The sequence below is a fragment of the Labilibaculum filiforme genome, from assembly GCF_002843315.1.
Classification (GTDB): Bacteria; Bacteroidota; Bacteroidia; order Bacteroidales; family Marinifilaceae; genus Labilibaculum; species Labilibaculum filiforme.
Genome location: NZ_MVDD01000001.1, coordinates 288,358 through 346,028, shown reverse-complemented (window position 1 = coordinate 346,028; position 57,671 = coordinate 288,358). Strand labels below are relative to the sequence as shown.

At 35.0% G+C, this 57,671-nt stretch carries 64 protein-coding genes (2 of these 64 only partly in view); 33 read left to right on the top strand and 31 right to left on the bottom strand.

Translation table 11 applies throughout. The features are described 5' to 3' along the window. The 11 genes from rplO to eno all read left to right on the top strand — a co-directional run. Positions 1–51 carry the end of a 50S ribosomal protein L15 gene (gene rplO, locus BZG02_RS01465; protein WP_101259632.1) on the top strand. 396 nt of this gene lie to the left of the window's left edge, so only the last 51 of its 447 coding nucleotides appear in the window; its start codon lies off the left edge, out of view; its stop codon occupies positions 49–51. Positions 52–59: 8 nt separating this feature from the next. Further along, entirely contained in the window at positions 60–1,403 is a 1,344-nt protein-coding gene (gene secY / locus BZG02_RS01460; RefSeq protein WP_101259631.1) for a preprotein translocase subunit SecY, read from the top strand. Between the two features lie 21 nt (positions 1,404–1,424). Continuing rightward, entirely contained in the window at positions 1,425–2,192 is a 768-nt protein-coding gene (gene map, locus BZG02_RS01455; protein ID WP_101259630.1) for a type I methionyl aminopeptidase, read from the top strand. 17 nt (positions 2,193–2,209) lie between these two features. Beyond that, on the top strand, positions 2,210–2,431 hold the full coding sequence (infA, locus tag BZG02_RS01450) for a translation initiation factor IF-1 (RefSeq protein ID WP_054714084.1): 222 nt from the start codon (positions 2,210–2,212) through the stop codon (positions 2,429–2,431). An 11-nt stretch (positions 2,432–2,442) separates the two neighbouring features. Further along, positions 2,443–2,559 carry a type B 50S ribosomal protein L36 gene (ykgO, locus tag BZG02_RS01445; protein ID WP_101259629.1) on the top strand — a complete coding sequence of 39 codons (117 nt, stop codon included), beginning with the start codon at positions 2,443–2,445 and terminating at the stop codon, positions 2,557–2,559. A 37-nt stretch (positions 2,560–2,596) separates the two neighbouring features. Then, positions 2,597–2,974: a 30S ribosomal protein S13 gene (rpsM, locus tag BZG02_RS01440; protein ID WP_101259628.1), complete on the top strand. Its 378-nt coding sequence runs from the start codon at positions 2,597–2,599 to the stop codon at positions 2,972–2,974. 10 nt (positions 2,975–2,984) lie between these two features. Further along, a complete protein-coding gene (rpsK, locus tag BZG02_RS01435) occupies positions 2,985–3,374 on the top strand; it encodes a 30S ribosomal protein S11 (RefSeq protein WP_101259627.1) in 390 nt (129 codons plus the stop codon). Positions 3,375–3,499: 125 nt separating this feature from the next. Continuing rightward, positions 3,500–4,108, top strand: coding sequence for a 30S ribosomal protein S4 (gene rpsD, locus BZG02_RS01430; RefSeq protein WP_101259626.1), 609 nt, complete (start codon positions 3,500–3,502; stop codon positions 4,106–4,108). Between the two features lie 21 nt (positions 4,109–4,129). Continuing rightward, the gene (locus tag BZG02_RS01425; RefSeq protein ID WP_101259625.1) at positions 4,130–5,122 is read left to right on the top strand and encodes a DNA-directed RNA polymerase subunit alpha; all 993 of its coding nucleotides are present in this window, start codon (positions 4,130–4,132) and stop codon (positions 5,120–5,122) included. Between the two features lie 6 nt (positions 5,123–5,128). After that, entirely contained in the window at positions 5,129–5,656 is a 528-nt protein-coding gene (gene rplQ / locus BZG02_RS01420; RefSeq protein WP_101259624.1) for a 50S ribosomal protein L17, read from the top strand. 129 nt (positions 5,657–5,785) lie between these two features. Continuing rightward, positions 5,786–7,069, top strand: coding sequence for a phosphopyruvate hydratase (gene eno, locus BZG02_RS01415; protein WP_101259623.1), 1,284 nt, complete (start codon positions 5,786–5,788; stop codon positions 7,067–7,069). A gap of 63 nt (positions 7,070–7,132) precedes the next feature. Here the strand turns inward: eno and BZG02_RS01410 are convergent, their stop codons facing one another. After that, complete coding sequence (locus tag BZG02_RS01410; RefSeq protein ID WP_101259622.1) at positions 7,133–7,642, bottom strand: response regulator; 510 nt, start codon at positions 7,640–7,642, stop codon at positions 7,133–7,135. A 202-nt stretch (positions 7,643–7,844) separates the two neighbouring features. Here BZG02_RS01410 and ettA point away from each other — a divergent pair, with 202 nt between their 5' ends. Both ettA and BZG02_RS01400 read left to right on the top strand, forming a co-directional pair. Beyond that, positions 7,845–9,533, top strand: coding sequence for an energy-dependent translational throttle protein EttA (gene ettA / locus BZG02_RS01405; protein WP_101259621.1), 1,689 nt, complete (start codon positions 7,845–7,847; stop codon positions 9,531–9,533). Between the two features lie 91 nt (positions 9,534–9,624). Further along, positions 9,625–9,981: a DUF4870 domain-containing protein gene (locus BZG02_RS01400; RefSeq protein WP_101259873.1), complete on the top strand. Its 357-nt coding sequence runs from the start codon at positions 9,625–9,627 to the stop codon at positions 9,979–9,981. A gap of 161 nt (positions 9,982–10,142) precedes the next feature. On the opposite strand, the gene BZG02_RS21170 is transcribed toward BZG02_RS01400, so the two are convergent. After that, entirely contained in the window at positions 10,143–10,274 is a 132-nt protein-coding gene (locus BZG02_RS21170) for a hypothetical protein (RefSeq protein WP_281253619.1), read from the bottom strand. A gap of 167 nt (positions 10,275–10,441) precedes the next feature. Between BZG02_RS21170 and hisS the strand changes: the two genes are divergently transcribed. Beyond that, positions 10,442–11,803 carry a histidine--tRNA ligase gene (hisS, locus tag BZG02_RS01390; RefSeq protein ID WP_101259619.1) on the top strand — a complete coding sequence of 454 codons (1,362 nt, stop codon included), beginning with the start codon at positions 10,442–10,444 and terminating at the stop codon, positions 11,801–11,803. Positions 11,804–11,868: 65 nt separating this feature from the next. Here hisS and BZG02_RS01385 read toward each other — a convergent pair whose 3' ends face one another. From BZG02_RS01385 to BZG02_RS01360, 6 genes are all read right to left on the bottom strand, one after another. Beyond that, the gene (locus tag BZG02_RS01385; protein WP_101259618.1) at positions 11,869–12,345 is read right to left on the bottom strand and encodes a hypothetical protein; all 477 of its coding nucleotides are present in this window, start codon (positions 12,343–12,345) and stop codon (positions 11,869–11,871) included. Positions 12,346–12,355: 10 nt separating this feature from the next. Beyond that, positions 12,356–12,754, bottom strand: a complete 399-nt coding sequence (locus tag BZG02_RS01380) for a hypothetical protein (RefSeq protein WP_101259617.1) — start codon at positions 12,752–12,754, stop codon at positions 12,356–12,358. Positions 12,755–12,798: 44 nt separating this feature from the next. Next, positions 12,799–13,356, bottom strand: coding sequence for an RNA polymerase sigma factor (locus BZG02_RS01375; protein WP_101259616.1), 558 nt, complete (start codon positions 13,354–13,356; stop codon positions 12,799–12,801). 151 nt (positions 13,357–13,507) lie between these two features. After that, on the bottom strand, positions 13,508–15,568 hold the full coding sequence (locus BZG02_RS01370; RefSeq protein ID WP_245868044.1) for a transketolase family protein: 2,061 nt from the start codon (positions 15,566–15,568) through the stop codon (positions 13,508–13,510). 154 nt (positions 15,569–15,722) lie between these two features. Then, the gene (locus BZG02_RS01365; protein ID WP_143470403.1) at positions 15,723–17,099 is read right to left on the bottom strand and encodes a vWA domain-containing protein; all 1,377 of its coding nucleotides are present in this window, start codon (positions 17,097–17,099) and stop codon (positions 15,723–15,725) included. Positions 17,100–17,325: 226 nt separating this feature from the next. After that, positions 17,326–18,363: a transglutaminase domain-containing protein gene (locus BZG02_RS01360; RefSeq protein WP_180335589.1), complete on the bottom strand. Its 1,038-nt coding sequence runs from the start codon at positions 18,361–18,363 to the stop codon at positions 17,326–17,328. 192 nt (positions 18,364–18,555) lie between these two features. Between BZG02_RS01360 and ychF the strand changes: the two genes are divergently transcribed. The 4 genes from ychF (at position 18,556) to BZG02_RS01340 (ending at position 22,294) form a co-directional block, all read left to right on the top strand. Further along, entirely contained in the window at positions 18,556–19,656 is a 1,101-nt protein-coding gene (gene ychF / locus BZG02_RS01355) for a redox-regulated ATPase YchF (RefSeq protein WP_101259613.1), read from the top strand. A gap of 149 nt (positions 19,657–19,805) precedes the next feature. Next, entirely contained in the window at positions 19,806–20,183 is a 378-nt protein-coding gene (gene crcB, locus BZG02_RS01350; RefSeq protein WP_101259612.1) for a fluoride efflux transporter CrcB, read from the top strand. 12 nt (positions 20,184–20,195) lie between these two features. Next, on the top strand, positions 20,196–20,546 hold the full coding sequence (locus tag BZG02_RS01345) for a DUF190 domain-containing protein (RefSeq protein ID WP_101259611.1): 351 nt from the start codon (positions 20,196–20,198) through the stop codon (positions 20,544–20,546). Between the two features lie 122 nt (positions 20,547–20,668). After that, positions 20,669–22,294, top strand: a complete 1,626-nt coding sequence (locus tag BZG02_RS01340; protein WP_101259610.1) for an alkaline phosphatase family protein — start codon at positions 20,669–20,671, stop codon at positions 22,292–22,294. Positions 22,295–22,348: 54 nt separating this feature from the next. Here the strand turns inward: BZG02_RS01340 and BZG02_RS01335 are convergent, their stop codons facing one another. The 5 genes from BZG02_RS01335 to mutY all read right to left on the bottom strand — a co-directional run bounded on the left by BZG02_RS01335 (position 22,349) and on the right by mutY (position 26,550). After that, entirely contained in the window at positions 22,349–22,987 is a 639-nt protein-coding gene (locus BZG02_RS01335) for a 4'-phosphopantetheinyl transferase family protein (protein WP_101259609.1), read from the bottom strand. Positions 22,988–23,001: 14 nt separating this feature from the next. Further along, on the bottom strand, positions 23,002–23,583 hold the full coding sequence (gene gldD / locus BZG02_RS01330; protein WP_101259608.1) for a gliding motility lipoprotein GldD: 582 nt from the start codon (positions 23,581–23,583) through the stop codon (positions 23,002–23,004). Between the two features lie 54 nt (positions 23,584–23,637). Next, positions 23,638–24,969: a gliding motility-associated protein GldE gene (gene gldE, locus BZG02_RS01325; protein WP_245868043.1), complete on the bottom strand. Its 1,332-nt coding sequence runs from the start codon at positions 24,967–24,969 to the stop codon at positions 23,638–23,640. A 31-nt stretch (positions 24,970–25,000) separates the two neighbouring features. Continuing rightward, complete coding sequence (locus BZG02_RS01320; protein WP_101259607.1) at positions 25,001–25,426, bottom strand: single-stranded DNA-binding protein; 426 nt, start codon at positions 25,424–25,426, stop codon at positions 25,001–25,003. Positions 25,427–25,491: 65 nt separating this feature from the next. Beyond that, entirely contained in the window at positions 25,492–26,550 is a 1,059-nt protein-coding gene (gene mutY, locus BZG02_RS01315; protein ID WP_101259606.1) for an A/G-specific adenine glycosylase, read from the bottom strand. Positions 26,551–26,700: 150 nt separating this feature from the next. Between mutY and BZG02_RS01310 the strand changes: the two genes are divergently transcribed. The 4 genes from BZG02_RS01310 (at position 26,701) to BZG02_RS01295 (ending at position 32,647) form a co-directional block, all read left to right on the top strand. Further along, positions 26,701–26,985: an HU family DNA-binding protein gene (locus tag BZG02_RS01310; RefSeq protein ID WP_101259605.1), complete on the top strand. Its 285-nt coding sequence runs from the start codon at positions 26,701–26,703 to the stop codon at positions 26,983–26,985. A gap of 248 nt (positions 26,986–27,233) precedes the next feature. Beyond that, a complete protein-coding gene (locus BZG02_RS01305; protein WP_101259604.1) occupies positions 27,234–28,790 on the top strand; it encodes an Rne/Rng family ribonuclease in 1,557 nt (518 codons plus the stop codon). Positions 28,791–28,907: 117 nt separating this feature from the next. Next, complete coding sequence (locus BZG02_RS01300; protein ID WP_101259603.1) at positions 28,908–30,893, top strand: protein-disulfide reductase DsbD family protein; 1,986 nt, start codon at positions 28,908–28,910, stop codon at positions 30,891–30,893. 362 nt (positions 30,894–31,255) lie between these two features. Beyond that, positions 31,256–32,647 carry an NAD(P)/FAD-dependent oxidoreductase gene (locus BZG02_RS01295; protein WP_101259602.1) on the top strand — a complete coding sequence of 464 codons (1,392 nt, stop codon included), beginning with the start codon at positions 31,256–31,258 and terminating at the stop codon, positions 32,645–32,647. Positions 32,648–32,705: 58 nt separating this feature from the next. Here the strand turns inward: BZG02_RS01295 and BZG02_RS01290 are convergent, their stop codons facing one another. From BZG02_RS01290 to BZG02_RS01270, 5 genes are all read right to left on the bottom strand, one after another. Further along, complete coding sequence (locus tag BZG02_RS01290; RefSeq protein WP_101259601.1) at positions 32,706–33,800, bottom strand: PAS domain-containing sensor histidine kinase; 1,095 nt, start codon at positions 33,798–33,800, stop codon at positions 32,706–32,708. A gap of 259 nt (positions 33,801–34,059) precedes the next feature. Next, complete coding sequence (locus tag BZG02_RS01285; protein WP_101259600.1) at positions 34,060–34,347, bottom strand: two-CW domain-containing protein; 288 nt, start codon at positions 34,345–34,347, stop codon at positions 34,060–34,062. Between the two features lie 188 nt (positions 34,348–34,535). Further along, a complete protein-coding gene (locus BZG02_RS01280; RefSeq protein ID WP_101259599.1) occupies positions 34,536–35,096 on the bottom strand; it encodes a DUF4269 domain-containing protein in 561 nt (186 codons plus the stop codon). After that, entirely contained in the window at positions 35,093–35,497 is a 405-nt protein-coding gene (locus tag BZG02_RS01275; protein WP_101259598.1) for a nucleoside 2-deoxyribosyltransferase, read from the bottom strand. Before BZG02_RS01275 ends, BZG02_RS01280 begins: the two co-directional genes overlap by 4 nt. A gap of 19 nt (positions 35,498–35,516) precedes the next feature. Then, positions 35,517–36,086 (bottom strand): hypothetical protein, encoded by a 570-nt coding sequence (locus tag BZG02_RS01270; protein WP_101259597.1) that lies wholly within the window; start codon positions 36,084–36,086, stop codon positions 35,517–35,519. A gap of 317 nt (positions 36,087–36,403) precedes the next feature. Here BZG02_RS01270 and BZG02_RS01265 point away from each other — a divergent pair, with 317 nt between their 5' ends. Further along, positions 36,404–37,108 carry a VIT1/CCC1 transporter family protein gene (locus BZG02_RS01265; RefSeq protein WP_101259596.1) on the top strand — a complete coding sequence of 235 codons (705 nt, stop codon included), beginning with the start codon at positions 36,404–36,406 and terminating at the stop codon, positions 37,106–37,108. Between the two features lie 125 nt (positions 37,109–37,233). Here the strand turns inward: BZG02_RS01265 and BZG02_RS01260 are convergent, their stop codons facing one another. The 11 genes from BZG02_RS01260 to BZG02_RS01210 form a co-directional block, all read right to left on the bottom strand. Beyond that, positions 37,234–38,280: a COG1361 family protein gene (locus BZG02_RS01260; RefSeq protein ID WP_101259595.1), complete on the bottom strand. Its 1,047-nt coding sequence runs from the start codon at positions 38,278–38,280 to the stop codon at positions 37,234–37,236. Between the two features lie 65 nt (positions 38,281–38,345). Next, positions 38,346–39,869 carry an apolipoprotein N-acyltransferase gene (gene lnt, locus BZG02_RS01255; RefSeq protein WP_101259594.1) on the bottom strand — a complete coding sequence of 508 codons (1,524 nt, stop codon included), beginning with the start codon at positions 39,867–39,869 and terminating at the stop codon, positions 38,346–38,348. Between the two features lies 1 nt (position 39,870). Further along, positions 39,871–40,737, bottom strand: a complete 867-nt coding sequence (locus BZG02_RS01250) for a DMT family transporter (RefSeq protein ID WP_101259593.1) — start codon at positions 40,735–40,737, stop codon at positions 39,871–39,873. A 22-nt stretch (positions 40,738–40,759) separates the two neighbouring features. Then, on the bottom strand, positions 40,760–41,299 hold the full coding sequence (locus BZG02_RS01245; protein ID WP_101259592.1) for a DUF4924 family protein: 540 nt from the start codon (positions 41,297–41,299) through the stop codon (positions 40,760–40,762). Positions 41,300–41,328: 29 nt separating this feature from the next. Then, a complete protein-coding gene (locus BZG02_RS01240; protein ID WP_180335588.1) occupies positions 41,329–41,706 on the bottom strand; it encodes an RNA-binding S4 domain-containing protein in 378 nt (125 codons plus the stop codon). Between the two features lie 12 nt (positions 41,707–41,718). Next, a complete protein-coding gene (gene pth / locus BZG02_RS01235; RefSeq protein ID WP_245868042.1) occupies positions 41,719–42,360 on the bottom strand; it encodes an aminoacyl-tRNA hydrolase in 642 nt (213 codons plus the stop codon). 165 nt (positions 42,361–42,525) lie between these two features. After that, on the bottom strand, positions 42,526–43,098 hold the full coding sequence (locus BZG02_RS01230) for a 50S ribosomal protein L25/general stress protein Ctc (protein WP_101259590.1): 573 nt from the start codon (positions 43,096–43,098) through the stop codon (positions 42,526–42,528). A gap of 118 nt (positions 43,099–43,216) precedes the next feature. Further along, positions 43,217–44,149 carry a ribose-phosphate pyrophosphokinase gene (locus BZG02_RS01225; protein WP_101259589.1) on the bottom strand — a complete coding sequence of 311 codons (933 nt, stop codon included), beginning with the start codon at positions 44,147–44,149 and terminating at the stop codon, positions 43,217–43,219. A 190-nt stretch (positions 44,150–44,339) separates the two neighbouring features. After that, complete coding sequence (gene yihA / locus BZG02_RS01220) at positions 44,340–44,942, bottom strand: ribosome biogenesis GTP-binding protein YihA/YsxC (RefSeq protein ID WP_101259588.1); 603 nt, start codon at positions 44,940–44,942, stop codon at positions 44,340–44,342. A gap of 153 nt (positions 44,943–45,095) precedes the next feature. After that, positions 45,096–46,073, bottom strand: a complete 978-nt coding sequence (locus tag BZG02_RS01215; protein ID WP_101259587.1) for a type I phosphomannose isomerase catalytic subunit — start codon at positions 46,071–46,073, stop codon at positions 45,096–45,098. A gap of 53 nt (positions 46,074–46,126) precedes the next feature. After that, complete coding sequence (locus BZG02_RS01210; RefSeq protein WP_101259586.1) at positions 46,127–46,429, bottom strand: Dabb family protein; 303 nt, start codon at positions 46,427–46,429, stop codon at positions 46,127–46,129. Positions 46,430–46,519: 90 nt separating this feature from the next. Between BZG02_RS01210 and udk the strand changes: the two genes are divergently transcribed. The 3 genes from udk (at position 46,520) to BZG02_RS01195 (ending at position 49,197) form a co-directional block, all read left to right on the top strand. Beyond that, positions 46,520–47,137, top strand: a complete 618-nt coding sequence (gene udk / locus BZG02_RS01205; protein ID WP_101259585.1) for a uridine kinase — start codon at positions 46,520–46,522, stop codon at positions 47,135–47,137. A gap of 101 nt (positions 47,138–47,238) precedes the next feature. Then, positions 47,239–47,961: a 3'-5' exonuclease gene (locus BZG02_RS01200; RefSeq protein ID WP_101259584.1), complete on the top strand. Its 723-nt coding sequence runs from the start codon at positions 47,239–47,241 to the stop codon at positions 47,959–47,961. A 120-nt stretch (positions 47,962–48,081) separates the two neighbouring features. Next, positions 48,082–49,197, top strand: coding sequence for a hypothetical protein (locus BZG02_RS01195; RefSeq protein ID WP_101259583.1), 1,116 nt, complete (start codon positions 48,082–48,084; stop codon positions 49,195–49,197). A 54-nt stretch (positions 49,198–49,251) separates the two neighbouring features. Here BZG02_RS01195 and BZG02_RS01190 read toward each other — a convergent pair whose 3' ends face one another. Then, positions 49,252–50,061 carry an alpha/beta fold hydrolase gene (locus BZG02_RS01190; RefSeq protein WP_101259582.1) on the bottom strand — a complete coding sequence of 270 codons (810 nt, stop codon included), beginning with the start codon at positions 50,059–50,061 and terminating at the stop codon, positions 49,252–49,254. 133 nt (positions 50,062–50,194) lie between these two features. Next, a complete protein-coding gene (locus BZG02_RS01185) occupies positions 50,195–50,908 on the bottom strand; it encodes a pyridoxine 5'-phosphate synthase (RefSeq protein WP_101259581.1) in 714 nt (237 codons plus the stop codon). 111 nt (positions 50,909–51,019) lie between these two features. Between BZG02_RS01185 and BZG02_RS01180 the strand changes: the two genes are divergently transcribed. From BZG02_RS01180 to BZG02_RS01150, 7 genes are all read left to right on the top strand, one after another. After that, the gene (locus tag BZG02_RS01180) at positions 51,020–51,685 is read left to right on the top strand and encodes a CBS domain-containing protein (protein WP_101259580.1); all 666 of its coding nucleotides are present in this window, start codon (positions 51,020–51,022) and stop codon (positions 51,683–51,685) included. Positions 51,686–51,881: 196 nt separating this feature from the next. Further along, the gene (locus BZG02_RS01175; protein WP_101259579.1) at positions 51,882–52,766 is read left to right on the top strand and encodes an NAD kinase; all 885 of its coding nucleotides are present in this window, start codon (positions 51,882–51,884) and stop codon (positions 52,764–52,766) included. 211 nt (positions 52,767–52,977) lie between these two features. Continuing rightward, complete coding sequence (gene porG / locus BZG02_RS01170) at positions 52,978–53,643, top strand: type IX secretion system protein PorG (protein ID WP_101259578.1); 666 nt, start codon at positions 52,978–52,980, stop codon at positions 53,641–53,643. A 3-nt stretch (positions 53,644–53,646) separates the two neighbouring features. Continuing rightward, positions 53,647–54,393, top strand: a complete 747-nt coding sequence (locus BZG02_RS01165; protein WP_101259577.1) for an undecaprenyl pyrophosphate synthase — start codon at positions 53,647–53,649, stop codon at positions 54,391–54,393. Between the two features lie 24 nt (positions 54,394–54,417). Next, entirely contained in the window at positions 54,418–56,937 is a 2,520-nt protein-coding gene (gene bamA, locus BZG02_RS01160; RefSeq protein ID WP_101259576.1) for an outer membrane protein assembly factor BamA, read from the top strand. 76 nt (positions 56,938–57,013) lie between these two features. Then, entirely contained in the window at positions 57,014–57,535 is a 522-nt protein-coding gene (locus tag BZG02_RS01155; RefSeq protein WP_101259575.1) for an OmpH/Skp family outer membrane protein, read from the top strand. A gap of 30 nt (positions 57,536–57,565) precedes the next feature. After that, on the top strand, positions 57,566–57,671 hold the beginning of the coding sequence (locus BZG02_RS01150) for an OmpH/Skp family outer membrane protein (RefSeq protein WP_101259574.1). Its footprint extends 410 nt past the window's final position; the window shows 106 of its 516 coding nt (coding positions 1–106); the start codon lies at positions 57,566–57,568; the stop codon falls past the right edge of the window.

The window sequence follows — 57,671 nt, the reverse complement described above, 5'->3', positions numbered from 1 at the left end:
TCGGCAATTGCCGCGATTGAAGCAGTCGAAGGAACAGTTGTTAAATTGTAAGTTTAGATATGAAAGGTTTAATAGAAACATTGAAGAACATCTGGAAGATTGAGGATTTAAGATCTCGAATCTTAACTACTCTCGGTCTTGTGTTAGTGTATCGTTTAGGTACCATGGTTGTATTGCCAGGGGTAGACCCTGCACAGTTAGGCGCGTTAAAAACTCAAACTTCGGAAGGAGTTTTGGGATTATTAGATATGTTTTCCGGGGGAGCATTTTCGAATGCATCAATCTTCGCTTTAGGAATCATGCCCTATATCTCTGCCTCTATTGTAATTCAGTTAATGGGAATTGCGGTTCCATATTTTCAAAAGTTACAAAAAGAAGGAGAGAGCGGTCGTCGAAAAATCAATCAGATTACAAGGTATCTAACGGTTATAATTCTTGTACTTCAAGCACCAGGATATCTATTAAACTTACATTCACAACTACCTGAAACAGCCTTTATTCTTAAAGGTACATTGTTTACAGTATCTTCTGTGATGATTCTTGCAGCAGGTTCGATGTTTATTATGTGGTTAGGTGAGAAAATTACTGATAAAGGTATTGGTAATGGAATTTCAATAATCATCATGATCGGTATTATCGCAAGATTACCATTCTCGTTCTTTGCTGAATTACTTTCTAAAATTGAAGGTCAAGGAGGTGGTTTAATTTTACTAGTTATTGAAATAGTAATTTTATTCCTGGTTTTTGCCGCTACAATTTTGTTAGTACAAGGAACACGGAAGATTCCTGTTCAGTATGCAAAACGAATCGTAGGAAACAAACAATATGGTGGGGTTCGCCAGTACATTCCTTTAAAAGTGAATGCTGCTGGTGTAATGCCAATCATCTTTGCACAAGCAATTATGTTCTTGCCAATGGCGTTTGTTAACTATGCTAGTTCTGATGCTTTAACTGGAGTAGCTGCAGCATTATCCGATTTTACTGGATTTTACTACAATGCATTATTCTTTGTGATGATTGTATTATTTACTTATTTCTATACAGCAATTACTGTTAATCCAACGCAAATGGCGGAGGATATGAAAAAGAATGGCGGATTTATACCTGGAATAAAACCAGGTAAAAAAACCATCGACTTTTTAGATACAGTAATGTCGCGTATTACTTTGCCAGGATCTTTATTTTTAGGATTGGTGGCAATATTACCTGCTTTTGCTATGATAGGTGGAGTGAATAATCAGTTTGCACAATTTTTTGGCGGAACTTCTTTATTGATTTTAGTAGGTGTTGTATTGGATACTTTACAGCAAATTGAGAGCCATCTTTTGATGCGTCACTACGATGGATTAATGAAGTCGGGTAGAATAAAAGGTAAATCTGCAGGAGGAGCTGCTGCATATTAAAATATTTTTGCTTTCTTTGCAATGATTTTTTACAAAACAGAGGAGGAAATAGAGTTGCTCAAAATGAGCAACTTACTGGTGGCAAAAACTTTAGGTGTAATATCAAGAGAAATAGCCCCTGGAATTTCAACTTTAAGGTTGGATAAGATCGCAGAGGAGTATATAAGAGACAATGGTGCTAAGCCAGGGTTTCTTGGTTATGATGGATTCCCGAATACCTTATGTGTTTCTATAAACAGTCAGGTTGTTCATGGAATTCCATCTAGCTATAAGCTGAAAGAAGGAGATATTGTATCCTGTGATTGTGGTGTTTTGTTGAATGGTTTTTATGGCGATTCGGCTTATACCTTTACTGTTGGTTCGGTAGCTCCTGATATTCGGCAACTGTTGAAGGTTACCAAAGAGGCACTTTACAAAGGCGTAGAGCAAGCTATAGAAGGTAATCATTTAGGCGATATAGGTTTTGCTATTCAAAAGCATGCAGAGCAGAATTTAGTTTCTGTAGTTCGAGAAATGGTAGGCCACGGAATTGGGAAAAATCTTCATGAAGATCCGCAAGTTCCGAATTATGGAAAAAAAGGACGTGGATTGAAATTGAGAGAAGGACTGGTCGTTGCAATTGAACCGATGTTTAATCTTGGAAAAAGAGATATTTATCAGGATAGTGATGGTTGGGCAATTGTTACTGCTGATGGAAAACCTTCAGCGCATTTCGAACATACCGTGGTAGTTCGAAAGGGAAAGGCACAGATCTTATCCAGTTTTGAATTTATTGAAGATATAAACTAATAAAATTTTAAAAGCTTATGGCTAAACAGCCTTCAATAGAACAAGATGGTACAATTACCGAAGCATTATCGAATGCAATGTTTCGTGTAGAACTTGAAAATGGACATGTGATAACAGCTCACATTTCCGGTAAGATGAGAATGCACTACATTAAGATTCTGCCTGGTGATAAGGTTAAAGTAGAAATGTCACCTTATGATCTTACAAAAGGGCGCATTACTTTTAGATATAAAAATTAAATTTAATAATAATGAAGGTAAGAGCATCTGTAAAGAAACGTTCTGACGATTGTAAGATCGTAAGAAGAAAAGGACGTTTGTATGTGATTAATAAAAAGAATCCTAAGTTCAAGCAACGTCAAGGATAATTTAGTAAAACTTTGTAATAGATAAATATTTTAATTTATGGCTAGAATTGTTGGAGTTGATTTGCCTCAAAATAAAAGAGGGATAATTAGCTTGACCTATATCTACGGTATCGGTAGAAGTGCTGCTCGTCAGATTTTGGATGAAGCGGAAGTTTCTTACGATAAGCAAGTAAAGGATTGGACTGATGATGAGTCTGGTCGTATTCGTCAAGCGATTAATGCTAATTTAAAAGTTGAGGGTGAATTACGTTCTTTAAATCAACTGAATATTAAACGTTTGATGGATATTGGTTGTTATCGTGGTATTCGTCATCGTATTGGATTGCCAGTACGTGGTCAAAGAACAAAAAACAACTCACGTACTAGAAAAGGTAAGAGAAAAACAGTTGCTAACAAAAAGAAAGCAACTAAATAATTGTTAAGTTATGGCAAAAAAGTCAGTATCAGTTAAAAAGAGGGTAGTAAAAATTGAACCTGTAGGACAGGCGCATATCCATTCATCTTTTAACAATATTATCATTTCCTTAACCAATGGCACAGGACAAGTTATTTCTTGGTCTTCAGCTGGTAAAATGGGTTTCAGAGGTTCTAAAAAGAACACTCCATATGCTGCTCAACAAGCTGCAACAGACTGTGGAAAAGTTGCTCATGATCTTGGTTTAAGAAAAGTGAAAGTATATGTAAAAGGTCCTGGAAATGGTCGTGAATCGGCTATTCGTGCGATCAATTCATGTGGAATCGACATTGCGGAAATCGTAGATGTTACTCCATTACCACACAACGGATGTCGTCCTCCTAAGAGACGTAGAGTTTAATAAAAAATGCTATATAAGATTTTGAATTAGTTTTATTGATATCCTCTCTAAAAAACGCGGCACTTTTATAATTCAAAACTTAAGGCAAAGTTTCTATTGTTAGAAAAATTTAAATTTAAGAAGTAATGGCTAGATATATTGGACCAAAGAGTAGAATTGCTCGTAAATTTGGTGAAGCAATTTTTGGACCTGATAAGGCATTTGAGAACAAAAACTACCCTCCAGGGCAGCACGGTAATAGCCGTAGAAGAAAGAAAATGTCTGAATATGGTGTTCAGCTAAAAGAAAAACAAAAAGCAAAATACACTTACGGTGTATTGGAGAAACAATTCTCAAACTTATTTGAAAAGGCCGCGCGAAGTAAAGGTATTACTGGTGAAGTTTTATTACAACTTTTAGAGTGTCGTTTAGACAATGTAATTTTCAGATTAGGTGTAGCTCCAACAAGATCAGCTGCTCGTCAGTTGGTTAGCCATAAGCACGTAACTGTTAATGGACAAGTTTGTAACATTCCTTCCTATTCAGTAAAAGCTGGGGATATCATCGGAATTCGTGAAAAATCGAAGTCTTTAGAAGTTATTACCGATTCTTTATCTACTGCTAGATATAACCAATCATCTTGGTTAGAATGGGATCAAACCTCTCTTAGTGGTAAGTTCCTTAATACACCAGAAAGAACGGAAATTCCTGAAAACATCAAGGAACAGTTAATCGTTGAATTGTATTCTAAGTAATAAATAGTTAATCAGTAATTTATGGCAATTTTAGCTTTCCAGAAACCGGACAAAGTTATCATGCTCGACGCAGACAATAAATTCGGTAAATTCGAATTTCGTCCATTAGAGCCTGGATATGGTATAACAATTGGTAATGCCTTAAGAAGAATATTACTTTCTTCGTTAGAGGGATTTGCGATTACTACTATCAAAATACAGGGTGTTGATCATGAATTTTCTACAATACCAGGCGTAATCGAAGATGTTACTGAGATGATCCTGAACCTGAAGCAAGTTCGGTTTAAACAAAAAGTTGAAGAAGTTGACAGTGAGTTGGTTACAGTAACTATCTCAGATCAGGATACTTTAACAGCTGGCGATATTAACAAGTTTCTAACAGGTTTCGAAGTGTTGAATCCAGAGCTTGTAATTTGCAAAATGGACAGCTCTGCCAAATTGCAAATGGATTTAGCTATTAACAAAGGTCGCGGATACGTACCTTCTGTTGAAAACAAACCTGTTGATGTAGAATTTGGAGTAATTCCGATTGATTCAATTTTTACACCAATCAAGAATGTTAAATATGCTGTTGAAAACTATCGAGTAGAGCAAAAAACTGACTATGAAAAATTGGTTTTTGATATTACTACGGATGGTTCGGTTCACCCAAAAGATGCTTTAAAAGAGGCTGCTAAAATTCTTATTTACCACTTCATGTTGTTCTCAGACGAAAAGATTACTCTTGACTCTGATGAGAAATTTGCAAATGAAGAGTTTGATGAAGAAGTTTTGCATATGCGTCAACTATTGAAAACAAAACTGGTAGACATGGATCTTTCAGTTCGTGCTTTGAATTGTTTGAAAGCTGCCGATGTGGATACTTTAGGTGATTTAGTACAGTTCAACAGGAATGACCTTCTGAAATTTAGAAACTTTGGTAAGAAATCCTTAACCGAGCTGGATGATCTATTGGTATCCTTGAATCTTACTTTCGGTATGGATATTTCTAAGTATAAATTAGATAAGGAATAAGGGAAAATGAGACATAGAAAGAAATTTAATCATTTAGGAAGAAAAACAGCACATAGAAAAGCAATGCTTTCAAATATGGCTTCTTCTTTGATTTTGCATAAAAGAATCTCAACTACTACAGCTAAGGCGAAAGCTTTAAAAATGTATGTTGAGCCTCTAATTTCAAAAAGTAAAGTTGATTCTACTCACTCAAGACGTATTGTTTTTGGTTATTTAAAACAAAAAGAAGCGGTTACTGAGTTGTTTAGAGAAGTTTCACCAAAAATCACTAATCGTAACGGTGGTTATACCAGAATTTTAAAGACTGGTAACCGTTTAGGTGATAATGCAGAAATGTGTATCGTGGAATTGGTTGATTTTAACGAAACTTACTTGACTGAAAAGAAAGCTGTAGCTAAAAAATCAACACGTAGAAAACGTAGTGGTTCTAAAGCTTCAGAAGAAGTAGCAACCGAAGCATCAGAAGTTAAGGCTGAAACAGCACCTGAGGCTCCAAAAGCTGCATCAAAAGCTACTAAAAAGGAAGAAGAATAAGCTTCCTTTCTACAATATTAAAGGGGGTAAAGTTAAATCTTTATCCCTTTTTTAGTACCCTATAAGAATTGCATACGATTGCATTTAATCGTATAAATAAATCAGTAAAACTTTTAATATCCGAAAGTTATGTCAGAAATTGTAAACATTCATGGTCGTGAAATTCTTGATTCACGAGGAAATCCTACTATCGAAGTTGAAGTAACTCTTGCTAGTGGTTTTATGGGTCGTGCCGGTGTTCCTTCAGGAGCTTCAACTGGTGAGAACGAAGCTTTAGAACTACGCGATGGCGATAAGTCTCGTTACTTAGGTAAAGGTGTCTTAAAGGCAGTAGATAACGTAAATAACGTTATTGCAAAAGCATTAGTTGGTATGGATGCTACTGACCAGGTTGCTATTGATAAAGCGATGATCGCTTTGGATGGTACCAAAACTAAATCTAACTTAGGTGCAAACGCTATGTTAGGTGTTTCTTTAGCAGTTGCTAAAGTTGCAGCATTGTATTCAGGTATGCCTTTGTATCGTTACATTGGTGGAACGAATGCAAATGTACTTCCAGTTCCAATGATGAACATTATTAACGGTGGTTCACACTCTGATGCAACCATTGCATTTCAGGAATTCATGATTCGTCCTATTGGTGCTCCATCTTTCCGTGAGGCGTTAAGAATGGGTGCTGAAGTATTTCATGCTCTTGCAAAAGTATTGAAAGGTAAAGGTCTTTCTACTGCTGTAGGTGATGAAGGAGGTTTCGCTCCAATGTTGGGTGGTACTGAAGAGGCTATTGATTGTATTCTTACTGCAATTAAAAACGCTGGTTACAAAGCTGGTCGTAAAGAAGATGGTGGTGATGTATCTATCGCTATGGACTGTGCTGCTTCTGAATTTTTCAAAGATGGAGTATATGACTATAGTATTTTCGAACCAAATGGTGCTAAAAGAAATTCTAAAGAACAAGCTGCTTACCTTGCTGAGTTGATCTCTAAATACCCAATTGATTCTATCGAGGATGGTATGGATGAAGGTGACTGGGATGGATGGGTTGCTTTAAATGCTCTTATTGGTGATAAATGTCAGATTGTTGGGGATGATTTATTCGTAACTAATACTGATTATCTTGCTAAAGGAATTAAGCTTAAAGCAGCGAATTCAATCTTGATTAAGGTAAATCAAATTGGTACTTTAACAGAGACTTTAAATGCTATTGAAATGGCGCATCGTGCTGGTTATACTTCAGTAACTTCTCACCGTTCTGGTGAAACTGAAGATGCTACTATTGCTGATATTGCTGTTGCTACTAATGCTGGACAGATTAAAACCGGTTCTTTGAGCCGTTCTGATCGTATGGCTAAGTACAATCAATTGCTTCGTATTGAGGAAGAATTAGGTGAAAATGCCGTTTTCGGTTGTTAAGCTTAATTAGATATATTAAAAAAAGGGATCTTTACAGATCCCTTTTTTTTGCTTTTTGTTGTTCTAAATGTACTCTTGCATTAAACCAAATAAGGTTTTACTCTGAAAAGGTTTTGAAAGATAAGCATCCATTCCTACCTCAATTGATATTTCCTTATCGTCGGAATAGAAATTTGCCGTAAAAGCAATAATTGGAATAGAAAAATCGCGGTTTTCTTCAATTTTACGCATTCGTAAGGAAGCTTCTATCCCTCCCATAATCGGCATTTGCAAATCCATTAAAACAATATCGTATTGTTCTTTTTCGAAAAGTTCTACTGCTTGTTTACCATTTTCTGCAATATCTACTTTACCCACTTTTTGCTTTAGATAGACTTCAATGGTTTTTCGATTGCTTGGTTGGTCTTCTACCAATAAAATTTTGGCTTCGGTTATGGGAATGTTTCTTTTGTTTGGATGCGTTTTTACAACAATGGAAGAGTCTAATGTTTCCTCCCAATAAATCTTCTTTTTGGTTTCAACACCTATCTGTTCAAGTAATTCAGAAAGCTTTTTATTTGCTGTTTTCTCCATAATAGCACCATTATTTAACTGCTAAAAATAGCGATATTTAAGCATAATAAAAAGACAAAATTTCATTTTAGTTTTGAAAATGAAAATAGAGTCGAGATCGGTCTATAAATTAATATTTCCAGTATAAAGGATTTGGTAAATTATCAATCCAAATTTTCTATTTTTGTATTGAAAATTGTATAAAATTTATAAAAACGAAATAATGTCGGACGATAAAAAGATTATTTTTTCGATGGATCGGGTTAGTAAAACCTTTTCTTCACAAAAAAAAGTACTGAATAACATCAATCTTTCTTTTTTCTATGGAGCTAAGATTGGAATTATTGGATTAAATGGTTCTGGTAAATCTACTCTACTTAAAATTATTGCCGGCCTCGAAAGTTCTTTTGACGGACATGTTGTTTGGTCGAAAGAGCATAATATTGGCTATTTGGCGCAGGAGCCGATTTTGGATGATAGTAAAACGGTGCGAGAAATTGTAGAGGAAGGAGTTCAAGAAATTGTTGATGCATTGAATGCTTATGAAGCGGTTAATTTAAAATTTGGTGATCCAGAGGTATTGGAAGATCCTGATAAAATGCAGGCGGTGATGGATGAGCAGGCCGATCTTCAAGAAAAAATCGACCATTTTGATGCATGGAATTTAGATACTAAATTGGAACGTGCAATGGATGCACTGCGTTGTCCAGAGGGAGATGCATTAATTAAAAACTGTTCGGGAGGGGAACGAAGACGTGTTGCTTTGTGCAGGTTGTTATTGCAGGAACCTGATATTTTACTTTTGGATGAGCCTACTAACCATTTGGATGCGGAATCGGTAGAGTGGTTGGAACAACATCTATCGCAATACAAAGGAACGGTAATAAGTATTACTCACGATAGATACTTTTTGGATAATGTTGCCGGATGGATTCTTGAATTAGATAGAGGAGAAGGAATTCCTTGGAAAGGGAATTACAGCGCTTGGTTGGATCAAAAGACCAAACGTATGGCTATGGAAGAAAAAACAGCTAGTAAGCGACGTAAGACTCTGGAGAGAGAGTTGGAGTGGGTGCGGATGGCGCCTAAAGCGCGTCAAGCAAAAAGCAAAGCTCGTTTGAGTGCTTACGATAGCATGATGAATGAGGATTTGAAAGAGAAGGAGGAGAAATTGGAAATTTTTATTCCAAATGGTCCACGATTGGGTACTAAAGTGATACAAGTTCAGGGAGTATCAAAAGCGTTTGGAAATAAGTTATTGTTTGATGACTTAGAATTTGAGTTGCCTCCTGCAGGTATTGTTGGTGTTATTGGTCCAAATGGAGCTGGTAAAACCACTCTTTTTAGAATGATTATGAATTTGGAACAACCCGATAAAGGAACTTTTGAAGTTGGAGACACGGTAAAAGTTGGATACGTTGACCAACAACATGCGGATATTGATCCAGAAAAATCGGTTTACGAGGTAATTTCTGGTGGTGGCGATTTAATTAATGTAGGCGGAAGGACCGTGAATGCCCGAGCTTATGTTGGTCGTTTTAATTTTAATGGAGCTGATCAAGAAAAGAAATGTGGAGTACTTTCAGGAGGAGAACGGAATCGCTTACATTTGGCATTAACCTTAAAAGAAGAAGCTAATGTTTTGCTACTCGATGAGCCTACCAATGATATTGATGTAAATACATTACGTGCGCTGGAAGAAGGTTTGGAAAGTTTTGCTGGTTGCGCAGTAGTAATTTCTCACGACCGGTGGTTTTTGGATAGAATTGCTACTCATATTTTAGCGTTCGAAGGCGATTCACATGTTCAGTTTTTTGAGGGAGGGTATTCTGATTATGAGATCAACCGGAAAAAGAGAATGGGGGACGAAGGACCGAAAAGAATAAGGTATAAAAAATTACTTGCTGATTAGTATTTAAAAGGGGGAAGATTTTCAAATGAAAGTTTTCCCTTATTTTTGTACCTTGATCAGTAATATCATTAGTCACTTATATTTGTTTTTTATGAATCAATTTGCAACACCTTCCGATGAAAAAAACTGGGCAATGTTCTGTCATTTAGCATCTTTTGCAGGAATAATAGTACCCGTTTTCGGTAATGTAATCGGTCCACTTATTTTGTGGTCGATGAAAAAAGATTACTCCAAGTTGGTGGATCGAGAAGGAAAAAAAGCCATTAATTTTCAGATTTCGATGAGTATATACATTTTTATATCCTCCATACTAGTTTTTATTGGCATAGGAGTTTTATTGCTGATAGGGCTTGCTTTGCTAAATTTAATTTTTGTTATTTTGGCGATTGTCAAAACCTTAAACGGGGAAGATTATCAATATCCTTTAACTATTAAATTTATAAATTGAGAGAATGAACTCCTTTTCTATTTACAAGACAATCTATTTTATAGGGCTTGTCCTTGCTTTTTTGGGAGGTTATCGAATAATAAAACAATTATCGTATGGAGAAGTAATTTTTGCAGTGGGAATTCTACTTTATTCGGGCGTACAAATACGATTGTTATTTACTAAAAGCCGAAAGGATTGGTGGATTTTGGAGTATTTAAAATTGTCGGTAAACCTTTTATTTCTTCTTTCCATATTTCTTTTGATTGTCTTCGATATAAAGTGGTGGTATTATCCATTTGTTTTAGGATCATTAGTCGATTTTTTTGCGAATCTATTTCGTAGAATTAAAAGGAAATAAAATAGAAGCACTGCTCTGTTTTATAAGTCAAATGCAGATCTCAATAGAATACTCTGGTATCTATCAAATAATTTGATAATTTTGTAGCTCTAATAAAATAACCAAAATAAAGACTTAAAAATGGCTCAAAAACCGTCTATTCCTAAAGGGACGAGAGATTTCTCTCCTGTTGAAATGGTAAAGAGAAACTATATTTTTGATACCATAAAAGAGGTGTTTCAGTTATATGGTTTTATGCCGATTGAAACTCCTTCAATGGAAAACCTTTCTACTCTTATGGGAAAATATGGAGAAGAAGGAGATAAACTATTGTTTAAAGTGCTGAATTCGGGAGATTTTCTTTCTAAAATAAATGAGGAACAAATTCGGGAAAAGAATTCGGTAAAACTAACCACAAAAATTAGTGAGAAAGGGTTAAGGTATGATCTTACAGTGCCTTTCGCACGTTACGTTGTGCAACATCGTAACGAAATTGATTTTCCTTTTAAACGTTATCAGATTCAACCGGTTTGGAGAGCTGATAGACCACAGAAAGGTCGTTATCGTGAGTTTTTCCAATGCGATGTTGATGTAATTGGTAGCAATTCACTTTTAAACGAGGTGGAACTTATTCAGATTGTCGATCAGGTGTACAAAAGGCTTCAGTTGAATGTTGTAGTGAAGTTGAATAATCGTAAGGTTTTAGCAGGAATTGCAGAAATTATTGGGGAGGCCGAAAAAATTGTTGATATCACTGTTGCAATCGATAAGCTGGATAAAATTGGATTGGAAAATGTGAATAAAGAATTGGTTGAAAAAGGAATTCCTCAGGAAGCTATTGATACATTACAACCAATTATTTTGTTGTCGGGTTCTAATTCCGAAAAGTTGGCGAAGTTAAAAGAACTTCTTTCTACTTCAGAAATTGGGAGAAAAGGAATTGAAGAGTTGGAAACAGTTTTTACTTATTTGTCGCAATTGGATGTACAAACAGAAGTGGAATTGGATTTGACTTTAGCCCGAGGATTAAATTATTATACTGGAGCTATTTTTGAGGTAAAATCGAAAGATATGGAATTTGGCAGCATCACGGGTGGTGGTCGTTACGATGATTTAACTGGTATTTTTGGATTGAAGGATGTTTCGGGTGTAGGTATTTCGTTTGGTGCCGATCGTATTTACGATGTGTTAGAGCAAATGGGAAAGTTTCCTACTAATACAGGCATCACTACCAAAGTATTGTTCATTAATTTCGGACAAAAAGAGGAGGCGTTTTGTTTGCCAATATTAGCAAAGTTAAGAGCAAATGGAATTAATGCAGAAATGTATCCAGATTCTTCTAAAATGAAAAAACAGATGACTTATGCCAACAATAAAAATATTCCTTTTGTAATTTTGGTGGGAGAATCGGAAGTGGAAGAAGGAGTTGTAAGTTTAAAGAATATGGAAAGTGGAGATCAGGAGAAGTTGACTCCAGAGCAACTAATTAATCGATTAGCATAGTCTCTAAGCTATTCCAATTAGATATTAAAAGGGCTGTCAATTTACTATCGACAGCCCTTTTTGTGTTATTCCTGTTCATCGTGTTGATGTCTTCCTCGTTCTTTTATCTGCTTTAAAAGCATGCTTTGAAACTGTTTTTCGGTATGATAAAGAGTTAGAATCTTTTTTGCGGAGAGCACTTTTTTAAATTTGAGATGGTACTCTTTTTGAAGGTTTGCATCCTGCAATTTAATTTCAATAAGTTCATCGCTTAGCACTCCTAATTCTTTATCCGATAATCCTTCAGAGCTACTTCGTAGTTTCCTGAAAAGAATTTTAGCTTGTTCTCTGTTTTCACTCTTCTTTTTTTCCAATTCATTGTACAATGGCCAAAATACTTGAGCTTCATCAGGAGTTAGCTCTAATTTTTGGGTGATGAAAGAGATTTTTTGAGCGGCGAATTTTTCGCTCATATGATCGTGCATACCGTGTCCTCTTTCTTGAGCAGTACTTGAATGACTAAAGGCTATAACAAGTGTTAGTATAATTAAAATTTGTTTCATGTATGGCTTATTATAAGTTTGCTAATAATAATTCTGAATCGATGTCGAAATCAGAAAGATATTCTATGATTTCATCAGATGTAGCCTCAGATGTTTCATCGGGGAACCAATTAAGTTCATCTAAGCTTGTATTTGTATTTTGAGTATCAATAATTGTATTTTCTTTTTGCGATAATTGTTGAATCTTATATTCTGAAGGAACAGAATTCGTAAGTACAATTTTGGCAATAAAAACAATACCGATTACACTTGCCGCCATCCAAAAATATGGTTTGAGTACTTGAATTAATCGTTTATTTGGTTTTTCTTCAATAGCTATTTTGTCCTGTATTCGATCGCTTAGGTTTGCGAAGTAATCTTCAGGAACCTTAAATGGATGATCGTTTTTCATATCTGATAAATTATTCATGTTTCGTATAGTGTTTAGACTGTCGGAATAGGAATTGGTTTAATTTACACCTCTTTAAGTTTTAAAAACGATTCGATTTTTTTTACCGCATGATGGTAGGATGCTTTTAATGCACCGACTGAAGTTTCTAAAATTTCAGACATTTCGTCGTATTTTAAATCATCGAAATATTTCATATTAAAAACCAATCGTTGTTTTTCAGGCAGTTGCAGTATTGCTTTTTGAAGTTCTAGTTGCGCTTTATTTCCATCAAAAAATGGATCGGCTTCTAAATTTGCTAAAAGCAAATCTTCCAATTCACTGTTGGCGTATCCCAAATGTTTTTTCTGTTTTTCTTTCAGAAAAGTTAATGCTTCGTTGGTAGCAATTCGAAACATCCAGGTAAATAGTTGAGAGTCGGATCTGAAATTTTGTAAGCCTTTCCATATTTTCACGAAAGTATTTTGCAAAACGTCATCAGAGTCGTCGTGTTGGAGAACAATTTTTCTGATTTGCCAATATAATCTTTCTTGATATTTCTTTACCAAAAAAGAAAATGCCTGACTTTGTGTTTGCTTATTGTGAAAAAGCTCTAATATTTCTTCGTCAGATTTGTTGTTCATTAATTGTGTATTCTAATGATAGATACTAAAAATAGTTATTTTACACTTGTGGTGCGTTAGGTAAGACTATTTTATTGGACGAAGGTTTAAATCAGGATCAAAAAAAATCCGGAATCGAAAGGATCCCGGATAATTATAGTTGTAATGTATATTATTTTTGAAGTAAAGCTTCTACTTCTTTCACAACATTTTCTGGAGTATAACCAAATTTCTGATCTAAAACACTGGCAGGAGCTGAATATCCAAAATGATCCAATCCAATAGATTTACCTAAGGGGCCAACTAAACCAAGAAGAGTTACAGGTAAACCGGCAGTTAATCCAAGAACAGGAATTCCAGCAGGAATTACCTCGTTTTGATAGGCTGCAGATTGAGTCCGGAACAATCCTTCTGAAGGAACAGATACAACTTGTACATTCAATCCTTTTTCGGAACGTAATATTTTAGCACCGTCAACCAAAGTTGCCACTTCCGATCCACTTGCTAAAAGAACAACGTCAGGAGTAGTTGTAGGTTTTTCTACAATGTAAGCACCTTTTTGCGCCTGAAGAGCTTCCTGATAACGATTCTCTTTCGATGGAAGTTTTGTAATATTCTGACGGGAAAGAATTAAAGCAGTAGGAGTTTTTGTGTTCTCCATTGCCATTTTCCAAGCAACAGTAGCTTCATCAGCATCAGCCGGACGAAGTGCTAATAAACTCATTTGTCCGGAGTGATTTTTTAATTGCTCTAGCAAACGAATTTGAGCTTCTTGTTCAATTGGTTGATGAGTAGGTCCATCTTCTCCTACACGGAAAGCATCGTGTGTCCAGATATATTTTACAGGAACTTGCATTAATGCAGATAAACGCACAGCAGGTTTCATATAATCAGAAAATACAAAGAAAGTTCCACAAGCAGCAATAACACCACCGTGAAGAGCAATACCGTTACAAATAGAAGCCATTGTTAATTCGGCAACACCTGCTTGAAGGAAAGCTCCAGTAAAATCACCTTTTGCAAGTGCTTTGGTGTTTTTAAGGAAACCATCTGTTTTATCAGAATTACTTAAATCGGCTGATGATACAATCATATTATCCACATTTTTAGCCAATTCAGCTAAAACAACCGATGATGCAGAACGGGTAGCATCGCCAGCTTTCTGAACAATTGCTTCATAGTCAAGTTCAGGAGCTTCGTTGCTAAAAAACTTTTCTAATTTAGCTGCCAATTCAGGATTTGCTTTCGTCCAAGTTGCTTGTTCTGCTTTCTTGTTAGCTGCAAATGCTTGTTTTTTCTTTAAAACTTCGGCATAATATTCTTTTACCTCTGGGAAAATTTGGAAAGGATTTTCTGCGTTTCCACCTAGGTTTTCGATTGTTTTATTGATCGACGCACCAGCAGCACCCAATGGCTGTCCGTGAGTAGAAACCATATTTTCGAAGCTGCAACCATCTGCGTCAACAGCACCTTTTCCCATAAGGGTTTTTCCGATGATAATAGTTGGTCGTTCGCTTTCTTTATTGGCAGCAGTTAAAGCTTTACGAATTTCATTGGCATCATTGCCTTTAATCGAAATAACATTCCAGTTCCAAGCTTCATACTTTTTAGCAGTATCTTCAGTAGTAACTTCCTCTACTTTGGTTGAAAGCTGAATGTTATTTGAATCGTAGAACATGATTAGGTTACTTAAGCCTAATGTTCCGGCAATTCTACCTGCACCCTGAGCAATTTCTTCCTGTATTCCACCATCAGAAATGAAAGTGTAAATTTTGTGCGACATCCAGTCACCAAAACGAGCAGCTAGAAAACGCTCTGCAATTGCAGCACCAACCGCCATTGTATGACCTTGTCCTAGAGGACCTGAAGTGTTTTCAACACCTCTAGCAAAATCAACTTCGGGGTGACCAGGAGTTGGACTTCCCCACTGTCTGAAATTTGCCAGTTCATCCATTGTATAATTTCCGGTAAGGGAAAGAATGGAATACAACATTGGAGACATGTGACCTGGGTCTAGGAAAAATCGATCACGATTAATCCAGTTCATGTCTGTTGGGTCAAAATTTAAAAATTCAGAATAAAGAACGTTGATAAAATCGGCTCCGCCCATAGCACCACCCGGATGCCCGGATTTAGCTTTCTCTACCATAGCAGCTGCAAGGACACGAACATTATTCGCAGCCATGTCAGTTACTGTCAGATCCGCTTGGTTTTTCATTTCTTTTAGATCCATTTTGAAAAATGAGATTTTAGATGATAAAAACTTGGTAAGGTTTTATTAATGCATGCAAAGATATACAAAAATGCCTTTTAGCATCATGTAAACGCCTAATAAAAGCTTATAAATTGAGGTTTTTTACTATTTAGAATATTGTAAATCAATATGCTTACAAACGCACAGGTATTGATTTGCCGGATGTTATCACAAAACTTGCTTTTCTAGAGCTTTGCGATAGGTAGGCATTTTTGTTTCTAAATATAATATGATATACACCCGGCTGAAGGGTTAAGGTTTCTCGCAACGATTTTTCAGGGATGTTATGAATCCATTCCAATTTGTTTCCTTTTTGAACAAATAAACTGCAAGGGCCAGTAGTTGGTTTAAATATAGTTACCAATCCAGGTTGTGGAATTGTTATGGAGGTTGTTTTGCTTTGATTAATCTCTACATTTGGAATTTTGATTCTAGGAAGGCTTAATACTTCCAAATCGTATTTGCCAGTTAGGTATTTAGTTATCTCGTCGGGAGTTTGGATATTTATAATTTCTGTATTTTTTCGGATTAGAACTTGTAAATCTTTGTACATAGTAGTTCTAGGACATTCTACTTTTAGCATTCCTTGGGGAGCATCAAATCCAATAGAAGTATGTTTTCCCGCAACCATTCTTACGCTGTCGCGATGCAATTCGGGAATGGTATGAATAGTAATATTATAGGTAAGTAATGGATCTAGGAATAAGGTGTCGGGATTGCCTTTAGCATTCATGGTATGCATAAATTGATACCTTACTTTATCTGAAACAGAATTGTAAAATGTCATTGGAACATCGGTTTCTGTTGGTGAGCCATTGGCATCAATCAAATTGATTTGTGCCGAAGTTTTATTTAAAACCTGCGAAATAACATATTCCAGAGTACCTCCAAAGCGTTCTTCTTTTTTTACTTCTAGGTAATTACCGATGCATTCGAAGCTACTTTTAAAATCGACATCTAAACCAATTCCAATAATAAATGGTTTTAAGTAGATGCCTTTTTTTTGGAGTTCCAGAGAAACCGCGCAAGGATCTCCATCGCAAGCTTCAACCCCGTCGGTAATTAGAATAACTACATTTCGCACATCGGAATTTACTTCAGGAAAATCATTAGCTGCAAGTTCTAACGAATGCGCAATAGGAGTGGTTCCCTTTGGGTCGATGTATCGTAATGTTTGTCTTATTTCACCTGCATTTCCTGGTTTAAAAGGCACTTCGAGTTTAGTATCGTTACAATCTTGAGGCGGAACCACACTTTGATGTCCGTATACTCTTAATGCCATCTCCACATTTTCTTCCAATTCTAAACTATCAACCATTTGAATTAGAAATTTACGGGCAATATTTATTTTTTTGGATTCTTCCCAGAATCCATTCATGCTTTGAGAAGCATCGAAAATAAATAAAATTCTTGTTTTATCTCGCTTCTCGTGTGATCCTTGAGCAATACTTAGTTTCGAACACAAAAGCAACAATAAAAAAATGGAAAACAATTTACGATATGATTTCAAGAGTAGAGGGTATTTTGATTAGTAAGTAAAGATAGGGAATGTGTTAAAGAATTAAAATGGATCGTTGTGGTAATTTTAGTTTAATTAAATAAGGTTTTCAAATGAATAAATAATTAACAGTCTTTTAGGATGAAAAATAGAACTAGTTTGCGGATGGAATTGCTGTATTTTTTGTGTTGAAACGATAAAGGATGAAAAAAATAAGCAAAGAGAAAAGGTAGGATTGTTATTTTAAATATTTGATGTGCGAGTTGGCATTACTGATAAGTTTATCAATTTTTGTAAGCTCAGCTTCTATTTGTAAGCACATGATTTGTGAAGAAATTTCGGAAGAGCTTCTTAACAGATTAAAGGCTAATTTCATTTTGTCACGTGCTTTTATCAATCGATAATAGTTGATAGGATCTATTTCGCCATTAAAATTTTGCATGTTTCGGGCATATCGATAATATTCTATGGCGAGATTAAACTTGTTGCCTGGATTGGTTTTGTATATTTCCTGCGCCGTTTTAAGTCGTTGTTCTGCAACTGACATTTGATTGAATTGAACGAGACTATCGGTATAGTTATAGATAGTTTTAAAGGTAGAATTTTTCAGATATGTTTTTATTTGTGTTTCACCGGTGTTAAAAATTGGCAATGGCACTGGGGTTTCTAAAAATTGCCACATTCGGATTATTGGTAAATGGCTCAGAATAAAAATTTCTGGGGCAACCATAAAAAATTCATTTGTTTTACTTTTAATTCCCGAGTGATAGAGTATTGCATGAGCCCAGCTTAAATCGAAAAAACGCCATTCATTGTTAATTTTTACAACATTCCACGAATGTGTTGCACGATCTTGTAAAGCTCCGTTCTTGGTAATGTAACCTCCAATGCTATAGGTTTCTAATCCTGAATAAGTGCAGAAAAATTCAAAAATTTTTGAAAATCCCTCACAAACAGCTTTTCTTTTTTGCAACACACATACTGGCGACGAACAGTTATTCGAGCCGAGGTAGAATAGTAGGTTAGGATCGAAAAGTAGTTCTACCTGATCTTCATATTTTATATTGCCAATAATCCACATGTAAAAAGCACGAATCTTATCTTCATCAGTTTTTGCAATAGAAACTAAGTAATCGTGAAGGAATACAATGTTTTGAGAAATACTGTCGGGAGTTCTTTTTACATGCCGGTCGATAGCCCCATATTTCGCAAATGATGGTTCCTGAGCCAGCGACAACTCCGAAAACACCATCGTTAATAAAATAAGGATGATCATTTTTTTATACATAGTAAAAATCACTTATGCTTAAAGCTAGTAAAATTCGAGAAAGCGATTTGTTTCTGCTTAAACATTTAACATTTATTTAGGAGTTAAAAGCTGAAAATTGGCACAACGAAAATTTAAATGTACTTTTGCACAGATTTTTAAAAATTGAATAGTAGCAAATCATATAATATATAAAGAACCATGGCTTTACAATGTGGAATTGTAGGATTACCAAATGTTGGAAAATCCACCTTATTTAATTGTTTGTCGAATGCAAAAGCTCAATCGGCAAATTTCCCTTTTTGTACCATTGAACCTAACGTTGGTGTAATTACCATTCCTGATGAACGACTAATTAGATTAACAGAGTTAGTAAATCCGCAAAGAGTGCAGCCATCGGTAATGGAAATTGTTGATATTGCTGGTTTGGTAAAAGGAGCGAGTAAAGGAGAGGGTTTAGGAAATAAATTTCTTTCAAACATACGCGAAACAAATGCAATTATACATGTTTTGCGTTGTTTCGAAGATGATAATATTGTGCATGTTGACGGTTCTGTAAATCCCATTAGAGATAAAGAAACGATTGATATTGAATTGCAATTGAAGGATTTGGAAACTGTTGAAGGAAGATTACAAAAAGCAGCTAAACCGGCTAAAATTGGAAAAAATCCGGAAGCCAAGCGTTTAACCGAAGTTTTGGAAAGATATAAGGAGGCTTTGGAGCAAGGAAAATCAGCGCGTGTAGTGGAATTGAGCGAAGCAGATGAAAAAGTTACTACAGATCTTCATTTATTAACTACAAAACCAATACTTTACGTTTGTAATGTGGACGAAGCATCGGTTCAAAATGGAAATGCCCATGTTGATGCGGTTCGCGAAGCGGTTAAGGATGAGAATGCAGAAGTTATTATTGTAGGAGCCGGAATCGAAGCAGATATTGCAGAGCTGGAAACTTACGAGGAAAAACAAATGTTTTTGGAAGATTTAGGTCTTAAGGAACCAGGTGTTAATAAATTAATTAAAGCAGCTTTCCGATTGCTTAATTTGGAAACTTATTTCACTGCAGGGGTGAAAGAGGTTAGATCTTGGACTTATCCAAAGGGAGCAAAAGCTCCACAGGCAGCTGGTGTTATTCATACCGATTTTGAAAAAGGATTTATTCGTGCAGAAGTAATTAAATACGAAGATTTTTCAAAGCTTGGTTCAGAGGCAGCATGTAAAGAAGCTGGTAAAATGAATGTGGAAGGAAAAGAATACGTTGTTCAGGATGGTGATATCATGCACTTCCGATTCAATGTCTAATTACATTTTTTGATAATATAGAAATGGCTGTTCGAATCGAGTGGCCATTTTTTTTGGTTCTTAAAATTAAGCAAGATTAGTATATTTGTTCTTGGTAATGATATATTGAGTGTTTCATTGCTAATTATTCATTATAGATTTAATATCGCATGCTTCGTACCTTATTATTAGTTGGATTAGGAGGATTTTTAGGAAGTGTTTCTCGTTTTTTGGTTGGGCAAGGACTTCATCGTTATTTCGATACTATTTTTCCAATAGGAACCATGACGGTAAATATTGTAGGTAGTTTTATTATTGGAGTAGTGTATGCCTTGGCTGAGCGAGATAATTTGGTAAGTCCCGAAATGAGGATGTTTTTGGCCGTTGGTTTTTGTGGAGGTTTTACTACTTTCTCCTCCTTCGCATTCGATAATTTGAACCTTTTAAAAGACAGTGGATTTTTGTACCTTTCAGTATATGTGGCCGGAAGTGTATTTCTAGGATTACTCGCAGTGTATTTCGGCACACAAATTCATAAACTATTTTAAAAACTAATTGATATGAAACTGAAAGGCAAGGCCAAATTACTTCGTGTATTTGTTGGTGAAGCCGATCGGGTTTACCAAAGACCACTTTACGAGGCTATTGTTTATGGAGCCAAACGTTATGGTTTAGCCGGAGCAACGGTTCATCGGGGAATCATGTCTTACGGAGCAAATTCCCGAATTCATTCTTCAAAAATTTTTAGCTTGTCGGATGACTTACCAATCATTATTGAATTGGTTGATTCTAAAGAGAAGTTGAATGGTTTTCTTCATATTATTGAATTGTTAATCGAAAAAGCAGGTGGAGGAGGAATGATTACCATGGAGCAAGTTGATGTAATCCGCTATCAGCCTCAAAAAAAATAGTTATTTTATTTTTTGAATCGTTAAATGTTAAAGATCCTGTAATATCAATATCTATTTCTGTTTTATCAATTCGAATCCATTATATTTGTGGCGATTATTTAATAACCACAACTAGACTTATAATGAGTAAAAGATTCGGAACCCTATTGTTTGCTTTACTAGTAGTTACAATTCAAATTTCATTCGCACAAAGTGCACGAAAAATTCCTTCGGAAAAACCAAAGCTAGTTGTAGGTATTGTAGTAGATCATTTGAGAGCTGACTACTATTTTCGCTATTCTCATTTACTTGGTGATGGTGGATTTAAACGATTAATGAATCAGGGCACTTATTGCAAAAATTCAAAGTTTAGTTATTTGTATTCCCAAACGGGTCCCGATCATGCATCTATATTTACCGGAACACCTCCTGCTTATCATGGAATTATTTCCAACGGATGGTACAACCGTTTGTCAGGAGAGCTTGAACTTGCCAAGGAAGATAAGAATGTTAAATTGGTAGGTATTGATTCGAAAGAAAAGGGGAGTTCTTCTAAAAAGATGTTAGCTTCTACATTAGGTGATGAAATAAAGCTATTTAATTCTCACTCAAGAGTGATAAGTGTTGCTTTAAATTGCGAATCAGCTTTATTTTCTGCTGGTCACGCAGCCGATGGAGCCTATTGGATGGATGATCAGTCGGGGAAATTTATCACTTCCTCTTATTATCAAGATACCTTGTACAATTGGGTGAAAGAATTTAATGAGAAAAAGTTTACTGATTTTTATTTAAATAAAACATGGACTCCTTTTAATGGTAGCAACAAACCAAAAGTGTCGGATAAATTATTGGGAAAAGTTGGTTTGAATACCGAGTTTTTCTACGATTTAAATAAGGAAAAGAAGGAGCAAGGATATAAGGCAATTAAAACAACACCTTTCGGAAATATGTTGGTGAAAGATTTTGCAATAGCCTCTGTTATTAATGAAAACTTAGGTAAAGATGATGATGCAGATTTTTTGTCTGTTACTTTTTCTTGTTTGGGCGATAAACATAGAGAACTATCTCCTTTTGCTCCAGAAATGCTCGATAACTTTATTCGTTTAGATAAGGAGCTAGAACATCTTCTTTCCTTTTTAGATGAACAGATTGGAATGGAGAATGTATTAATATTTGTAACTGCTGATCAATCGGCTAATTACACACCAGAGAATCTTATAGAGCAAAATATTCCGAATGGATACTTTAGCACTTATAATGCAATAGCTTTATTAAAATCTTATTTCAATATATTATATGGAAATGGAGAATGGGTTTTAGGTTATGATTCTCAGCAAGTTTATTTAAATCATCAGTTAATAGAAGATTCTAAACTATCGGTTATCGATTTACAGATTAAGGCCGCTGAATTTTTAATTCAGTTCTCGGGAGTGGCCACAACTACTACTGCAAATAGTTTGGTGAAATCGAATTATACACACGGAGTAATACAAAAAGTACAACGTTCTTTCAATCAAAAACGTTCGGGAGATGTAATGCTTACTTTAGAGCCAGGATGGATGCATAGCATAAAGGATGAACGCGACGAAATAGCACAATATTCTTATACAAATCAGGTTCCATTGTTTTGGTATGGATGGAAAATTAAGCGTTCTGTAATTTCAAGGTCAATTTATATTGAGGATATTGTTCCTACCATTTCGAGTTTTTTAAATATCTCGATTCCGTCAGGTTGCGATGGAAATCCGATACACGAACTGGTAAATTAGTGATCAAATTAAGAATGCAAAATACAAAGCCAAGGGGATGCGGTTATTCAAGTCCTATTGGCTTTTTTTGCAGGAATAAACCAGCAAATAGTTTTCAAACAGGATATAATGAAATTGATAAGTTTCTGAAAAATCGGTTCGGCAAACTTGTCCAGAGAAAGAAGAATCGTTAGGCGAAAAAGGAGAGATCTTTAATTCATCAATTAAGTGAACATCTTTTTTTCCGTACAATTTAATTAAACACTCCTTGGCACACCAATGCTGATAAATGTGTAAAATCTTATTTTCCTTTTCGATGCTATTTAATTCTGTTTCAGAAAGAAATCGTGTAGCTATTTTATTTACCCGATCCGATAAGTACTCTATATCTAGAGCCACGGCGTATTGCTCTCCTATTAATATTCCAACGTACAATTTTGAGTGAGAAATACTGATGTTCAGGTTTGAATTGATGAGGTGAGGCTTACCATGTTCATCGTTCTTAATCCCTACATTTTGTCCAAAATAGCTTTGCACTAGGCATCGTGTTGCTGCAAATTCAATTTTTCGGGATAAACTACCAAACGAGTTCATTCGGATAGTTTCATCGGGAGTTAAGTGCACAAGTTGCATCAATTCCTCTAAAGGTTCGGTGGTTTTCCAAACAATTAGTTGGCACGAATCATTAATTTGTATTTGTTGGCAAATTGGCATAGTACACGATTAGCTTATTCCCATTTTAGGCTTTCCATCAGTCGAACAATATCTTTATCGATAAATTGGATGACTGGAGCTAAGGAATCTTGATTAGGATGTTCGCGAAAATACAAAGCACCTCTTAAGAAATGACTGGTACTGTCGGTTGCTATAAATTGCACCGACGATGCCGCATTTCCTTTAATACGGTAAATCATTCCATACACTTTATTGGTATCGTTAAAGTAGACTTGTTCAGCGATCGCATCTGCTACTATTGAGTGTTTGTAAGCCATTTTTCTTGAATCTTCCAAATACTCTTCCAGGTTATTATCTACGGTTTTATAGCTAAGGTGAATGGTTGCTCGATAGTCGGGATATTGAATGTTGAGCCAATATTTCTCAGCACCTTTACTTGCGTCTTTTTCTATTTTTGCCATTGATAAAAGATCAAAGCTGTAGGGAAAATCTGAATTCCAATTCTGATATTCCTTTGCTGGAAAATCGATTCGGTAATAGGCTTTGGGCTTAGGCGTATATTTCTTTTTACACGAAATAGCTGTGAAAGCGATTAAAAGAAAAAGAAGGATGGAAAGCTTGCGATACAATTTCATAAGTTATGGATGAAGATATTCAAGAAGAACATTTATAGTTTTGAGAATACGAAATTACTTTTTGGCAGGAAGTTTTGGAAGTATAAATCGAATTTTCTTAATGCGTCGGTTATCTACCGCTTCCACAATAAAGCGATGATTTTTATATTTAAATTCTTCTTTTTTCTGTGGAATTTCTCCCTTTATTTCAAGAAGTAAACCTGCTAAGGTTTCTGCATCACCTTTAATCTTATCAAAAAACGTGGAGTCTACCTCTACCACCTTAAAAAAGTCGTTTAGCGATGTTTTTCCTTCAAATAAGTACGATCCATCTTCTTCTTTTGTGAAGGTTGCTTTACTATCATCCAGTTCATCGGTAATGTCACCAACAATTTCTTCAATAATATCTTCCATGGTAATAATTCCTGAAGTGCCACCATACTCATCAACAACAACTGCCATGTGGTTTTTCTGAGTTTGAAATTCTTCTAGTAAATCATTAATTTTTTTTGTTTCGGGCACATAAAATGGAGGTCGAATAGTCGATTGCCAGCGAAAAGTACTTGGTTTATGATGATGAGGAAGTAAATCCTTCACATATAATATCCCTTTAATATTGTCAATACTTTTATCGAAAACAGGAATTCGAGAAAATCCAGATTCAATAATTACCGATTTTAATTTACTAAAACTAGTTCTGAGGTCAACAGCAATAGCATCCATTCTGGAAATCATTATCTCTTCAACATTAATATTTCCAAAATTTACGATCCCCTCCAAAATCTCCATTTCCTCGGTAATTTCATCGGCAGTAAGTTCCAATGCCTGCGAAAGATCTACCATCGAGATATTCTGTTTTTTAGAAATTCGTTTATTAACTATCGAGGTCGATTTAATAAGTACAATGGAAAGAGGTTGAAATACTTTTTCCATGTAATATAAAGGGTAAGCCACAAATTTTGAAAAACTTAATGATGTTTGGGTCGCATACACTTTGGGGATTATTTCGCCAAAAAGCAGGAGTAAAAAGGTTATTACAACCACCTGAACGATAAAGCCGAGCGTTGGAGCATTCGAGAAATCGACTAAGGAATTAGTAATAAAACTAGAAAGAATTACGATTCCAATATTAACAAAATTGTTACCAATTAATATGGTAGCCAATAGCTTTTCCGGTTGGTGTAGTAGTTTTAAAAGCTTTTTATTTACTGGATTATCATCGGCTTCCAAATGATTAATGTTTTGTGGTGAAAGTGAAAATAAAGCGACTTCCGATCCTGAAATCACCGCAGAACAAAACAAAAGAAGTACCATTATAAGCAAACTTATAATGGTACTTATATCAATAGCATAAAAAGCAATATCAGTATTGCTTAAAAAAAGTTTAGTAAATTCTTCAGTTTCCAATTTTGTATGAAATTAGTTTTAAATAGGATGCCTAAAAAGGGAGGTCATCCGTTTCTTCTGCCTCCGTCGAGTCGGCCACCGTATGTTGGGCAACTTCCGGATTTGTTTGTGGTTCGGAATTATTATCGGCTTTTCGACCTAACATTTGCATGCTGGTGCCAAAAATTTCAGTGGTATATCTTTTTACACCATCTTTATCTTCCCAGTTACGTGTTCTAAGTTGTCCTTCAACGTAAATTTGCATTCCTTTTTTAACGTAGGTTTCGGCAATTTCCGCCAATTTTCGCCAGAATACGATATTGTGCCATTCTGTTTGGGTAACCTTTTCCCCGTTTTTATTGTTGTATGTTTCGCTGGTAGCAAGAGAAAAATTACACACAGCAACACCATTATCAAGGTATTTTACTTCTGGATCTTTACCAACGTTTCCAACAAGAATTACTTTGTTTACTGACATATTTTGATTTTTTTTAGTTTAACAATAGTTTAAAGATACAAACTTATTCTGATATCATAATGTTATTATAAGTTATTTTTAGTGATCTTATTTAGATGATCTTCAATTAGTTTAGGGAATGGGTACTTTGATATTTCAGAATAGGAAATGACTTGATATCCATTTTTATTTTTCAGCTTATCGATATTAATTTCGATATGTATGAAAGTGGTGTGTAAGTTTTGATGGCTTAATTTATGAACCACTTTTTCGGATACCGAACGAATAACCAATTCTAAGTTCTCAAATAACTTTTCCCATTCTTTAGTTTGTATCAACTCATTTGTCGAAACTTGTTTATCACATTCAATCAAAGGATATTGAAACAAGTTCTCCCAGATGTCTTTTTCCTTTCTTTTTTCGATTAAAAATCGATTTTCACAAGATAGAAACAAATAGTAAAAATAGCGATTTTTAACTTTAATTTGTTTCGATTTAATAGGGAATTGATCCACCTGTTTGGCATTGTAAGCAAAGCATTGGCTACTAAGCGGACAAATTTCACATTTTGGATTCCGAGGAATGCATTGCAGTGCACCAAATTCGATAATGGCTTGATTATAGATTTCGGCTGGAGCTTTTTCCATCGTCTCGCTAGCTATATTCTGGAAATACTTTTTTCCTTCGGTGCTATCAATGGCTAAGTTGATACCATATATTCGTGACAATACTCTATATACATTCCCATCCACTGCCGCATAGGGAAGTTGGAAGGCAAAGGAGGCAATGGCGGCAGCAGTATAGCTACCAATTCCTTTTAGTTTAAGAATCTCTTTATAGGAATTAGGAAAAACACCATTGTACTCCGACTGAATAGTTTTAGCTGCCGCGTGTAAATTTCGAGCTCGCGAATAGTAACCTAAACCTTGCCATATTTTTAAAACTTCTTGCTCTTCGGCATTTGCTAAATCAGAAATTGTTGGAAATTGGTTTAAGAATCGACTAAAATAGTCAATTACAGTGGCTACCTTTGTCTGTTGAAGCATGATTTCTGATATCCATATTTGATACGGATCTTTGGTTTTACGCCATGGTAAGTCGCGTTTGTTTTGCAAATACCAGCTTATGATTTGGTTACTAAGCATCTCGAAATTATTTGTATTGATCTTTTTTTTTCAAATTTGCGTAAAAATAATTGTTTTCGATTTCATTAATAGCTAGAAATCATATATATTTGCAGTCTGATTTGAGAAAATGATGATGTAAATAATTGATAATTAAAGATTTTTTAAGAGATGACTAAAGCAGATATTGTTAACGAGATTTCTAAAAACACAGGAATTGAGAAAATTACAGTACAAAAAACTGTTGAAGCTTTCATGGATACTATCAAAGGTTCTTTGGTAAAAGGAAAGAATGTGTATTTAAGAGGTTTCGGGAGTTTTATCGTTAAGAAAAGAGCAGAGAAAACTGCAAGAAACATTTCTAAAAACACAACAATTATTATTGCTGAGCACTTTATACCAGCTTTTAAACCAGCTAAAACATTCGTTAGTAAAGTTAAAACTAACGTAAAGTAGTCTTAGATTGTAATTAATTTTAAAATATTGAAGATATGCCAAGCGGAAAAAAAAGAAAAAGACATAAAATGGCTACGCACAAGCGTAAGAAAAGATTAAGAAAAAACCGTCATAAGAAAAAGAAATAGATTCTTTTGAATTGATTGTTTGTAAAAACAAAAGAGATAAACCTAAAGAACTTTTTAGTACTTTAGGTTTATCTATTTGTAAGAACTGATTATCTTTATTAAAAATAAGAAAGAAAAGTAGTGAGTAACGAGCTAGTAATTGATGTAACCCCTAATGAAATTGTTATTGCTTTGTTGAGCAATAAGCAACTGATTGAGTTAACCAGAGAAAAGAGTAATCTTCAGTTTGCGGTAGGTGATATTTATCTGGGAAAAGTGAAAAAGATAATGCCGGGTCTAAATGCTGCATTTATTGATGTAGGATATGAGAAGGACGCTTTTTTACACTATTTAGATTTAGGTCATCAATACAGATCTCTTACTAAATTTCTACAACAGGCTCTCGCTAAAAATGGTCGAAACCTGTCTATCTCTAAAATGAAATTAGAGGCGGATATTGATAAGAATGGTAAAATATCCGAAATTTTAAAGTCGGGTCAGCATATTCTTGTTCAGGTTGCCAAAGAACCTATTTCAACAAAAGGACCAAGATTGTGTTCGGAAATTTCTATTGCCGGAAGAAATCTGGTTTTAATGCCTTTCTCCGACAAGGTTTCTATTTCCCAAAAAATTAGTTCGTCAGAAGAAAAACTTCGGCTAAAGAAGTTGCTTCAAAGTATAAAGCCAAAAAATTATGGCGTAATTGTACGTACTGTTGCTGAGGGGAAAAGGGTAGCGGCTCTTGATCAGGAATTAAGATCTTTGGTTGAAAAATGGGAATCTAGTTTTGAGCACATCAGAGATTTAAATCCACCTAAGTTAGTTTTGGGAGAAATGGATAGAACCTCTGCTATTTTGCGTGATATTCTTAACTCTTCATTCGAGAATATCTATATTAATGATGCCAATGCGGCAAAAGACATTAAAAACTACATTGAAAGTATTGCTCCCGAGAAATCGAAAATTGTAAAGCATATTACTGGTGATGTACCTATTTTCGATCAACTTGGTATCGATAAACAAATAAAGTCTTCTTTCGGAAAAACGGTTTCTTTTAAAAACGGAGCTTATTTAATTATTGAGCACACCGAAGCTTTTCACGTTGTTGATGTGAATAGTGGAAATCGTTCAAAAGCAGGTAACGATCAGGAATCTAATGCCGTAGAAGTGAATTTAGCTGCTGCAGAGGAAATTGCCCGCCAGCTTCGCTTGCGCGATATGGGAGGAATTATTGTTGTCGATTTTATCGATATGCATTCTGCCGAAAACCGTCTGAAAGTTTTCGAGAAGATGAAAGAGATAATGGGGCTTGATCGTACGAAACACAATATTTTGCCATTAAGTAAATTTGGCTTGATGCAAATTACACGTCAACGGGTTCGTCCTGAGATGAATGTGGAAATTCAGGAGACCTGTCCAACTTGTTTGGGTACTGGGAAAATTACTCCAGCAGTTTTACTTACCGATCAAATTGAACAAACTTTGAAACGATTGGTTGATGAGCAAAATGATAAGAAACTTACCTTAAAAGTTCATCCTTTTGTTGCTGCCTATATCAATAAAGGAATTTGGAAAACTTTACGTAGAAAATGGCAATCAGAATTAGGTATTAAACTGTCTGTTCGTGAGATTCCTTCCTACGATATGTTGGTTTATAAATTCTTCGATAAAAATAATCAGGAAATAGATTTGTTGTAATTCAGTGAAAAAAATCTTTATTTACGATTTTTAAACTTTGTTATCATTTTGTTAAAGGCTTTGTTAAGGTGCTTTATAATATTAATTTTATGCGTTCAAGCACTTAAATTATAGCACATGAAACAGAAACTTCTGATTTTATTCCTTGGAGTTTTCCTTAGTAGCCTTATTTCCGTTCAAGCGCAAATTCGCGAAACGGTATCTTGGAATTTTACAACAGAACAAGTTAGCAACACCGAAGTTAATTTGGTTTTTACAGCCAAAATTGACAAGGAATGGCATCTTTATTCCCAACATTTTCCTGATGGAGGCCCAATTCGATTCAGTTACACTTTTGTAGAGTCTGGTAATTACGAATTGATAGGAGATTTGGAAGAAATTACCAAGCCAAAAACCGAGTACGATGACATTTTTGAAATGGACATTCAGTATTTTGTTGAAGAGGCAATTCTAAAACAAAAAGTCAAATTACTTTCTGAAAATGCATTTTCCATTGAAGGGGAAATGGAATATCAGACTTGTCGCGAAGGCGAATGTGTGATGTATACTCCTGACTTCGAGTTTCAATTAAATGCAGGAAAAAAAGCAGCAATTGTTGAGACGGTAAAGCCTGCGAAAGAGAAAATAAACCCAATGAAGAATCCTCGAAAAGAGTATACCTCATTGTGGTCTTTGTTTTTTATTTCCTTTACATTCGGACTGATTGCACTTTTAACACCGTGTGTGTTTCCGATGATACCAATGACGGTTTCCTTTTTTATGCACAGTTCAGAAAATCGCCGTAAAGCGATTACTAATGCGGTTTTTTACGGCATTTCTATTATTGGAATCTATACTATTATTGGAACAATTGTAGCAGTAACACTCGGACCAAGTTTTGCCAATTGGCTAAGTACACATTGGATTCCTAATGTTATTTTCTTTGTGATATTTTTGGTGTTTGCATTCTCTTTTTTCGGAATGTTTGAAATTACCTTACCAAGTTGGATTGTTAATAAATCGGTATCCAATGAAGATAAAGGCGGTTTAGCCGGATCCTTCTTTATGGCTTTTACACTGGTATTAGTGTCGTTTTCTTGTACCGGTCCAATTGTAGGATCTATTTTGGTTCAATCGGCCGGAGGGGAAGTATTGGAGCCTATTGTTGGAATGTTTGGATTCTCGCTAGCCTTTGCGTTGCCATTTACCTTATTTGCCATATTCCCATCGTGGTTGAATAATTTGCCAAAGTCTGGAGGCTGGTTAAATTCTGTGAAGGTTGTTTTAGGATTTTTAGAGCTGGCTTTAGGACTTAAGTTTTTAAGTATTGCCGACCAGACTTATCATTGGGGATTGCTGGATAGAGAAATTTATTTGGGAATTTGGATTGTAATTTTCACCTTAATGGGATTCTATTTATTGGGAAAATTAAAATTTAGTCACGATAGCGATATCAAATTTATTTCGGTGCCACGATTAATGCTGGCGATAGTTTCGTTTTCATTCGTTGTTTATATGGTTCCAGGAATGTTTGGTGCACCTTTAAAAGGTATTTCAGGGTATTTGCCACCACAAACTAGTCAGGATTTTGATATTTCTGCTATAGTTCGGGAACAATCGGGTTCTAGTGGGAAGGCGGAGGCTGAACTTTGTGAAGCTCCAAAATATGCAGATCATCTTCATTTGCCACATGGTTTAAAAGGGTATTTCGATTTTGAACAAGGCTTAGCTTGTGCAAAAGAGCAGAATAAACCCATTTTTATTGATTTTACAGGGCACGGATGTGTGAATTGTCGTGAAATGGAAGCCAATGTTTGGTCCGATCCACGGGTTCAAAAAATTCTGCGCGAAGATTACATTATTATTGCATTGTATGTAGATGATAAGCAGGCTTTACCAGAGTCGGACTGGATTACTTCAACCTACGATGGGAAAGTGAAAAAGACTTTGGGAAAAAAATATGCTGATTTTCAGATTACTCGATTTGGTGTAAATGCGCAACCATATTACGTACTTTTGGATAATTCGGAAGATACCTTAGTGGAGCCAAGAGCCTACGATTTAAATGCAGATGCTTTTGTAGAATTTTTGGAAAACGGAAAAAAAGAATTTAAGAATAGATAAAAGGGTATTATAAAGTTTTAAAAGGTCGAGATGAATTGTCATTTCGACCTTTTTTTATTTAGTCACACCTATTTATACCAATTTCATTTCAAAAGTATCTTTAAATAAAATGGAATAATTTTCTGCTGTATCAAGGCAAAAAAGTAAGAGATAGCCTAGTTTTCCTGCATCTTATTTAACGAAGATACAGCGGAAAAGAATCATGTTATAAGATGAGTTTTGATGTTAATTTAGGATTATATTCATTATAGCGTGTTTTATGTGATTTGCATGAAAAGAATTCCTATTTTTGAAAGTTTGCCTTTTGAAAAAACCGAACTTAGGTAAGCCGCATTAATCGATAATAAATTTAAATAATACGTATGAAGAAATACGATGTGATTATTGTTGGAGCCGGTCCTGCCGGTATCTTTTGTGCTTATGAATTAGTAAAGAATCGTGCTGATTTAAATATTTTAATCCTTGAAAAAGGAAGAGGAATGGACAAGCGGAAGTGTCCTAAACATACCAATGGAGGAAAATGTGTGCATTGTAAACCTTGCAGTATTACTACTGGATGGGCTGGAGCAGGAGCCTTTTCGGATGGGAAACTATCATTATCGCCCGAGGTAGGAGGTACTTTACCCGATTATTTGGGAATGGAGGAAACCATTAATCTGATTAAGTATACCGATGAGGTGTATTTGAATTTTGGAGCAGCTTCCGATATTCATGGAGAATCTCTAACTCCAGAAATGGAAAAAATTAGAAAAAAGGCTATTGAGGCGAACTTAAAGTTGGTTCACTGCCCGGTTCGTCATCTTGGTACCGAGAAAGCTCAGGAATTATATCGAAAATTGTACGATTTCGTAATTGAGAGAGGAGTCGTTGTACACTTTAACAGCGCTGTTGAAAGTCTGATTTTAGAAGGGGATAAAATTAAAGGAGTTAAAAATGGAAAAGGAGATTACTTTGCGGATATTGTAATGGTTTCGGTGGGTCGCGATGGGGCCGATTGGTTAATGAAGGAGTGTAGCAAGGAAAGTATTTCTACCGAAGTAGGAGTTGTTGATATTGGAGTACGCCTGGAGTGCAGGAATGAGGTGATGAAGGATATTAATGACAATTTTTACGAAGCAAAATTAATTCATTATACACAAACTTTTGATGATAAGGTAAGGACTTTTTGTTCAAACCCAGGTGGTTTTGTGTCGTCGGAATACTACGACGATAACTTGGCGGTGGTAAACGGACATAGTTTTAAAGATTTAAAGAGTGATAATACCAACTTTGCATTATTGGTATCGCAGAAGTTTACGGAACCTTTTAAAGCGCCTATTGAATATGGAAAGCACATTGCACGTTTGGCCAATATGCTTACCAATAATCAAATATTGGTGCAACGGTTTGGAGACTTAATAAGAGGACGTAGAACTACCACGAGTCGTTTGTACCGAAATAATATTATGCCAACATTAAAAGATGCTGTGCCGGGCGATTTAAGTCTTGTTTTACCACATCGAATATTGAAAGATATTGAGGAAATGATTTTGGCGCTGGATAAAGTAACTCCAGGATTAGCATCTGATGAAACGCTATTGTATGGTGTGGAGGTGAAATTTTATAGCAATATCACGAAAGTGGATAAAGGATTTCAGTCTACTTCGGTTAAAAATCTTTATTTAGGTGGCGATGGAGCGGGAATTACACGAGGTTTAATGCAGGCATCGGTGAATGGAGTGGTAATAGCCAGAGAAATATTAAAGAGATCGTAATTACTTATTTAGTTGGTTGTCGTTTTTATTTATATTCGGCAATCAGCTAATTATAATATTAGAGAGAATTGTTTGCAGAGCGGGGCAAATAAAAACTGAAAATGCTTCCATTGTTTGGTATACTTTCAACTTCCACGTAACCATCTAGCTTTTTTACAATTCGTTTTACGATTGATAATCCTAGTCCATGACCTTTAATTACTCCATCACCCAATTGCTGAGGATCAACAAAAATAATTTCACATTGTCTTTTATCTAGACCTTTGCCATTATCTTTCACCCAAAATTTGCTGTACCCATTTTTAGTTTGTGAACTTCCAATTTCGATTTTTGGAGGCGAACCGCCATATTTAATCGAGTTGCAAATATAATTATACCAAACCTCTTCAATCCAGGGACCATGCCCAATAGAAGGCTCAAACGCAGTTGGAATAACAATGTCTGCAGTGTTTTTTTTAGATTCAGGAATACGACGAATAGCTTCGCGAACAATTTCTTTCATAGGTAGCTGAGTTTTTCGTATTTCGTCTTTTTTAAGACTCGAGAAAAGAAGCATTTCTCGAACAATACTGTCCATTTTAAAACCACTGGAAACAATCATTTCTAAAAAAGAATTCCGTTTCTCTTCACTTAAATTTTTGTTGTTGAGAATTATCTGACTGAAACCAATTGTGCTATTTAATTGGGAATGTAACTCATGGGCAATTGTATGAGCAAAAGCATCTAATTCAATATTTCTAATTTTAAGTTCATTCTCGGCTTTTACGCGAGCCGAAATGTCTGTAATAAAAGCAACACCTAGTAATTCTTGATCCGTATTAATAAAGCTCAAACTAATTTCAAGCGAAAAAACAGATCCGTCCTTTTTTAAACCACTTAATATGGAGTTTGCATGCCCCATAGGACGTATTTTTGGAGCTGAAAAATAATTGGATAGATGGGTTTTGTGTTTTTCCTTAAAACTGTTTGGGATTAATAGTTCAATTTTTTGGCCTATTAGTTCATTATTTTGGTAGCCAAATAACTGATTTGCCATTTTATTCACTAATAAAATTTCAGCTTGTTTGTTTATGAAAATAACGCCTTCCGACATCGACTCTATGAGCGTGTGAACTGTTATATTATTTTTAAAAATATCCGTAAAATCCATCATTTGCGTCGCTTTTAATCCTTATTATTAATTGGCTCACGGGAAATGTTTGGTCTGAAAAAATTAGGTTCGGTAAAAAACCTTTTCTAATGTATTGATTAAATACGGATAAACAAACCTTTTAGTCCTAAAATAGAGCAAATTTTTGAATTTTAATAAGCTATCTTCTAATATATTATATCAATTTATTAGAGAGGTGTCGTGATGATAATTCGCTGTAAAGTGCAAATGAATTGTGAATTCGGGATTGGAAAATGTACTTTTATTTTTCCAAATGCATAAGGGTAAATTCACGTCCTTCTTCGTAGTTTACTTGTTTAAAAAAACTACAATGAAGACAGCTTAGCAGCTTTTCCTCTATTCCGCCTTTAATTTTAGTATCGCATAAAGTAGCTTCTACAGTCCAACAATATCTGCCAGAAAATTTGCCGCCGTTAATGCCGTTGTGCTTATAGAAAGTACTTGCTGGACAGGCACCAAATTCTTGAGAATTAACACCACCAGCCTCTCTGCCACACATAAAATACTCCCAACAGTTTAATCCTTCCATCTTATTAAAATCTAGGTAAATGTAAATTTTAAACTGCTGATAGACTAAATTTAATGCGGGATTGTTTTAAGTATTTGGCAGACGAATAAGAATCAATGTCTAACATTAATTTTTTTGTAAGTAATCTCTGTAAAAGGAGATAATCCGCATTGGTAGAATTGGGAGTAAAATAGGTGAGTAAGTAGGTTTTAGCTCCTATTCCATTGTTGAAGTATTTCGGTATCTGTTAAATCATCCATCTCAAGTAATTGCTGAAAGGGATCCCCATCGAGTTGAAACAATTTAGCAAATGCGGGTTCAGTTTTTAAACCATTTTGTTTTAAATGAATAATTTGTTGCTTAAAATCTTCGCCTAATAATTGCAGAATTCGATGTTCTATCAGCATATGGCGATAGGAATTTTGCGAGGTGGGAGGAAAAAGAGAGCCAAATAGTTCGATTGGGAAATTCTGGAAATTAAAGGTAGCAATTACAACCCAGTACCCGTTTTTTTCCTTTTGCTGAATTTTAAATTCTTTTTGTTCTCCAAATAAAGACTGTATTTTTTTTTCGAATTTGTCTGCATCCATATAGTTGCAGGCAATATCTAAATCACTAGAATCAATGGAAATACCAATAGGAATAGTTCCCGTTAAAATAGGAGAATGAGCTGCGAGAAGATCGAAAATTTGAAGTGTATTTAAACATTTAAACGCTTGTTTTTGAATTTCCGAGCCAGATTTTAAGTAAGTAATATCTTTCCAGTTCATTTCGCTTTTAGGTTTGTTTTAAAAATCGCTATAGCTTCTTTTAGGTTGGAGTATTGGAAACATTGCAAATCTTTGCATCCCAAAATCATTGCAGAGCTTGTTTTGCCATTTAACGAACGGTACAAACAGATAATCCGTTTTTTCATATCAATAGCTCTTCCTATTTCGTAACCAACTCCAAGCGAGGGAACTGTTACTTCTGCAATTACAATATCCGATTCTTTCACCCATGCAATATCCCGATCGTGAATTTCCTGATCGGTTAAAGTGTGATCTATTGTTTTGCAACCAATGTGCTCGGTTAATACTGTTCCGTATTGTTTTAATTCACGAATTAAATCTGCATATAAATCTGTATCCTGTTGTCCTCCACGTATCGATCCCGAAAAATATATTTTCATTTTCTATTTTTTAAAACTATTAGTCGAGTTGTTCTTGTACCTTTTCAGGGATTAGCCTTTTCAATCCTTTGGCCTGAGGTGAATTCACATCAATATATTTCCAGTTATCGGTTTTTTTATCGGCTACAGCCACCATTGAACGATGTGCCTGAATGGTAAATGAATTTGATGTTTCGTTATATTTTACATTCTCTTTGCCGAATTCCTGTTCAAACTGAGGTTGCATTAGCGAACTTCCCTGCGACATTAATCCGGTAAGTTTTACTTCAATAATGCCGTAGTATTTAATTTTACAGAATTTTTCGTTTCCATAATCTACTACTTTAGAAATATTGTCGACCGATCGAAAGTCGGTTGTCATTTGAACTCCCAAATTATCCATTTGTTCTAAAACCATAAGCATATTGTCTTTGCTCATCATTTTAAACATTGGTGGATACATCATTTGAGTAACTGTGCTCCATTGTTTGTTATTAAATGCGGTGGTATAATTTCGTAAATCCTTCTCGAAGTGTTGTTTTAGTGTTGTTTGACCAAATACGCTTGTAATTACAAAACTTAGCAAAAATAATATGGTGATTTTCTTCATTTTATCTATTTTAAAATTCGCAGGAAGATAGTAAAAAGGATGATATTGTGGATTTAAAAGATGTTAAAAGTCTTTTGCTTTGATGTGGTGCCCTTGTATCTTATTCGGAACTTGAAATATATTTTATGGGGAAACCATTTCTTTTTACAAGAGCTAATTTTATAATTTAGCGTTTTTACCGAGGGAATATAGGCTTTTTTAATCACTAAAAAATTGTAATTATTCTCCCATCAAGTGAAAACAAACTGTACCTTTATTGGGATACAGATAAGATAATTATGTTGTTAAGAGATTGATTTTTGAAAACTATTTGAAAAATGACAGAGAAAACGGATAACTATTTAGATAATCATTACATACATAGAAGTAATTGGTTGAGGGCGGCTGTTCTTGGTGCGAATGATGGTATTTTGTCTACAGCAAGTTTGGCTATTGGTATTGCAGCAGCAAGTGATCTTCGCGAACCTATTGTGTTGGCAGCAGTTGCTGGATTGGTTGCAGGGGCGTTATCAATGGCAGCAGGAGAGTATGTTTCGGTAAGTTCTCAAACCGACGTGGAAAATTCGGATATCGAAAGAGAAAAACAAGAGTTGGAAGAAATGCCGGAAATCGAATTAATGCGTTTGGCAGAAATATATGAAAAAAGAGGCTTAAAAAAAGAAACGGCATTAACCGTTGCAATCGAATTGTCGGAGCACGATGTATTGGCAGCGCATGTTCGCGATGAACTGGGAATTAATGAAATGAGTCAGGCTAAACCAATTCAAGCAGCTTTTGCATCAGGTGCCGCATTTAGTGTTGGAGGAGTACTACCGCTTTTGGTAACTTTATTTTTACCATTAAAAAGCTTGGAGTATTCGCTTTATGGTTCAGCTATCTTTTTTCTGATTGTTTTAGGTGCTTTAGCGGCCAAAACAGGTGGCTCAAGCATTGGCAGGGCAGTTACCCGAATTACATTTTGGGGAACTATTGCAATGGGATTAACAGCAGTTGTAGGATATTTATTTGGAGTTGTTATCTAATTATAAAGCAAACAATTAAAAGAGCTTATTGGTGTCAGTCAAACTAAAATAAATAGACCAACTCATCTCGGAATTGGTCTATTGTTTTAGGTGTTCTATTTATGCCCTTTAAGGGTGAAATATGTTTACTGCAATCTCATTTTGCAATTGTTGGCTCTGATATTAAGTTTCGAGAATGCTTTTTTATCGCCTACACGACCTTTTGCCACGAATGTTTTTTTATCAGCAGTTTCTTTATTCGATAAAAGAAAGTCTTTGGAATTATCGAATTTTACCGATTTGTGATTGATTTCGTAATCAATTTGAGCACCTTCCATAAAACTAAGTCCTACATCGGCATATTTCGAGTCTAATTTTATAAACGAAAACATGTTGTTGATATTGAATACATTAATGTGTCCGAATTTTAAATCGTAATCAATTTCGCCACCTAATTGGCTAATGTCAAATTTACTAAAGTTCGACGATCCGTAAAGATATTCTAACTCTTTCACTTCGAATTTATCGCGAGCCGAAGTCATGCTAATGTTATTGGCAACGGCGATAGTAAATTCGGAATCGCGACTTTCGCCGGTTAGTTTATTGGCATCTTCGATGCTCACTTTCGAGTTCGCAACATTTAGTTTTGAATCGCTCAGTTGTTGAACTTTAAAAGTACATCCGGTAAGGGTGAAATTGTTTTCGCCATTTAAGTTTTCGGCAGTAAAGTTTCCATTGTTTAAATCAAGATTTAGTTTGCCATCATGACTATCCATAAAAACATCTCCATCTTTTTGAATAATGTCTAAATTCACACTTGAAGGCAGTTGTACGGTATAAGTAATTGTAATTTCGCCCTTGTTAAAAAGTGAATTGCTCAGCTTTTTTAAGGAGAAAAAGTCTCCAAATACAGTTTCCGCAGATAATTGAGTATCTCCTTCGGTAAAATCGATGGTAATATCATCGGTCATTTTGTTGGCTTTCTCATCATCCGAACCTTCCACACTTATTAGTATCTCAAACTTAATTTCAGGATTTTCCCAGTGTTTAATCTGAATTTTACTGTATTTCGATTCAATTTTAAGGTTTTCTCCTGCCTTAAAGGTCTTTTCAATTTTTTTGTGTTTGGTTACTGCATTTGCTGATCCAACAAAAAAGCAGATGCTAAAAAGTGCAAATAGTAATCGTCTCATAGTATAAATATTATTTTTAAAATTGATTCGTAAGTAAATTTAATTCGATGGTAAATGTAAAATATTTAACTGTTTCTTTTTACAATAGATTGTGTTGATACACGAATTTTAACAAAGATTAATAAAAGAGTGGCAATGAACAGGCAAACCCGACCAATGTAATCTCCATGTTCTGAGTAAAACGTTTTTTCTTTTCTAAGAATTAACTCGCCAGTTAAAACGGTCTTATTCCACCATTTAGTTTTAGCAATAATTGTGCCTTTTGAGTTAATATGAGCAGAAATTCCATTGTTAGCTACCCGAATGTAATCCCTGCGACTTTCAATTGCTCTTAATCGGCTAAAATTAAAATGATGTTGATAGCCTGGAGTCGTTTTCCACCAACCGTCATTGGTAATCATACAAATAAAGCTTGGTATTTCAGGAACTCTTTGTGCGCAGTAGTCGCCGAAAATGGATTCGAAGCAAACAACAGGTACCAATGCTATGGAATCCGATAAGAAATAGTCAATGTCATTATTACTGCTGTAGGTTCCCTGATATCCTCCTATTTCAATCGAATAATCTTTTAAAAAGCTCAGGTATTTATCAAATGGCACTCTCTCAAATAAAGGGACTAGCTTTGTTTTGTGATAAAATTCAGGAGTTATTGTATCGCTTAAAAACAATGCTGAATTGAACGATTCAGACTCTATTTTACTGTGAGTTCCAATTAGTATTTTTGTTTTAGGATATTTCTTTTTTAACTCGAGTAATCGGAGGTAGTTGTACGATTGGTTCGGTTTAGTTTCATCGATAGGTGTTAAAATCACAGTTTCGGGTGCGAATAAGAATTCAGGATGATGAATACTGCAAATAGAGTCTGCCGTTTTTAGGAAATCAGCAAAGTGTTTTTCTTCGTTTTCGGGAACAAATTTTTCGGTGTACGGATCCAAGTTTGGTTGGATGAGTGCGAAACTTTTAGTTCCCCTGACATTCTCTTTTTGGTGATATAGAAAAATAGAGAAGAGGAGAGGAATGCCAATTAAAAGGAACATTCCAATCGCTCTAAATACAATCTTTTTTTTTGGATTCTTTATCAGAGCAAAGAAACCCAAATTTATAAGGATGATCCACAAGCTTCCGCCACGAGTTCCTGTAAATTCATACCACTGTATCCATTTTGGTGCAGAGGCAAAAGCATTTCCTAAATTTAGCCAAGGCCAGGCTAAATCCCACCAGGTATCAAAGTATTCAAATCCTAACCAAATTAGTAAAAAGGGGAATAGAATGGCTATTTTCAAGCTTTTTCTCGTTCTGCTGATCATCCAGAAAATCAGCGCAAGCAACAAAGAATTGATTAGTATAATGAGTATTACACCTGTAATTTGAGCTTTGCCCACCCACCAATATGCCAGAATGTTCCAAATTAAAAAGCTCAGAAAAGCATAATTGAAAAGAACGTAGGAGTTGGGATGGTTGATGGTTTTTTCTTCGAGCCAAAGAAGAGGAATCCATGCAAAAAAGAGGAGAAAAAAAAAGGATGGTATGCAAAAAGGAATTCCTAGAAGCAGGCCCGATGCAATGGCAGAAATAATCTTTTTATTCACGTTATCGGTTGGTTAGATGAACTCCAACTAAGATAATAAAAATAGATGCAATTTGGGGAATGGATATAGAATCGCCACCAATTACAATACCCCAAAATATGGCAACAATAGGAATGATGTACGCGATAGAGGCAGCAAAAACATGCGATGATTTTTTGATGAGCTGATTGTAAAGAATAACTCCGGCAAAAGTTAAAACAGCCATTAATCCAAGCATTAATGCACTTTTCGATAAACTTTCAGATGCAAAAGGTGCAGTTAAATCGGTGAAAGCCAAAAAGCCGCCAGCCATTGGTCCAACAAAAAGAAATGCCAAAGAGGCAATTTCGGTGCCATTGAGATTTGGTAAGGAAAAACTAACAATATTAATACTAAAGGCAATCGATAAAATAGCCATAAACACATAAAAAACACCCCAAAAGTAGGAAGCTCCCATAGAATCTTGAGAGAAACTAATCACTAAAGTTCCTGCAAATCCTAATAGAATTCCTCCGATTACTTTCTTATTTGTATTCGCTTTAAAAAATAGAATAGCGAGTAGTAAGGTGACCATGGGTAACATCGCATTTAGCATGCCTGCTACCGACGAATTGATTTGGGTTTGTGCTTTGGCAAAAAAATAGGAGGGACCAATATTCCCTGTTATTCCGGAAAGCAATAAAGGAAGAATGTTTGCTTTCGATAGTTTTTTAATGTTTTTAACGATTAGCGGAATAAATAGCAAAAAAGAGAAGAAAACCTGAAAAGCAGCCACTTGCTGGTGGCTGAAGCTTTCCAATGCAATCTCTCGCAAAATAAACGGACTACCCCAAATAAATGAAACTAAAATCAGTAATAGCCAGTTGTTATATTTTTGGGGCAGAGTCATATTTACAGGATGAGTTATTTTATTATTCAGCTTCCTCTTCGAAGGCTTTGTATTTTGCAGTTAGTTCAGAAATCATTTGACTGAAAGTGGTAATTGCAGCAATAGTATCTTTCGAGATTTCTTTTCCTTGAAGTTTCAGCATTAAAATTCCGTATAAAGCGGTAAGACAAACTTCAATATCGTTGTTTTCTTGCGTGGCTTTCGATTTTTCGCGAAACTCGTTTATATTTCCAAGGGCCCTTTGGTAATGGTTATTGTAGGCAGCATCTTTTCCTTTTGTTAGCAAAAAAACATGAAAATCGTACAGCTCGTTTACATTGTTTTTTAAAATCTGAAGGTGTCCCATTTCTTGCACCTTTTCAATTTTCATCATTTCAATCAGGTTTTCGTACCAATCTCTAATTTCTTTTTGAGTAGCTTCTGGTTGATTGAATTGCTTGATGATATTTTCGTTAATTGTATCAATATTAAACTGATAAGCCCTTATGATATCCTCAACTTGCCACATGTAAAGAATATATTCAGCTAAATTCGTTTTCTTTTTTTCTTGTGCTATTATCATATCTTTTCTTGTCGGTTCCTGATGTTTATTTACTCCTGCTTAAGTTTGTCAATTAGTCTGCGATCCAATTTTGTTGGTCTTCCAACACCTCTGTCCCGCGATTCAAATCCACGAGTTTTGGTTGCTTCTAATAAATCCAATTGATCCTGAGCAGTGATATCTTTTACAAAATCAACGGCTAGTTTTGCACCCATTCGTTTGCCAGATATTGCTGTAACTAAATAGCTTCTGGTAATAGGAGGCACACGTAGGTCAATTTGTTCATTCAATCGCACTTCGCGTGATGGTTTTACGTTTACGCCACCAATTGTTACTTTTCCTTTTTTACAAGCTTCAGCTGCCATACTTCTGGTTTTGAAAATACGTACAGCCCATAGCCATTTGTCTACCCTAACCTTATCATCCATGGCTTTCAATTTTTAGTTGCCTGATTTTTTCGTGTTGTATGCTGTCATGGTTCGCTGAATGCCAATAGTACTCATTCCTTTTATCATGTTGATACAAATTTTATATAGTTCCGGAAGTTTCTCTAATTCTTCGGGAGTCCATTCTCCTAAAACATAGTCTACTTGCTGTCCTCGGCCAAAATCAGAACCAATTCCAAAGCGCAGACGGTTATAGTTTTGGTGTCCGAGTATTTCGTTAATGTGTTTTAAGCCGTTATGACCAGCATCACTACCTTTCGGGCGTAATCGTAAGGTTTCAAACGGCAAGGCCAAATCATCTACCAAAACCATCATATTTTCTACAGGTATTTTTTCTTTCTGAAGCCAATAGTTCACCGATTTTCCACTTAAATTCATATAAGTATTTGGCTTTACAAGTATAAATGTTCTTCCCTTAAACTTATATTCAGCCACAGCGCCATACCGGGCTTCTTTAAATTCTATTTTAGCGGTCTCGGCAAGAGCATCCAAAATACGAAACCCGATATTGTGTCTTGTGTTCGCATATTCAGCGCCAATGTTTCCAAGGCCGACAATCAGATATTTCATTTCAATATTATTTTCTTGAGGCAGTTGTTTGGTCTGCCCAAATAGTTTTTTAAGAAATTGTATCATAGCAGATCCAAAGTTAGAATATTCACAGCATTTTCCATGAAAACTTTGCACCCAATCTATCCTTTCACTTTCGATTGAGGGATATTAAAAAAAACCTCCCATTCTTCAATAAATGGGAGGTTTGTATTTTTTGCTTTTTTATGCCGAGCAAAATAGTGTTGAAATCTATTTTGCAGCCATAGCAGCAGCACGAGCAGCTCTTGTAAGCTTAACTTGAACAACTACAGCATTTTTAGCATTTAGTACTTCTAAGTTCTCATAGTCAAGTTGACCAACTTGAATACTTTTTCCAAGACCAAGAGGAGTAACATTGATAAGAAGATTTTCTGGAAGATTAGCCATTAAACCTTTTACTTTTAATTTTCTTAAAGCAATAGCTAATTTACCACCTTCTTGAATACCTTTTGCAAATCCTTCAATTCTAATAGGCAATTCTACTTCGAAAGCTTTGTCCTCAAATACTTGATAGAAATCAGCATGTAAAGCTTTATCATTAACTGGGTGATATTGAACATCTCTTAATACACAAGAGAATTTTTTTCCATCAACCTCAGCTTTGATAACATATACGTTTGGTGTAAAAAGTAATTTACCCAACACTTTTTCGTCAATAGCAAAGTGAATATTTTCTTCACCACCATATAATTCACATGGAATTAATTCTTGTCTACGAAGAGCTTTGTTTGCTTTTTTTCCTAAATCTGTTCTTAAAGAACCTTTTAATTCAAAAATTTTCATCTTACTGAAATTATGTGCTACTCAAAATAAACATCATCGCTTGGTAAAAGAGCTCAGTTTATTTCCCATTACACGTTTATAAAAGTTTTTTACCAAAAAATCTGCGCAAAGATATAAATTATAATATGAAATTGGAACTGATTGATTCGCAATTGTAAACATTAAGAATTGTTTTTGCGAAAATGTCTGCAATTGTTAATTCTTTAATTTTTGCACATTGCTTTTTCAAAGGAATCGAATCGGTAAAAATTACTTCTTCTAAGGCCGATTCCTCAATTCTTTCATAAGCAGGACCCGATAGAACAGCATGGGTTGCAATTGCGCGAACACTAAGCGCACCTTTGTCCTTTAACATGTTTGCAGCTTTCGTAATGGTTCCAGCAGTATCAATCATGTCATCAACAATTACAACATGTCTGCCATCAACATCACCAATTGCAGTCATTTCGCCTACAACATTTGCTTTTTCACGCGATTTATGACAAATAGCTAAACCTGCGTTCAAATATTTAGCGTAGGTATTTGCTCTTTTACTACCTCCCATATCAGGCGAAGCAACAACTAGGTTATCCAATTTTAATTCCTGTACGTAAGGAAGAAGAACCGATGAACCATATAAGTGATCAACAGGGATATCAAAAAATCCTTGAATTTGGTCTGCATGAAGATCCATTGTCATAACTCGATCAACACCTGCGGCCATCAATAAATTGGCAACCAATTTGGCTCCGATTGCAACTCTTGGACGATCTTTTCGGTCTTGACGAGCAAATCCGAAATAAGGAATCACTGCAATAACTTTGTATGCAGAAGCTCTTTTTGCTGCATCAATCATTAGTAATAATTCCATCAAATTATCAGTTGGGGGATAAGTTGACTGAATAATGAATACTTGAGCACCTCTTACAGTTTCTTCGTAGCAGGTCTCAAATTCACCATCACTAAATCTTGTAATACTTGATTTTCCTAACTCTAATCCTGCCGCTTTTGCAATTTCACCTGCTAAATACTCACTGTTCGAACCAGAAAAGATTTTGATCGGGGCTTTCATTAAAATATAATTTGTTTATAAATCAGATAACTATTGTCTTGTGCAAATTTATGAAATATTGCGTCAATAAACTGAATTTAGTTTCGTCGACACTATTTTTCTCAAATCCTTTTGTAAAAGGATCTTGTTTTTATTTAAAATAAAAAAGAAGATGTCTTTACGAGATCTCCCTTCTTTTTATACACTCTTGCTATAAGGAAAGAGTTTTATTGGTTTCTTCAATGTAACTTAATATTTCTTCTCTTCCTTGGCCATTCGATGCCGAACTAATAAAATAAGGAGGCATTTCTTCCCAAGTATTTAATAGTTCTTTTTCGTAGGCTTTAATATTGTCCGATAATTTTTGTTTTGCAAGTTTATCTGCTTTTGTAAAAATAATCGAGAAGGGAACTCCATTTACGCCTAACCATTCCATGAAATCAACATCTTTGCCTTGAGGTTCGTGTCTGCAATCCACCAATACAAATAAATTGACAAGGTTCGGACGACTTTCAATAAAACTGAATATTAATTTCGAAAAGCGTTGTTTGGTATTCTTTGCAACTTTAGCGAATCCATAACCGGGTAAATCTACCACATACCATTCCTTATTAATTAGGAAGTGGTTTACTAATTGAGTTTTTCCTGGCTTACTAGATATCTTTGCCAATCCTTTGTGATTGGTAAGCATATTGATAAGGGATGACTTCCCAACATTGGATCGTCCAATAAAAGCGTATTCCGCTTTGTTGTCGGTCGGACATTTAGTGATATCCGAGTTGGACATTACAAATTGTGCACTAGTAATAATCATGGAGTATTTTTTTTACGCTGCAAAGGTATACAGATTCTTATCTTTTCCGAAAAATGCTTCAACTTTATTGACAGATTACATGAATTGCATGGGGAATAAAAAAATCCTCTTTTCTAAGGATTAGAAAAGAGGATTGTATAACTTTTTAAAAGTCTATTTTATATAAACTTCAAGAATCTTAGCTTTTAATTTTGGTGTAAGGCTCAAATTATTTAGTGTAGCTGGAATTAAAACACTTTCGCCTTTAGTAAGCATTACTGAACCGTCGGCATAAGAAATTTCCATTTCACCTTCTAAGCACATATAAATCACAAAAGAATCTAATTGTAAGTATTCTTTTTCAAGAGTTTTGTCAAATTCTATGATGTTGGTAGTAAAATAAGGACAACGTACCAGTTCCGAAGCTTTATTTAGTTCGGTTTCATAGGTAGTTTCATATTTTTTCTCGAAACTATAATCAATTGCGTCAACAGCAAGCTCGGTATGTAATTCTCTAGGATTTCCAGCATCATCTGTTCTGTTAAAATCGTACATTCGATAAGTAACATCAGAGGTTTGTTGAATTTCAGCTAGCAAAATTCCTTTTCCTATAGCATGAACACGACCGGCAGGAATAAAGAAACAGCTTCCTTCTTTAACAGGAGCATTGTTTAAAATTTCTTCTAATTTGCCTTCCTTCAATTTCGCTAAATATTTTTCTTTACTGATATCTTGATTAAAACCAACAATTAATTCAGATCCTTTATCGGCTTCTATAACATACCACATTTCTGTTTTGCCATAAGCGTTGTGTCTTTCTTTCGAAAGTTCATCATCGGGATGCACTTGAATAGAAAGAACATCATTGGCATCAATAAATTTTATCAGCAAAGGAAATTCAACCCCGAAATTCTCATAAACCTGATCTCCAACAAGGTCTCCCATGTAAATTTCAATAAGTTCTTCCAAATTATTTCCTGCTAAGAAGCCATTGCTAACAACAGAAACATCTCCCTCTACACCTGAAATTTCCCAACTTTCTCCTGCATTAGGTAGTGGTGAAAAATCTTTATTTAATACTGTCTTCAATTTGTTTCCACCCCAAATTTTATCTTTAAGGATGGGCGTAAATTTTAATGGATACAAACTCATTTTTTGTAAAATTTAAAATTTTGATTCCTAATTTATATGGCTTCTGGATATTCTTAAAATTCGTAATCAATTACTTTTCGATCTGCGGCCATTTCTTTTAGAATAGTTACGGCTTTTACATGTTCCGGATGATTTGCATAAATTGGTAAAGCTTCTATGTTTTCAATATCAACATTCACTACAAAATCGTACGAAGCATCAGTATGAAGCAGATCCGAACCAATCTGTAAAAATTTGATTTCCGGAATTCGTTCATCCAATCCATCAAAAGCATTTTTCAATCGAGTAAAATAATTCTCTTTTTCTTCAGCCGAATCAAAAGCCTTAAACTTAAACATTGCAATGTGCTTGATCATTTTAATTCTTTTTTAAATTATTAGTAACTTTCCAGCCGAAGTTAATGCAAAATTAGCATTTTTGAACCAAACATCTAAATATCATACAACATGTTGATTATTGGAATTGCGGGAGGAACCGGCTCTGGCAAAACTACAGTGGTTAGAAAAATCATTGAAAGATTAAATCAAGGCGACGTTGCTGTTTTGCCACAGGATTCCTATTACCGATCTAATGAGGAACTTACCTTAGAGGAGCGTCAGGAAATAAATTTTGATCATCCAAGGTCAATAGAGTTCGAATTATTGATTGATCATGTTAAGAAATTAAAATCTGATGAGGCTATTGAGCAACCAATCTATTCCTACCTAACCTGTCTTCGTTCGGCCGAAACAATTCGAGTGGAGCCCAAAGGAGTGATAATAGTGGAAGGTTTGTTAATTTTAACCGATCCAATTCTTCGAGAATTAATGGATTTAAAAGTGTTTGTTGATTGCGATGCCGATGATCGCTTAAATCGTGTTATTAAAAGAGATATTGTAGAGCGTGGAAGATCGGTCGAAAAAGTATTAGATCGATACGAAAAAACGGTAAAGCCTATGCACCTTCAATTTATCGAACCAAGCAAACGTTACGCTGATATTATTGTTCCGCAAGGAGGTAATAATGTCGTAGCTATCGATATTTTAACCCACTTCATTCAAAAAAACCTAATAGGACATGAGTAGTTTCATTATTTTGGGAAACGAATAATTATTTTGAATTGGAGACTTTGTTGCTGTCTCCTTTTTTTATAACTTTTCATTTTATTTATGATAAGCCTAAGTGTATGCTGAATCAAATTAAAGTAGAAAATTTACTTTTCGTAGATATCGAGACAGTTTCGGGAAATGCAAGTTTCGACGAATTATCACCCAAATTACAAGAACTGTGGGAGAAAAAATCGAATTATTTTCGAACCGATGAAGAATCCCCATCGGATGTGTATGGAAGAGCCGGTATTTATGCCGAGTTTGGTAAAATCGTGTGCATTTCAACTGGTTTAATTACTCGAAAAGATGGAGTGAAAAGATTTGTGGCAAAATCGTACTATGGCGACGATGAAAAACAACTATTGGAAGAGTTTGCCTTGATGTTGGATCGTTTTTGCAGCAAACCAAATCGTAATTTGTGTGCACACAACGGCAAAGAATTCGATTTCCCATACATTGCTCGCAGAATGTTGATAAACGGGGTGGTACTGCCTTCTGTTTTAGATATTGCAGGCAAAAAACCTTGGGAAGTGCTATTTATCGACACCATGGAATTGTGGAAGTTCGGCGATTATAAGCATTATACATCTTTAGCGTTGTTGTGCGAGATTTTTGGTATTCCTACTCCAAAAGATGATATTGACGGTTCGATGGTAGGGAAAGTGTATTGGCAGGATAACGATTTGGAGCGAATTGCTGTTTATTGCGAGAAAGATATTTTAGCAACAGCACAGGTGTTTTTGCGCTACCAAGGTGAGGACCTAATTCCCGAAACAAATTTTGAAAGGGTATTGTTATAATTAATCTTGCAATTGTACAATAGTTTCGCTTTTTTCGGGTTTAGTAAAAAAGATTTTGAATGATTAAAAAGCGCTCCTTTATTAGGAGCAATTATATTTAAACTAAAAGAAAATAAACCGATGAGATATTCATTTTATAAAAAATTGACTTTTGCCTTTTCAATAATTGGCAGTATGTTTTTAGCTTCCTGCGGAAGCAGTAGTGGAGGTGGCGATGAGGATGAGTTTGAATTTAACGCTTCCGATTTAACGAATAAGTATTGGTATGCAAATCCATATTTGTCATCAGATTATAATCGTAATGATGCTTTAATCGTGTATCGGTTCGAAGGGGGAGGAGTTCTTAAAAAACAAGAATTTAGTGGACGACGAGATGTAGTTGTTGGCGAATGGAGTTTAGTTGATGATAAGTTAATAATTGAGGATGAATCGATTTCTGCAGATGATAGACAGGAATGGTTCATACAGACGAAATCAACTAGTTCCTATTTGAAGCTTAATAGTTCAACAGGGACTAGAGAGTTTTATACTAATATAGATGAGATTAACGATGTTACTGCCGATGCTTATCTTGTTTGCGATTTAAGAATTGTCAATAATTCTTACGTATCATCTTATAAGATGGAGTATGTGGTTTATGGAAATAAACTAAGTCAAGTTAAAGTATTACCAGATGCTTCGACTAGTTATGAAATGGATGATTTTACTGATTTCCAAGGGGAAAAGGTGTATTACCTAAAGGAGGGAGATCGCAGTAACTATTTTGATGTGTTTACTGGGAATCAATTAGTGAAGTTTAATTTGAAATTTGATAATGGAGAGAGTTATAAGCTGGACGAACAGGTTTATGAATCTGAAATAGAGGCATTGGATAATTTTTCAAATACAGTAACTCATGCTAGTGGTTCTGGTAGTGTTACTATAAATTGGAAAGCGATAAATGAGAATAATATTTACTACTATATCGAAGTTTTAGACAAAAATAAAAATGAGTATCAACCTAAATATAGAAGTACCAGACAATCTGCTAATGCTGGTGAAGAAAAAGTGTTAGAGATTAATAATTCAACTTTAAGTGAATTTAAAGCGTTAGATGAATTAGTAGTAGGAGAAGATTACTATGTGAAGATATCTGGATTTAAATATGAGGATGGTATTGATCCAGATAACAGTTCTAATAAAGAAACAAATATTCAGGCTGTAACCCGTTATATTTTCAAAGCTGGGTCATGGTAGTATGTAAAATAATAGAATTTCAAACCCGAAACGTTAATGTTTCGGGTTTTTCATTTAATCCAAAGCAAAATATTCAATAGTTTTCACTAGTAGTTTTGGCTGTTCGGCATGTACCCAATGTCCGGCATTAGGAATGGTTGTAATTTCAGCTTTCGGAAATATTGTTCTTATTAAATTGTGGTCATCATCTGTAATGTAATTCGAATTTTCGCCTCGAATAAATAGTACTGGAAATTTAGCGATTCCTTTTCCGTCATTAAAACGATCACCATCTATGCCATCCATTATTTGTCCCAAATATTCGCTAATAGTTTTGATATTTAGTTTCCAGATAAATTGCTTATTGTGATCTCTTTTTAAATTTTTAAGCAAAAATTGTCGAATTTTCTTGCTGCCGATACTTTTGGACAAAACCTTATCAATTTCGGTTCTGTTACCATAGGCCGATAAATCCAAATTAAGCATTGCTTTAATTAGAAAGGAGTGATCGATGGTTTGTGGAGAATAATCTGAAATTTTGCTGTAATTTTTTGGAGCAATATCAACCACAAGTAAATTACTTACTCTTTCGGGATAATCGCTTGCAAAAAACATCACTGTTTTGCCACCCATCGAATGTCCAAGTAGAATTGTCTTCTCAATGTTATGATCATCCATAAATTCCCGAAGATCTTCTTTTAAATCCTGATAGGTATGCGAATTAGAATGCGGAGAATCTCCATGGTTTCTTTGATCAATAATATAAACTTCAAAGTTATTGGCTAGTTCTTTGGCGATTGTTAGCCAATTATCCGAAGCTCCATAAAGACCATGAACAATAATTAATGGCTTTCCTTCACCAATTTTTTTGTAATTGAGTTTCATTTAACTGAGTTTAATTTCAGAAATAAAGATAAGAAGCAAATCGATAAAATGATTGATTAAGTAGAGATTTTTAAGCAGAATACAAATCGAAAAAGGATGCTTTGTGAGCATCCTTTTTATTAGTCGCGTTTGCTTATTTTAAGCATCTTAGATACATCTGAATAGTATTTTCCAATCCAAAATAAAGGGAATCTGAAATAAGAGCATGTCCAATAGAAACTTCTGTTAAATTTGGAATATTGTCTGCAAAATACTTCAAATTTTCCAGGCTTAAATCATGTCCAGCATTAATATCCATTCCTAACTCGTGAGCTCTTTTTGCAGCAATCACAAATGGACGAATTGCTTCCTCTTTATTTTTTGGATAATCGGTTGCGTAAGGTTCCGTATAAAGCTCAATACGATCTGTCCCAGTAGCAAGAGCACCCTCAACATTAGCCAGGTTTGTGTCAACAAAAATAGAGGTTCTGATTCCGGCAGCTTTAAATTCCTTTATTATTTCGATTAAAACGTCGCGGTTTTTAACGGTATCCCAACCTGCATTAGAGGTCAAAGCTTCCGGAGGATCGGGAACAAGAGTTACTTGTGCTGGTTTTGCAGCAATAACCAAATCGATAAAGTCTCGGGTTGGATATCCTTCAATATTAAATTCAGTAGTAATTAAAGGTTTTAAATCCCTAACATCCTGATAACGAATGTGTCTTTCGTCGGGGCGAGGATGCACTGTAATGCCTTCTGCTCCAAATCTTTCACAATCTACAGCAAGCTTGCAAACATTAGGAGTATTCCCTCCTCTGGCATTTCTAATTGTCGCAATTTTGTTTATATTTACACTAAGTCTAGTCATTTTATAAAACTTTATTGATAGAATAATAGGTGAAAAAATACAAGTTAATACTATTGTAATTTAATTCTCCTAAAGGCAAAATTAAAAGTAATTCCTAGAAAACAGGTATGTATGATAGCAAAAGATTTAATTTCTGATGTTGTTCCGGTATTAAGAGAAACGGATACAGGGATTCAAGCTCTTAATTGGATGGAGATTTTTAGGGTTTCTCATTTACCAATTGTAAAAGGAGATGAGTTTCTAGGATTAATATCGGATACAGATATTTACGACTTAAACAAGGCGGAAGAACCAATTGGAGATCAAAAATTATCTTTGTTTAGTCCTTATGTGAACGAAAATTATCACATATACGATGTAATTGAGATCGTTTCCCGATTAAAGTTGACTGTGATACCTGTCCTTGCAGATGAAAAAACATACGTTGGTCTTATTACCTTAAACGATTTGATGCAATACATAGAAAGAATTTTTTCGGTTCGCGAGCCAGGAGGAATTATTGTAATAGAACTTAATTCGGTGGATTACTCTTTAAGCGAAATATCAAGAATTGTGGAAAGTAACGATTCTAAAATACTCAGTTTGTACGTTAAATCATCTGCCGATTCTCGAAAAATAGAATTAACAATTAAAGTAAACCGAACCAATCTTACCTCTATCATACAAACTTTTTTGAGATACGATTATAACATTAAAACTACCTATGTTCGGGAAGATGATATGAAGGATTTCATGGAGGAGCGTTATAATTCGTTCATGAGATTTTTAAATATCTAAAAACTGATTTTTTTTAGGGGTAGAATTCTTGCCACTAAACAGATTACTCTATATTTGTGCTAAACATTACTTAATGGGCAAGCTTGCGATTCTAGTGAAAGATTATTGCATGTTAGGAGTGTAAAAATTAGAAAGGTTCTAGAATTTTCACGATTCTGTTACTTGAGCAAAGAAACAAAACACAAATTTGTGAAGTATGAAAGTTGCACTTTTTGGCAGGTCATTTAACGATAGCTTTACCGATAGTTTTATCATGATGTTCGATGTTTTTAACAAACACAATATCGAGGTAATAATCTATGAGCCTTTTTATGATTTTTTAATCCGGGAAATTAATTTTAAACCTCCTGTTCAGTCCTATTTTCACAGTAATACTGATTTAAATAAAGAAGTAGATTTTTTCTTTAGCATTGGTGGCGATGGCACTTTTTTGGATGCGGTAACTTTCGTTCGGGATTCAGGAATTCCACTAGTTGGAATTAATAGTGGTCGACTTGGCTTTATGGCCGATATTGCTCAAGATGAAATTCCTCAGGCTTTGGCCGATATTATGGCAGGAGAATATAGTTTCGAGGAACGTAACCTGTTGCAGTTAGAAACATCACGAAATGGTTTGTTCGAGGAGTTCAATTATGCCTTAAATGAATTCACCGTTCATAAAACCGATTCGGCTTCGATGATTACCATTCATACTTATTTAAATAATGAGTACTTAAATTCCTATTGGGCCGATGGGTTAATTATTGCCACGCCAACAGGATCTACAGCATATTCTTTAAGTGTAGGTGGACCAATTTTAATCCCGAACACCCAGAATTTTATTATCTCACCTATTTCTCCGCACAACCTTACTGTTCGACCAATCGTTGTACCGAATCATCATGAAATTACACTTCGCGTGGAAGGTAGAAGCGATAGTTATTTAGCTTCACTTGATTCTCGTTCCTGTATTTTCGAATCTTCAATCGAGCTTAAAATTAAAAGAGCCGATTTTCAGATTAAAGTCTTAAAGCTAAAAACTCACAGTTTTTATGGAACCTTGAGAAATAAGCTTATGTGGGGTGTCGATAAACGGAATTAAAGCTCCGTTTTACTGGGCTTTTCATTTTAACAAAATTTAACGACGGCTTGGCGTTATTTTTTTTCATTGAGCAGGTTTTTTAAGATTATATGTTACTTTTGTAGCTTGTGAATAAATTGAGAAGGAATGCACCCTATTCAAACCAACGGTTTTAGGAGCTTTAGCAATAACTTTTATTTCTTTACAAGAAGAAAAATACAAACTTGATTTCATGTATAAACTGATATTAGGAATACTGTTTTTTGCGATTGGCAATTCTGCTTTTTCGCAGACAAAAGCAGAGATAGGCTTCTTTGGAGGAGTCTCCTATTATTTGGGAGATATTAATCCTCAAAAACAGTTTTATTCTAATTCAGTTGCATTGGGAGGAATTTATCGATATAATTTTAATTCGCGGTACGCTCTGCGAGCAGGTATGCTCTTTTCGGGTTTAGAGGCCGAGGATCAAGATTTTGATAATGCCTATCAGCAAGCAAGAGGTGCATCATTCAAAACAGATTTAGTTGACCTATCCTTACAGGTAGAATTTAATTTTCAGTCTTTTTGGTCACCTAAAAAAACAAAGAGCCAAACATTGGTGCCTTATGTTACCGGAGGAATTGGATACATTGCTCCTAGTAGTACTAGTTCTTCATTTACAATTCCAATGGGAGTTGGTGTGAAAACAAATTTAACAGGTAGGTGGACAGCGGCTTTGGAATGGAGTTTTAGAAAAAGTTTTAGCGATGATTTGGATCATTTAGATGATCCAAATGATTTTAATAATAGTAGTTTAGCACACAATAACGATTGGGCGTCATTTTTTGGGATAATGATAAGTTATAAGTTATTTCCCGATAATGAAGAATGCCATTCATACGATCGCTTTGTAAAATAAGATATGTCATTCAAAGATAAATTAGTAAAAGAAAAGCTGCCAACTCATCTTGCCATAATAATGGACGGGAATGGGCGATGGGCAAAAATGCGAGGAGAACATCGTATTATTGGACATCAAAATGGTGTCGAATCAGTAAGGCAAACTGTTGAAGCTGCCGGCGAGCTTGGAATTTCTTATTTAACACTGTACGCATTTTCTACCGAAAACTGGAATCGACCTCAGGAGGAGGTGTTAGGACTAATGTCCTTGCTAGTTGAAGCAATAGAAAATGAGACTCCGACTTTAATGAAGAACAATGTGCGTTTGCAAGCAATTGGAGATTTGGCAAGTTTACCAATTGAAGTTAGAGAGAAATTACAGGGAACAATTTCAAATACATCTACCAATTCTGGTTTAACTTTGGTTTTGGCTTTAAGTTATAGTTCTAGATGGGAAATAGTGAATGCAGTTAAAAATATTGCTAGTCAGGTGAAAGCCGGCGATATTTCTTTAGAGGAGATCAATTCAGACTTGTTCTCCAATGAGTTAACAACAAAAGGGATTCCTGATCCAGAACTTTTGATAAGAACGAGTGGCGAAAACAGAATTAGCAATTTCCTTTTATGGCAAATAGCTTATTCTGAATTGTATTTTACCGAATTGTTTTGGCCTGATTTTAATAAAGAGGAGCTCTATAAAGCGCTTTTCGATTATCAGAGCAGAGAACGTCGATTTGGTAAAATTAGTGAACAAATTAAAGACAAATAAGCATTAACCATTATAATCCAAGTAATGATTAAAAGATTAACTTTCATTTTTACTCTATTTTTAAGTTTTAGTGCATTAGCACAGGAAACGGATACAATTTACAATCCTGCAACCTATTACTCATCTCCAAAAACATACGAGTTGGGTGGTGTTACAGTAACAGGAGTAAAACATTTGGAAACTAATGTTTTAGTGCAAATATCAGGTCTTCGTGTTGGTTCTACTATCGAAGTTCCTGGCGAAAAAGTGACTAATGCAATTAATAAATTGTACAAACAAGGTCTCTTTTCGGATATTCAAATTACAGCAACTAAAGAAATTGATGATAAGATCTACCTTAACATTCAATTGCAGGAACGTCCACGTTTGTCTCTGGTGAATTATAATGGAACCTCCAAAAGTGAGACTACCAAGCTTAAGGAAAGATTAAAGTTAATGAAAGGAACTCAGGTTACCGATTACCTGGTTACCAATACGAAAACGATAGTTGAAAAATATTTTAAAGAAAAAGGTTTTTATAATACTGTTGTTACTGTTATTCAAAGAGACGATACAAGCGAGGAAAATAGTGTGATTCTTGATATTAATATTGATAGAAATAATAAAATCAAGATTAAACACATTTTTATTGAGGGAAATACTGCTTTCTCCGATAAAAAGGTGAAAAAAGCAATTAAAGATTCAAAAGAAAAAACAATAAAGAATTTCTTGAAATCTTCGAAGTATATCGAAGAAAAATGGCACGACGATAAATTAGTTCTTATCGAGAAGTACAATGAAAAAGGATATCGTGATGCCTTAGTGTTATCCGATAGTATTGAACAAGTTTCCGAGGATAGAGTGAATATTCATGTGAAAGTGAAAGAAGGAAATCAATATTTTTTCAATAACATCGATTGGGTTGGTAATACTGTTTATACAGGTTATTGGTTACAAAGAGTTTTAGGAATTAAAAAGGGCGATGTTTACAATCAAACTTTACTCGACGAAAGATTAAGTAGTGACGACGATGCTGTTAGTAATCAATATCTTGATAAAGGATATTTGTTTTTTAATGTGAATCCGGTTGAGACAGTTATCGGTAAGGATTCTATTAATTTGGAGATGAGGATTGTGGAAGGAAAGCAAGCCACTATCGATAGAGTAAATATTATTGGAAATACAAAAACACATGAGCACGTTGCCCGTCGTGAATTGTATACTTATCCTGGAGAGTTATTTAGTAAGTCGGATATTATTCGAAGTGTTCGGGAATTAGCACAGCTTGGTCATTTTGATCCAGAAGCAATAAGTCCAGACGTGAAACCTCACCCCGAAAGTGGAACCGTTGATATTAATTATCAGTTGGAAGAAAAAGCGAACGATCAGATTGAACTTTCTGGAGGATGGGGTGCTGGAATGATTATTGGTACCGTAGGTTTGAAATTCTCAAATTTTTCGGTTCGAAATATTTTTAATAAAGAAGCATGGAGCCCGCTTCCAACAGGAGATGGACAAACATTAAGTATACGTGCTCAAACAAATGGTTCCTACTATAACTCTTATAGCATGTCGTTTACGGAACCATGGTTGGGAGGTAAAAAACCAACCTCATTAAGTACTTCCATTTACTATTCTCAACAAACCGGATATAGTAGTTCTTATAGCAGAAACTATAGTTATGGTAATACTGGGAATTCAGGACAAAGTCAAAAGGTATTTGGCGCAAGTGTTGGATTGGCTCGTCGTTTAAAATGGCCTGATAATTATTTCTCCTTATATAACGAGGTTTCTTATCAGAACTACCGATTGAAAGATTGGCAATATTATTTAATCTCTGACGGAACATCGAATAACTTTAGTTTTACAACTACTTTATCGCGAAGTTCTATTGATAATCCATTGTATACAAGAAGAGGTTCTTCCTTTTCGTTAAGTATTAAGCTAACTCCTCCATTCTCGCTTTTGGACGATATTGATTATGCAAGTAGTAATGTTAGCGATCAGGAAAAATACAAATGGATTGAATATCACAAATGGGTATTTAAAGGAAAAATGTATACCTCTTTGCTTAATAGTACCGATAAGTTGGTTCTATATACAGGGTCGGAATTTGGATATCTGGGGTATTATAATAAAGATAAAAGATCTCCTTTCGAAGGATTCGAAGTGGGAGGAGATGGAATGTCTGGATATAGTATGTATGGTAGTGATAATATTGGATTGAGAGGATATGAAAATGGCTCTTTAACGCCAGTTAGTTCAACAGGTAGACGATTGGGTGGTAATATCTATTCTAAATTTACCGCCGAGGTTCGTTATCCATTATCTTTAAGTCAGTCTGCTACTATTTATGCCCTTGCATTTGCCGAGGCAGGTAATGCTTGGTATGATTTTGAAGACTTTCAACCATTCAACTTAAAGCGTTCTGCCGGGGTTGGTCTTAGAATATTCCTTCCTATGTTTGGATTATTAGGAATTGATTATGGATATGGTTTTGATGAGGCTACAACAACAGGACAGAATGGTGGTCAATTCCATTTTGTGATTGGTCAACAATTTTAACATATTTTATGTAACAGACCTTTGGAGCTATTATAATTTAAGTTATTTTAGATTTTAATTATAAATTAAGAATCGAATGAAGCGTTTAGTATTAATAATAGGATGTGTGTGTATTTTAGTAGGGAATTTATTTTCCCAACAACGTTACGGATTCGTTGATACGGAATATATTCTCGACAAAATGCCTGACTATAAAAATGCACAGGAGCAACTAGATCAAATATCAAGTAATTGGCAAATAGAAATTGAGAAGGTGACTTTTGAAATTAAAGAGTTGCAAACGAAGTTTCGAGCCGATGAGGTTTTTTTATCCTCAGAAATGAGAGAGAGACGCGAAAAAGAGATTTTTGATAAGGAACTTATTGCACAAAAGTTGCAGCAAAAGTACTTTGGAATTAATGGAGATCTGTATAAGAAGCGACAAGAATTAATAAAACCAATTCAGGATGATATTTATGAAGCTATAAAGGAAATTGCAAAAGACGGAACTTATGGTATGATTATTGATCGTGCTAATGGACCAACAATAATATACAGCAATCAAAAGTTTGATTTAAGCGATAAGGTGCTGTATAAGTTAGGTATTAGAACAAATTAAAATTAAAATAAAAACTAACTGAGTGATATTATGAGACATTTTTTAAAAGTAACATTATTAGCCATTATCTTATCTGCAGGTTCAAGTACATTTGCTCAAACCTTAAAATTTGGCCATATCGACTCTAATAAATTAC

Coding starts and splice junctions, on each gene's coding strand:
- secY (WP_101259631.1), top strand. CDS start 60: ATGAAAGGTTTAATAGAAACATTGAAGAACATCTGGAAGATTGAGGAT.
- map (WP_101259630.1), top strand. CDS start 1,425: ATGATTTTTTACAAAACAGAGGAGGAAATAGAGTTGCTCAAAATGAGC.
- infA (WP_054714084.1), top strand. CDS start 2,210: ATGGCTAAACAGCCTTCAATAGAACAAGATGGTACAATTACCGAAGCA.
- ykgO (WP_101259629.1), top strand. CDS start 2,443: ATGAAGGTAAGAGCATCTGTAAAGAAACGTTCTGACGATTGTAAGATC.
- rpsM (WP_101259628.1), top strand. CDS start 2,597: ATGGCTAGAATTGTTGGAGTTGATTTGCCTCAAAATAAAAGAGGGATA.
- rpsK (WP_101259627.1), top strand. CDS start 2,985: ATGGCAAAAAAGTCAGTATCAGTTAAAAAGAGGGTAGTAAAAATTGAA.
- rpsD (WP_101259626.1), top strand. CDS start 3,500: ATGGCTAGATATATTGGACCAAAGAGTAGAATTGCTCGTAAATTTGGT.
- BZG02_RS01425 (WP_101259625.1), top strand. CDS start 4,130: ATGGCAATTTTAGCTTTCCAGAAACCGGACAAAGTTATCATGCTCGAC.
- rplQ (WP_101259624.1), top strand. CDS start 5,129: ATGAGACATAGAAAGAAATTTAATCATTTAGGAAGAAAAACAGCACAT.
- eno (WP_101259623.1), top strand. CDS start 5,786: ATGTCAGAAATTGTAAACATTCATGGTCGTGAAATTCTTGATTCACGA.
- BZG02_RS01410 (WP_101259622.1), bottom strand. CDS start 7,642: ATGGAGAAAACAGCAAATAAAAAGCTTTCTGAATTACTTGAACAGATA.
- ettA (WP_101259621.1), top strand. CDS start 7,845: ATGTCGGACGATAAAAAGATTATTTTTTCGATGGATCGGGTTAGTAAA.
- BZG02_RS01400 (WP_101259873.1), top strand. CDS start 9,625: ATGAATCAATTTGCAACACCTTCCGATGAAAAAAACTGGGCAATGTTC.
- BZG02_RS21170 (WP_281253619.1), bottom strand. CDS start 10,274: ATGATCCTAAAACAAATGGATAATACCACCACTTTATATCGAAGACAA.
- hisS (WP_101259619.1), top strand. CDS start 10,442: ATGGCTCAAAAACCGTCTATTCCTAAAGGGACGAGAGATTTCTCTCCT.
- BZG02_RS01385 (WP_101259618.1), bottom strand. CDS start 12,345: ATGAAACAAATTTTAATTATACTAACACTTGTTATAGCCTTTAGTCAT.
- BZG02_RS01380 (WP_101259617.1), bottom strand. CDS start 12,754: ATGAATAATTTATCAGATATGAAAAACGATCATCCATTTAAGGTTCCT.
- BZG02_RS01375 (WP_101259616.1), bottom strand. CDS start 13,356: ATGAACAACAAATCTGACGAAGAAATATTAGAGCTTTTTCACAATAAG.
- BZG02_RS01370 (WP_245868044.1), bottom strand. CDS start 15,568: ATGGATCTAAAAGAAATGAAAAACCAAGCGGATCTGACAGTAACTGAC.
- BZG02_RS01360 (WP_180335589.1), bottom strand. CDS start 18,363: ATGATCATCCTTATTTTATTAACGATGGTGTTTTCGGAGTTGTCGCTG.
- ychF (WP_101259613.1), top strand. CDS start 18,556: ATGGCTTTACAATGTGGAATTGTAGGATTACCAAATGTTGGAAAATCC.
- crcB (WP_101259612.1), top strand. CDS start 19,806: ATGCTTCGTACCTTATTATTAGTTGGATTAGGAGGATTTTTAGGAAGT.
- BZG02_RS01345 (WP_101259611.1), top strand. CDS start 20,196: ATGAAACTGAAAGGCAAGGCCAAATTACTTCGTGTATTTGTTGGTGAA.
- BZG02_RS01340 (WP_101259610.1), top strand. CDS start 20,669: ATGAGTAAAAGATTCGGAACCCTATTGTTTGCTTTACTAGTAGTTACA.
- BZG02_RS01335 (WP_101259609.1), bottom strand. CDS start 22,987: ATGCCAATTTGCCAACAAATACAAATTAATGATTCGTGCCAACTAATT.
- gldD (WP_101259608.1), bottom strand. CDS start 23,583: ATGAAATTGTATCGCAAGCTTTCCATCCTTCTTTTTCTTTTAATCGCT.
- BZG02_RS01320 (WP_101259607.1), bottom strand. CDS start 25,426: ATGTCAGTAAACAAAGTAATTCTTGTTGGAAACGTTGGTAAAGATCCA.
- mutY (WP_101259606.1), bottom strand. CDS start 26,550: ATGCTTAGTAACCAAATCATAAGCTGGTATTTGCAAAACAAACGCGAC.
- BZG02_RS01310 (WP_101259605.1), top strand. CDS start 26,701: ATGACTAAAGCAGATATTGTTAACGAGATTTCTAAAAACACAGGAATT.
- BZG02_RS01300 (WP_101259603.1), top strand. CDS start 28,908: ATGAAACAGAAACTTCTGATTTTATTCCTTGGAGTTTTCCTTAGTAGC.
- BZG02_RS01295 (WP_101259602.1), top strand. CDS start 31,256: ATGAAGAAATACGATGTGATTATTGTTGGAGCCGGTCCTGCCGGTATC.
- BZG02_RS01290 (WP_101259601.1), bottom strand. CDS start 33,800: ATGATGGATTTTACGGATATTTTTAAAAATAATATAACAGTTCACACG.
- BZG02_RS01285 (WP_101259600.1), bottom strand. CDS start 34,347: ATGGAAGGATTAAACTGTTGGGAGTATTTTATGTGTGGCAGAGAGGCT.
- BZG02_RS01280 (WP_101259599.1), bottom strand. CDS start 35,096: ATGAACTGGAAAGATATTACTTACTTAAAATCTGGCTCGGAAATTCAA.
- BZG02_RS01275 (WP_101259598.1), bottom strand. CDS start 35,497: ATGAAAATATATTTTTCGGGATCGATACGTGGAGGACAACAGGATACA.
- BZG02_RS01270 (WP_101259597.1), bottom strand. CDS start 36,086: ATGAAGAAAATCACCATATTATTTTTGCTAAGTTTTGTAATTACAAGC.
- BZG02_RS01265 (WP_101259596.1), top strand. CDS start 36,404: ATGACAGAGAAAACGGATAACTATTTAGATAATCATTACATACATAGA.
- BZG02_RS01260 (WP_101259595.1), bottom strand. CDS start 38,280: ATGAGACGATTACTATTTGCACTTTTTAGCATCTGCTTTTTTGTTGGA.
- BZG02_RS01250 (WP_101259593.1), bottom strand. CDS start 40,737: ATGACTCTGCCCCAAAAATATAACAACTGGCTATTACTGATTTTAGTT.
- BZG02_RS01245 (WP_101259592.1), bottom strand. CDS start 41,299: ATGATAATAGCACAAGAAAAAAAGAAAACGAATTTAGCTGAATATATT.
- BZG02_RS01240 (WP_180335588.1), bottom strand. CDS start 41,706: ATGGATGATAAGGTTAGGGTAGACAAATGGCTATGGGCTGTACGTATT.
- pth (WP_245868042.1), bottom strand. CDS start 42,360: ATGATACAATTTCTTAAAAAACTATTTGGGCAGACCAAACAACTGCCT.
- BZG02_RS01230 (WP_101259590.1), bottom strand. CDS start 43,098: ATGAAAATTTTTGAATTAAAAGGTTCTTTAAGAACAGATTTAGGAAAA.
- BZG02_RS01225 (WP_101259589.1), bottom strand. CDS start 44,149: ATGAAAGCCCCGATCAAAATCTTTTCTGGTTCGAACAGTGAGTATTTA.
- yihA (WP_101259588.1), bottom strand. CDS start 44,942: ATGATTATTACTAGTGCACAATTTGTAATGTCCAACTCGGATATCACT.
- BZG02_RS01215 (WP_101259587.1), bottom strand. CDS start 46,073: ATGAGTTTGTATCCATTAAAATTTACGCCCATCCTTAAAGATAAAATT.
- BZG02_RS01210 (WP_101259586.1), bottom strand. CDS start 46,429: ATGATCAAGCACATTGCAATGTTTAAGTTTAAGGCTTTTGATTCGGCT.
- udk (WP_101259585.1), top strand. CDS start 46,520: ATGTTGATTATTGGAATTGCGGGAGGAACCGGCTCTGGCAAAACTACA.
- BZG02_RS01200 (WP_101259584.1), top strand. CDS start 47,239: ATGCTGAATCAAATTAAAGTAGAAAATTTACTTTTCGTAGATATCGAG.
- BZG02_RS01195 (WP_101259583.1), top strand. CDS start 48,082: ATGAGATATTCATTTTATAAAAAATTGACTTTTGCCTTTTCAATAATT.
- BZG02_RS01190 (WP_101259582.1), bottom strand. CDS start 50,061: ATGAAACTCAATTACAAAAAAATTGGTGAAGGAAAGCCATTAATTATT.
- BZG02_RS01185 (WP_101259581.1), bottom strand. CDS start 50,908: ATGACTAGACTTAGTGTAAATATAAACAAAATTGCGACAATTAGAAAT.
- BZG02_RS01180 (WP_101259580.1), top strand. CDS start 51,020: ATGATAGCAAAAGATTTAATTTCTGATGTTGTTCCGGTATTAAGAGAA.
- BZG02_RS01175 (WP_101259579.1), top strand. CDS start 51,882: ATGAAAGTTGCACTTTTTGGCAGGTCATTTAACGATAGCTTTACCGAT.
- porG (WP_101259578.1), top strand. CDS start 52,978: ATGTATAAACTGATATTAGGAATACTGTTTTTTGCGATTGGCAATTCT.
- BZG02_RS01165 (WP_101259577.1), top strand. CDS start 53,647: ATGTCATTCAAAGATAAATTAGTAAAAGAAAAGCTGCCAACTCATCTT.
- bamA (WP_101259576.1), top strand. CDS start 54,418: ATGATTAAAAGATTAACTTTCATTTTTACTCTATTTTTAAGTTTTAGT.
- BZG02_RS01155 (WP_101259575.1), top strand. CDS start 57,014: ATGAAGCGTTTAGTATTAATAATAGGATGTGTGTGTATTTTAGTAGGG.